52 protein-coding genes and 1 pseudogene (1 of these 53 running past the window's edge) are annotated in these 57,671 nt (G+C 40.4%); 31 read left to right on the top strand and 22 right to left on the bottom strand.

Going from position 1 to position 57,671, the window contains the following annotated elements:
• Together FTU64_RS10355 and FTU64_RS10350 are read right to left on the bottom strand one after the other, a co-directional pair.
• Positions 1-50, bottom strand: the 5' portion of a protein-coding gene (locus tag FTU64_RS10355) for a hypothetical protein (RefSeq protein WP_078193938.1). 310 nt of this gene lie to the left of the window's left edge; 50 of the gene's 360 nt are visible here — the first part of the coding sequence; it begins with the start codon at positions 48-50; its stop codon lies off the left edge, out of view.
• A gap of 112 nt (positions 51-162) precedes the next feature.
• A complete protein-coding gene (locus FTU64_RS10350) occupies positions 163-597 on the bottom strand; it encodes an I78 family peptidase inhibitor (RefSeq protein WP_180059713.1) in 435 nt (144 codons plus the stop codon).
• A 298-nt stretch (positions 598-895) separates the two neighbouring features.
• On the opposite strand from FTU64_RS10350, the gene FTU64_RS10345 reads away from it, so the two are divergent.
• The 4 genes from FTU64_RS10345 to xseB all read left to right on the top strand — a co-directional run bounded on the left by FTU64_RS10345 (position 896) and on the right by xseB (position 4,442).
• On the top strand, positions 896-1,543 hold the full coding sequence (locus FTU64_RS10345; RefSeq protein WP_180055908.1) for a LexA family transcriptional regulator: 648 nt from the start codon (positions 896-898) through the stop codon (positions 1,541-1,543).
• Between the two features lie 15 nt (positions 1,544-1,558).
• A complete protein-coding gene (locus tag FTU64_RS10340) occupies positions 1,559-2,854 on the top strand; it encodes a Y-family DNA polymerase (RefSeq protein ID WP_180055907.1) in 1,296 nt (431 codons plus the stop codon).
• Positions 2,855-2,977: 123 nt separating this feature from the next.
• Complete coding sequence (xseA, locus tag FTU64_RS10335) at positions 2,978-4,258, top strand: exodeoxyribonuclease VII large subunit (RefSeq protein WP_180055906.1); 1,281 nt, start codon at positions 2,978-2,980, stop codon at positions 4,256-4,258.
• Positions 4,248-4,442 carry an exodeoxyribonuclease VII small subunit gene (gene xseB / locus FTU64_RS10330; protein ID WP_078188551.1) on the top strand — a complete coding sequence of 65 codons (195 nt, stop codon included), beginning with the start codon at positions 4,248-4,250 and terminating at the stop codon, positions 4,440-4,442. Before xseA ends, xseB begins: the two co-directional genes overlap by 11 nt.
• A 72-nt stretch (positions 4,443-4,514) precedes the next feature.
• Here the strand turns inward: xseB and FTU64_RS10325 are convergent, their stop codons facing one another.
• Together FTU64_RS10325 and FTU64_RS10320 are read right to left on the bottom strand one after the other, a co-directional pair.
• Complete coding sequence (locus FTU64_RS10325; protein ID WP_180059712.1) at positions 4,515-9,035, bottom strand: translocation/assembly module TamB domain-containing protein; 4,521 nt, start codon at positions 9,033-9,035, stop codon at positions 4,515-4,517.
• Positions 9,036-9,056: 21 nt separating this feature from the next.
• On the bottom strand, positions 9,057-11,798 hold the full coding sequence (locus tag FTU64_RS10320) for an autotransporter assembly complex family protein (RefSeq protein WP_180059711.1): 2,742 nt from the start codon (positions 11,796-11,798) through the stop codon (positions 9,057-9,059).
• Between the two features lie 177 nt (positions 11,799-11,975).
• Between FTU64_RS10320 and FTU64_RS10315 the strand changes: the two genes are divergently transcribed.
• Together FTU64_RS10315 and coq7 are read left to right on the top strand one after the other, a co-directional pair.
• On the top strand, positions 11,976-13,295 hold the full coding sequence (locus FTU64_RS10315) for an MFS transporter (protein WP_180059710.1): 1,320 nt from the start codon (positions 11,976-11,978) through the stop codon (positions 13,293-13,295).
• Positions 13,296-13,298: 3 nt separating this feature from the next.
• Positions 13,299-13,934, top strand: a complete 636-nt coding sequence (gene coq7 / locus FTU64_RS10310) for a 2-polyprenyl-3-methyl-6-methoxy-1,4-benzoquinone monooxygenase (RefSeq protein WP_180004953.1) — start codon at positions 13,299-13,301, stop codon at positions 13,932-13,934.
• 69 nt (positions 13,935-14,003) lie between these two features.
• Here coq7 and FTU64_RS10305 read toward each other — a convergent pair whose 3' ends face one another.
• The 7 genes from FTU64_RS10305 to FTU64_RS10275 form a co-directional block, all read right to left on the bottom strand.
• Entirely contained in the window at positions 14,004-14,684 is a 681-nt protein-coding gene (locus FTU64_RS10305) for a hypothetical protein (protein WP_180059709.1), read from the bottom strand.
• 77 nt (positions 14,685-14,761) lie between these two features.
• The gene (locus FTU64_RS10300) at positions 14,762-15,157 is read right to left on the bottom strand and encodes a DedA family protein (RefSeq protein ID WP_180059708.1); all 396 of its coding nucleotides are present in this window, start codon (positions 15,155-15,157) and stop codon (positions 14,762-14,764) included.
• A gap of 329 nt (positions 15,158-15,486) precedes the next feature.
• Entirely contained in the window at positions 15,487-15,936 is a 450-nt protein-coding gene (locus tag FTU64_RS10295; protein ID WP_078193947.1) for a 2-amino-4-hydroxy-6-hydroxymethyldihydropteridine diphosphokinase, read from the bottom strand.
• Positions 15,893-16,273, bottom strand: coding sequence for a dihydroneopterin aldolase (gene folB, locus FTU64_RS10290; protein ID WP_180004951.1), 381 nt, complete (start codon positions 16,271-16,273; stop codon positions 15,893-15,895). Before folB ends, FTU64_RS10295 begins: the two co-directional genes overlap by 44 nt.
• 83 nt (positions 16,274-16,356) lie before the next feature.
• On the bottom strand, positions 16,357-17,655 hold the full coding sequence (locus FTU64_RS10285; protein ID WP_180059707.1) for an AarF/ABC1/UbiB kinase family protein: 1,299 nt from the start codon (positions 17,653-17,655) through the stop codon (positions 16,357-16,359).
• Positions 17,656-17,713: 58 nt separating this feature from the next.
• Complete coding sequence (locus FTU64_RS10280; RefSeq protein ID WP_180059706.1) at positions 17,714-18,493, bottom strand: HesA/MoeB/ThiF family protein; 780 nt, start codon at positions 18,491-18,493, stop codon at positions 17,714-17,716.
• Between the two features lie 104 nt (positions 18,494-18,597).
• Entirely contained in the window at positions 18,598-19,200 is a 603-nt protein-coding gene (locus FTU64_RS10275; protein ID WP_180022024.1) for a TetR/AcrR family transcriptional regulator, read from the bottom strand.
• A 71-nt stretch (positions 19,201-19,271) separates the two neighbouring features.
• Here FTU64_RS10275 and FTU64_RS10270 point away from each other — a divergent pair, with 71 nt between their 5' ends.
• Positions 19,272-20,471: a multidrug effflux MFS transporter gene (locus tag FTU64_RS10270; RefSeq protein ID WP_257222239.1), complete on the top strand. Its 1,200-nt coding sequence runs from the start codon at positions 19,272-19,274 to the stop codon at positions 20,469-20,471.
• A 100-nt stretch (positions 20,472-20,571) separates the two neighbouring features.
• Here FTU64_RS10270 and FTU64_RS10265 read toward each other — a convergent pair whose 3' ends face one another.
• The 3 genes from FTU64_RS10265 to FTU64_RS10255 form a co-directional block, all read right to left on the bottom strand.
• Positions 20,572-22,215, bottom strand: a complete 1,644-nt coding sequence (locus FTU64_RS10265) for an AMP-binding protein (RefSeq protein WP_180055900.1) — start codon at positions 22,213-22,215, stop codon at positions 20,572-20,574.
• A 310-nt stretch (positions 22,216-22,525) separates the two neighbouring features.
• Positions 22,526-23,662 carry an acyl-CoA dehydrogenase family protein gene (locus tag FTU64_RS10260; protein WP_180010358.1) on the bottom strand — a complete coding sequence of 379 codons (1,137 nt, stop codon included), beginning with the start codon at positions 23,660-23,662 and terminating at the stop codon, positions 22,526-22,528.
• A 318-nt stretch (positions 23,663-23,980) separates the two neighbouring features.
• A complete protein-coding gene (locus FTU64_RS10255) occupies positions 23,981-24,751 on the bottom strand; it encodes a 3-hydroxyacyl-CoA dehydrogenase (protein WP_078188564.1) in 771 nt (256 codons plus the stop codon).
• A gap of 141 nt (positions 24,752-24,892) precedes the next feature.
• On the opposite strand from FTU64_RS10255, the gene FTU64_RS10250 reads away from it, so the two are divergent.
• From FTU64_RS10250 to FTU64_RS10235, 4 genes are all read left to right on the top strand, one after another.
• The gene (locus FTU64_RS10250) at positions 24,893-25,927 is read left to right on the top strand and encodes an AraC family transcriptional regulator (RefSeq protein WP_180055899.1); all 1,035 of its coding nucleotides are present in this window, start codon (positions 24,893-24,895) and stop codon (positions 25,925-25,927) included.
• 200 nt (positions 25,928-26,127) lie between these two features.
• Positions 26,128-26,481 carry a hypothetical protein gene (locus tag FTU64_RS10245; RefSeq protein ID WP_180055898.1) on the top strand — a complete coding sequence of 118 codons (354 nt, stop codon included), beginning with the start codon at positions 26,128-26,130 and terminating at the stop codon, positions 26,479-26,481.
• Between the two features lie 314 nt (positions 26,482-26,795).
• Positions 26,796-27,764 carry an aliphatic sulfonate ABC transporter substrate-binding protein gene (locus tag FTU64_RS10240; RefSeq protein WP_180059705.1) on the top strand — a complete coding sequence of 323 codons (969 nt, stop codon included), beginning with the start codon at positions 26,796-26,798 and terminating at the stop codon, positions 27,762-27,764.
• 1 nt (position 27,765) lies between these two features.
• Positions 27,766-28,596, top strand: coding sequence for an ABC transporter permease (locus FTU64_RS10235; RefSeq protein ID WP_180055896.1), 831 nt, complete (start codon positions 27,766-27,768; stop codon positions 28,594-28,596).
• 113 nt (positions 28,597-28,709) lie between these two features.
• Here FTU64_RS10235 and prmC read toward each other — a convergent pair whose 3' ends face one another.
• Together prmC and prfA are read right to left on the bottom strand one after the other, a co-directional pair.
• Positions 28,710-29,528, bottom strand: a complete 819-nt coding sequence (prmC, locus tag FTU64_RS10230; protein WP_180055895.1) for a peptide chain release factor N(5)-glutamine methyltransferase — start codon at positions 29,526-29,528, stop codon at positions 28,710-28,712.
• On the bottom strand, positions 29,528-30,616 hold the full coding sequence (prfA, locus tag FTU64_RS10225; protein WP_078188570.1) for a peptide chain release factor 1: 1,089 nt from the start codon (positions 30,614-30,616) through the stop codon (positions 29,528-29,530). Before prfA ends, prmC begins: the two co-directional genes overlap by 1 nt.
• A gap of 367 nt (positions 30,617-30,983) precedes the next feature.
• On the opposite strand from prfA, the gene FTU64_RS10220 reads away from it, so the two are divergent.
• The 5 genes from FTU64_RS10220 to FTU64_RS10200 all read left to right on the top strand — a co-directional run bounded on the left by FTU64_RS10220 (position 30,984) and on the right by FTU64_RS10200 (position 34,962).
• Positions 30,984-31,412, top strand: a complete 429-nt coding sequence (locus FTU64_RS10220) for a glycine zipper domain-containing protein (protein WP_078188571.1) — start codon at positions 30,984-30,986, stop codon at positions 31,410-31,412.
• Positions 31,413-31,705: 293 nt separating this feature from the next.
• On the top strand, positions 31,706-32,233 hold the full coding sequence (locus FTU64_RS10215; protein WP_168377731.1) for a hypothetical protein: 528 nt from the start codon (positions 31,706-31,708) through the stop codon (positions 32,231-32,233).
• Positions 32,234-32,412: 179 nt separating this feature from the next.
• Entirely contained in the window at positions 32,413-33,420 is a 1,008-nt protein-coding gene (locus tag FTU64_RS10210; protein ID WP_180055894.1) for an LLM class flavin-dependent oxidoreductase, read from the top strand.
• A gap of 233 nt (positions 33,421-33,653) precedes the next feature.
• The gene (yiaA, locus tag FTU64_RS10205) at positions 33,654-34,130 is read left to right on the top strand and encodes an inner membrane protein YiaA (RefSeq protein WP_180007913.1); all 477 of its coding nucleotides are present in this window, start codon (positions 33,654-33,656) and stop codon (positions 34,128-34,130) included.
• Between the two features lie 259 nt (positions 34,131-34,389).
• The gene (locus FTU64_RS10200) at positions 34,390-34,962 is read left to right on the top strand and encodes a flavoprotein (protein WP_180004943.1); all 573 of its coding nucleotides are present in this window, start codon (positions 34,390-34,392) and stop codon (positions 34,960-34,962) included.
• Positions 34,963-35,942: 980 nt separating this feature from the next.
• Here FTU64_RS10200 and FTU64_RS10195 read toward each other — a convergent pair.
• A complete protein-coding gene (locus FTU64_RS10195; RefSeq protein WP_168377735.1) occupies positions 35,943-36,779 on the bottom strand; it encodes a pyruvate, water dikinase regulatory protein in 837 nt (278 codons plus the stop codon).
• 153 nt (positions 36,780-36,932) lie between these two features.
• Between FTU64_RS10195 and ppsA the strand changes: the two genes are divergently transcribed.
• The 14 genes from ppsA (at position 36,933) to alr (ending at position 52,432) form a co-directional block, all read left to right on the top strand.
• Positions 36,933-39,311: a phosphoenolpyruvate synthase gene (ppsA, locus tag FTU64_RS10190; RefSeq protein WP_078188577.1), complete on the top strand. Its 2,379-nt coding sequence runs from the start codon at positions 36,933-36,935 to the stop codon at positions 39,309-39,311.
• A gap of 82 nt (positions 39,312-39,393) precedes the next feature.
• Positions 39,394-40,176, top strand: coding sequence for an RDD family protein (locus FTU64_RS10185; protein WP_180005233.1), 783 nt, complete (start codon positions 39,394-39,396; stop codon positions 40,174-40,176).
• Between the two features lie 302 nt (positions 40,177-40,478).
• Positions 40,479-41,546 carry a ubiquinol oxidase subunit II gene (cyoA, locus tag FTU64_RS10180; protein ID WP_078193967.1) on the top strand — a complete coding sequence of 356 codons (1,068 nt, stop codon included), beginning with the start codon at positions 40,479-40,481 and terminating at the stop codon, positions 41,544-41,546.
• Between the two features lie 3 nt (positions 41,547-41,549).
• Positions 41,550-43,538, top strand: coding sequence for a cytochrome o ubiquinol oxidase subunit I (cyoB, locus tag FTU64_RS10175; RefSeq protein ID WP_078193968.1), 1,989 nt, complete (start codon positions 41,550-41,552; stop codon positions 43,536-43,538).
• A 4-nt stretch (positions 43,539-43,542) separates the two neighbouring features.
• Positions 43,543-44,163 (top strand): cytochrome o ubiquinol oxidase subunit III, encoded by a 621-nt coding sequence (gene cyoC, locus FTU64_RS10170; RefSeq protein WP_078188581.1) that lies wholly within the window; start codon positions 43,543-43,545, stop codon positions 44,161-44,163.
• Positions 44,163-44,489, top strand: coding sequence for a cytochrome o ubiquinol oxidase subunit IV (locus FTU64_RS10165; protein WP_078188582.1), 327 nt, complete (start codon positions 44,163-44,165; stop codon positions 44,487-44,489). The genes cyoC and FTU64_RS10165 overlap by 1 nt, the downstream gene beginning before the upstream one ends.
• A 10-nt stretch (positions 44,490-44,499) precedes the next feature.
• Entirely contained in the window at positions 44,500-45,378 is an 879-nt protein-coding gene (gene cyoE / locus FTU64_RS10160) for a heme o synthase (protein WP_180059704.1), read from the top strand.
• A gap of 101 nt (positions 45,379-45,479) precedes the next feature.
• Entirely contained in the window at positions 45,480-47,597 is a 2,118-nt protein-coding gene (locus tag FTU64_RS10155) for a hypothetical protein (protein ID WP_180005231.1), read from the top strand.
• Positions 47,598-47,603: 6 nt separating this feature from the next.
• A complete protein-coding gene (locus FTU64_RS10150) occupies positions 47,604-48,392 on the top strand; it encodes a DUF3142 domain-containing protein (protein WP_180040406.1) in 789 nt (262 codons plus the stop codon).
• Positions 48,393-48,549: 157 nt separating this feature from the next.
• On the top strand, positions 48,550-48,936 hold the full coding sequence (gene rpsF / locus FTU64_RS10145; protein WP_004696436.1) for a 30S ribosomal protein S6: 387 nt from the start codon (positions 48,550-48,552) through the stop codon (positions 48,934-48,936).
• Between the two features lie 12 nt (positions 48,937-48,948).
• Entirely contained in the window at positions 48,949-49,176 is a 228-nt protein-coding gene (gene rpsR, locus FTU64_RS10140; RefSeq protein WP_004278792.1) for a 30S ribosomal protein S18, read from the top strand.
• Positions 49,177-49,185: 9 nt separating this feature from the next.
• Entirely contained in the window at positions 49,186-49,632 is a 447-nt protein-coding gene (rplI, locus tag FTU64_RS10135) for a 50S ribosomal protein L9 (RefSeq protein WP_078188585.1), read from the top strand.
• A 238-nt stretch (positions 49,633-49,870) separates the two neighbouring features.
• Positions 49,871-51,310 (top strand): replicative DNA helicase, encoded by a 1,440-nt coding sequence (gene dnaB / locus FTU64_RS10130; protein ID WP_111884293.1) that lies wholly within the window; start codon positions 49,871-49,873, stop codon positions 51,308-51,310.
• 48 nt (positions 51,311-51,358) lie between these two features.
• Positions 51,359-52,432: an alanine racemase gene (gene alr / locus FTU64_RS10125; RefSeq protein WP_180059703.1), complete on the top strand. Its 1,074-nt coding sequence runs from the start codon at positions 51,359-51,361 to the stop codon at positions 52,430-52,432.
• Positions 52,433-52,528: 96 nt separating this feature from the next.
• Here the strand turns inward: alr and FTU64_RS10120 are convergent, their stop codons facing one another.
• The 4 genes from FTU64_RS10120 to FTU64_RS10105 are packed head-to-tail and all read right to left on the bottom strand — an operon-like array spanning position 52,529 to position 56,229.
• Positions 52,529-53,263, bottom strand: a complete 735-nt coding sequence (locus tag FTU64_RS10120; protein ID WP_180023501.1) for a proteasome-type protease — start codon at positions 53,261-53,263, stop codon at positions 52,529-52,531.
• Between the two features lie 17 nt (positions 53,264-53,280).
• Positions 53,281-54,060 carry a transglutaminase family protein gene (locus FTU64_RS10115; RefSeq protein ID WP_180055887.1) on the bottom strand — a complete coding sequence of 260 codons (780 nt, stop codon included), beginning with the start codon at positions 54,058-54,060 and terminating at the stop codon, positions 53,281-53,283.
• A complete protein-coding gene (locus FTU64_RS10110) occupies positions 54,057-54,659 on the bottom strand; it encodes an alpha-E domain-containing protein (protein WP_180055886.1) in 603 nt (200 codons plus the stop codon). Before FTU64_RS10110 ends, FTU64_RS10115 begins: the two co-directional genes overlap by 4 nt.
• 22 nt (positions 54,660-54,681) lie before the next feature.
• Complete coding sequence (locus tag FTU64_RS10105) at positions 54,682-56,229, bottom strand: circularly permuted type 2 ATP-grasp protein (protein WP_180055885.1); 1,548 nt, start codon at positions 56,227-56,229, stop codon at positions 54,682-54,684.
• A 260-nt stretch (positions 56,230-56,489) separates the two neighbouring features.
• On the opposite strand from FTU64_RS10105, the gene FTU64_RS10100 reads away from it, so the two are divergent.
• Positions 56,490-57,488, top strand: coding sequence for a YafY family protein (locus tag FTU64_RS10100; RefSeq protein ID WP_180051117.1), 999 nt, complete (start codon positions 56,490-56,492; stop codon positions 57,486-57,488).
• Between the two features lie 91 nt (positions 57,489-57,579).
• On the opposite strand, the pseudogene FTU64_RS10095 reads toward FTU64_RS10100, so the two are convergent.
• A pseudogene (locus FTU64_RS10095) lies at positions 57,580-57,671 on the bottom strand (IS5/IS1182 family transposase); the annotation flags it as partial.

The following is a 57,671-nucleotide window of genomic DNA, read 5'->3' as shown; positions in this document are numbered from 1 at the left end:
GCACAGCCGACCAAAGCCACCATAACGGATAAAGCAAATAACTTTTTCATGAACTTCTCCTTACGAGGGGCAATATAAAAGATCGTAATGGATTTGTCATTTAAATTAGTCGTAGCCGAACAAACAAAAAAAGCCCTTTCGGGCCTTTTTTATGCGTTTGAATTAACCACAAGTTGCTTGAATAATCTTTTGATTGATTGGATTTACAGTGACGGTGACGCGCTCTACACGATAATCCATTGTTACTGGCTGCCCAGGTTTTACTAAACGGACAATTTGAGCTTGGCTAATTGCCTTGATCTGATCTTCAGTCAATTTTGCTTGACCAATCAGCGTCTTAGCCTTATCAGCTACACATTCAGTTTGGCTACTACGGAATAATGCCCACTCTTCAACCACTTGTCCGTTTGGCAGATGGCAATACCCGACCTGAGCATTTGCTTCATCACGAATTTCAAGTTTACCTTTTTGTTCTACACAATACTGGCTGGCTGGATTTGCCATACCAATTTTTTCTGGTGTCGTTTCAGTTTGCTGTGTTGTGCTACAACCCGCCATAAATGTTGTCAGTGCAGCTAAAATCCATATATTTTTCATCAAGTCTATTTCTGAATATAAAAATTTAACTTATCAAGTTTGTGCCAAATAAACGAGTTGTTTATTGAAATTTTTAGCTGTCATTCCACTTTCTGTAATTCGGCAGCAATGTGCCCTATGTTCAAAATACAGAGCGTCATTTTCTTTGAACTGATGATGATTTTTGCAATATTTAAAACGACTAAACTTGTCGCAGCTTTGATTTTAAAGGTTTTATAAATTTGAAAAATGACCTGCTCAACGCGTATGCTAAAAAAATACTTTTCTTCAAACACGCCACGTTGCGTAGGAGCAAAATATGTCAAAAAAATTGCCGATTTATTTTTCGGACGAAGCTTGGTCGTCTTTGCAACAGCTTATGGGCGCAGATGGCAAACCCAGTCCCACCATCAATGCCCTGCTTGAAAGGCAATCTCAAAAACTATCTATGGATCCATTTTTGGATTCTTCGCTCAATGTTCAGCCTGTTCAGAAAAATACCCGTATTGAACTTCCAGTTGCCTTGGAACGTATTCCTGCTGGCCCAGCTTTCGCCAATAAAGATGTTTTTGAAAAAGCCTTAGACCTAAATGATTATTTGGTAATTAACCCGCTCGCTACATTTATTGCGCATGTCGATAGCGAGTCTTTACTCAATGCCGGCTTTGAAATTAATGATACTTTTTTAGTCGATCGTAGCTTAGAAGCCAAACATGGCGATATCGTGGTTGCACTGATTGATAATCGTGAAATCACCTTAAAGCGATTGATGATCACCGCAAAAATGTCAAAAGAAGAAATTGCCGACATTTTTGGTGACCCCAATAAAGTCTTACCCAAAATTTGGCTAAAAGCAGAAAATCCAGCCTATGCGCATATTATCCCTTCAGATAGCGAATCTATCGTTGTTCAGGGTGTTGTGACCTTTAATTTAAAGCAATTTTATAAGCGCTCATCACACACCTAAACACAAGAATTCGTCATGAAAGCTGCAAATAAAATATTTGCGTTAGTTGACCTTAACAACTGCTACGTCAGTTGTGAGCGTGTCTTTAACCCAAAGCTCAATAATGTCCCTGTCGTCGTGCTGTCCAATAACGATGGCTGTGTTGTATCTCGAAGTCAGGAAGCCAAAGACCTCGGGATTAAAATGGCTGTGCCGGTCTATCAAATTCAGGATTTAATCCAACAGCATCATGTTCAGGTGTTGTCGAGTAACTATGCTCTCTACACCGAAATGTCTAATCGATTTATGAATATTTTAGGCATGTATGTCGGCCCCGAAGACCGTGAAGTTTACTCGATCGATGAGTGTTTTTTAGATTTCACTGCCTATCAAGAACTGTTTGATTTGAGCCTATATGCTAAAGAAATACGAGATACGATCCTAAAATGGCTAGGTTTAACCTGCTGTGTCGGGATTGGTCGCTCTAAAACGGAAGCCAAAATGGCCAACCATTTTGCCAAAAAAAATGCTTATTTGAACGGTGTGTGCAATTTAGTTGAAATGGACCCTTGTTCCTCAGAACAACTCCTTGCGCAGACACCAGTCAATGAAGTTTGGGGCGTCGGTCGCAATCATACAAAAGCCCTGAATCAGCTTGGCATTCATTATGTTTTAGATCTGATCAATGCACAGCCTAAAGATATTCGAAAAAAATTTAGTGTGGTGATGGAAAAAACCGTCTTGGAACTGCAAGGTCTATCTTGTCTGTCTATTGAAGAAGAAGCACCGAGCAAACAGCAAATTATCAGTAGTCGTTCCTATGGTCAGCCAGTCTACGAACTGGAAGATATTAAAGCCTCTATTCGTGTATATATCGCGCGAGCCGTCACACGTTTAAGAGCAGATCATTCTCTATGTCGTATGGTGGGAGTGTTTATTCAAACGAGTCGCTTTAATTCTACTGAAAAATACGCACCTTATCTGGCCATTACACTGAATGAGCATACCGATGACTTAATTAGTATCACCCAAGCAGCAACGCGTGCCGCCGAAAAAATCTTTAAAGCGGGATTTAAATATAAAAAAGCCGGTGTGGTGTTATTAGAAATCATTCCAAAACAAAACTTTACCCCAGATTTGTTTTGCGATATGGCGTTAAGACAAAGCCGTTTGAAACTGTCCGACACCATCGACGATATTCAAAAAAAATTTGGGCATCATTTTGTCTCGATCGGCTTAACGCAGGACGATGCTGCAACATGGCGGATGAAAAAAAATCTGTGTTCCCCCGCTTACCTGAGTAATTGGAACGAACTGCTTCGTGTGAAATGAAACACTATGTTGTAGCGCCGCTTAGTCCTTCTATTGTTTTAACCGAAATGATCATTTGCAATTGCTGAATATTTATTTAGTATTTAAATGAATATTCATTTTTATATTCTCCTATTTTAAATTATGTCTGATATTCAATTAACGCTGAGCGAATACCTATCTGCGGTCAAAGAAGTCATTCAGTTGGCTTTTGATGATGCCGTGTGGGTCAAAGCCGAGATTCGAAATTTAAACATCAAAGGTGGACATTACTATCTAGAATTAGCTGAAAAAGAACAAGAAAGCGATAAAGTCATTGCCAGTTGTAAGGCCACAATTTGGAAATTTACCGCAAATAAAGTTGTCGGAAAATTTGAACGTGAAAGCGGCATTGAGCTCAGTCGCGACTTAAATGTCTTGGTTAAAGTGCGTGCCAAATTTGACCCGCAGTATGGTTTTTCGGTCAATATCGAAGAAATTGATTCGAGTTTTACTTTGGGTGATCTGGCTCGACGTTATCAACAAATTTTAGAGAAACTCACCAGCGAAGGTCTGATTCATAAAAATCGAAACTTGCCTGCGCCATTTGATATTCAGCATGTCTTGGTTATCGCACCTGAAAATGCAGCAGGCTTGGGTGACTTTAAAAAAGATGCAGATGCGTTACAACATGCTGGCGTGTGTGAATTTGTCTATCATGCTGCAACCTTTCAAGGGAATACCGCAGCACAAAGTATCCGAGATGCTTTAGCACTGGGTTTAAGACAATGGGCCAATGACTTTCAAACTGCGCCAGATTTGATCGTGATTATTCGTGGTGGCGGTGCTGTTAACGATCTTGCTTATCTGAATGATTATGATTTGGCTGCACTTTTATCTAAGCGTAGCGTGCCAATTTGGGTCGGTATCGGCCATGAAAAAGACCGCACGATCTTAGATGAAGTTGCACATCGCTCTTTCGACACCCCGAGTAAAGTGATTGGGGGGATTCGTAATCATATAGTTGAGCGAACACAAGAAGTTTTAGAGGCCTTACAAAGCATTCAACTGCGCTCTCAACATCAAATTGCTCTGTATCAAAGTCAAAATGATCAGTTGCTACAGGTCATAAAGACCTTGGCTCAAAGTCAAATCAATGACTCAACTCGGCTCTTACAGCAATACCAAGATAACACTGCTTATTTTGCTCAGTTACAACTTAAAACAGCTGCACAGAATATTGAAATACTCATGCGTGAGACTTTGTTGCAAAACCCTGCACATGTGCTCTCCAAAGGTTATGCCATCGTGCGGCAGCAAGGTCACGCCATTCGCGCAACGAAAAATCTTCAGCCTTCAACGCATTCACCGATTGAAATTGAAATGCAAGACGGCATCATCACGGCTGACATTCAACATATACAGGTAAAAAATCATGACGACTGATACTCTAAGTTTTAAAGAAGGCTATGAAGTTTTAAAACGTAATGCTGAATTACTCGAATCTCAGCAAGAACCCGATATTGATAATCTTATGAAAATCGTTGAAGAGTCGATGCAAGCCTATAAAGCCTGCAAGACTCGTGTTGAAGCAGTACAACAGGCACTGAATGATACGTTTAAAGATTGATTTCTCAATTCATTATTTGCATAAAAAACGCAGCCTAAGCTGCATTTTTTTATATTCAAATTTTGACTTCTCTTAGAAGCGCCAGTTATAGAATAAGTCAATTGCACGCTCTAAAGACTGACTCGCTTCCAAGTACAAACGTTGATTCATTTGATAACGTAAGGTCAATTTATTCACAGGTGTAAATACTCCGACGCCATAACGAATGAATAAGTCAGGTGTGATATAACCCGTCACAGAAACCTGAGTATCATCCCCTGTTCCTTGAGCATCCAATGCCAAACCACTCAGACCAAATGTACGACCAATTTGATTGGTCAATGCACGTGTACCACCCAAGCCCATACTAATACCCGCTGCAGCAATCGTATTGTTCACATCAGAACGGAAACCTTCCGCCTGACTTAAACCTGAACTTCCTTCATTAATACGACCTGTAATTAAGGCATTTAAGGCTTCTTGTTCAGACAGACCTGCATCGTTATACACCTGAATTGCAGGACTTGATGCTGTACCCGTCACACGAACACCAACGGTACTGCCTTGTACGGCTTTATTGGCATCAATATCTAAAGTTGGGTTCGCCAATGGTCCATTGAAACGGGCAATCGCACGGTTCAAGTCCAGACTTTGACCATAAGCTTCGATTTTCACACGCTGAGAAACACCGATTGCACCATTGGCACGCATTGCTGTTTCTAAACCACGTTGTGTCAAATTCAAACGACCAATCAACGGAATTCGACTATCAAAACCTTGGAAAATCACTTGATTACCAATGTTCACCTGTACATCTGCGCGAATATCCCAAGGACGTGCCGATTTTAAGATTTCAAGTTGGTTATCACCTTCATGCACCACACGTACATCTGAAGATACCCCAACCACGGTTGCAGAAGATTCTGGCATCGAAATCAATGCACGTGGCACATCAATTTTACCTTTTAAGGTTAATTTCTTACTGAAAGGCAGCACATCTAAAGATAAATCAGGCTTTACAACAGCGGTGATCAATGGCGCTTGACGGACCAACATTTCATTACCCGTTAAATTCAACTGGATACGTGGATCATTTTTCCAGTCAATATTTCCGGTTAATTTGCCCACACCACGACCACTGTTAAATGCACCATCAATCGTAGCGTGGTTTTGACGTACAGCAGAATACAACTGAATATTGGTCAAGTTTACAGGCAATGAAATCATGCTAATCGAGCCATTTTTCACTCGAATCTCACCATCCATTAAAGGCTGAGACAATGTTCCGCTAATTTTTGCCGCATAAGACAACGTACCGCCCATTGAACGGACATCTTGTATAAATGGTTTTAAGATTTTCAATTGAACTTGGTTAAAGGCCACTTCACCACGGATCGGTTTGTTGGCTTTATACGGGTCAATAATAATATTGGCATAACCTGTACCAATATCTGGAGCTTTGGTATCAAGTCGAATTTGTAGCCCTTCAGCGACACTTTTCGCAATCAAACCTACTTCATCATATTTTAAAGTAGATGCTAAATACTGTGGGTCTTCCGCTGCTAAACCGAGTAAACCGTCACGAGTCACTAAACGTGCATCAATTTTAGGTTTTGCACCTTTCGCCCAAGACGCTTTCGCATAACCATTCACTTTACCCGTGATCGCCAGGCCTTCAGGCATAAATGCTGCAAAATCATTTAAGTCTAGGTTCTTTGTCACAAAGGATACATTGCCGCGGTTTTTATTCACACGAATCGGCTGATCAAAACATAATTCACTTTGCTGGCTCATCCAACAATGTGCGCCGACAAATAAGTCAGACTGTGCAGTGTTGTAAATAATCGATGCATTTTGACGCTGCACAAGACGTGTACGCAAGGAGTCAAAGTCGCCTTTTTGAATCTGACCAAGCCAATTATTTTGTGCGTTAAAACCACCAGCTAACTGCACATAAAATTTTGATAATTTATTTTCAGCACTGACTTTTAATAAATGCGCATTACGTGTACCGGCCAGTGAAATTTGACCTTTCACAATCTCACGGTTGTTACTGCGTAAATTATCCATCGTTGCCGTTAATAAACTTGGTGAAGTCGCAGAAGTTGGCAACTCGCCTTGCACCCGTATTTTTTTCACACTGAATAAATTATTAAAAGCGAAGTCATCTATTGCGATATTGGCAGATGCTTGCAGTCGTGGTTGTGCTTGAACATTTAAGTAGCCATAAGCACGTCCACGTAGGCCTGCATAAATTTCATATAATGCCGGTGCATTAATTTTCAATTGTAAATTTTGTGCATTACCTGTGGCTTGAATTTGGTTATTGGCATAAGCCAACAGTAAATTATTCGCTTCAAACTGTTTTGGCATAAAGCCGGATTGATTTGAATTAATCACCATCGCCAAGTTACCTTGACCACGGACAGGTTTGTTATTGATCATACCTGCCAAATTCAGACGTTCAATTTGAATACGTTTTAGCGTATCTGACCACACACCACTGGTTTTTAAATTTCCAGATAATTCACCCCGTACATTTGAGGCAAAGTAATGCGGCTTAAAATGCACCAGTGATGCATTGATATCCCAACCAATGGCTTTTTGTAGTAAAACTTGTCCATTGGCAGAAATTTTACCTGCCACGCCATCATGACGTAGCTCGGCTATTTTAATTAATTCAGGTGTACCCGATACTTTGAAAATCAAACTGCCTTTACTTGCGGCAACTTGGCTTGCATTGAGGCCACCATTATAATTCACAGCAAAAGCTTTAAAGCCTCCACCTTGTTTCTCATCATGGAAAGTCAGCGCAGCAGTAGATTTACCTGTTAAATGAACCGTTTCATTTTGCTGTGCTAGTCGGCCTAACAAATCAATATTATTCAGCTGAATAATCTGTTGATTTGGTTTTGCATAACCATTGGCTTTTAATGACCCTGTAATTTGATCGACAGGCGCAGCAGCTACGATGGTTTGCGGATTGAACTGCTGTGCTTGTACATTGGCTTGCCATTTCAGCATACGTTTTTGATCAGGCAATTCTACAACTGCATTACCTTTGAGCTGACCTTTGTCGGCCACATAACTAAAGGCAGGGACATTGAGATTGTTATTTTTCAGATTCAGTTTGGCTTGATATTGTCCAGCAGGCAGAGCACCTTTTTCATGTCTTGACACGGTGGTCGCCACGTTGATGTTCTGCTGACCTTCTGTAAGCGCCAATTGCACATTGCCCGAATCACTACTCAACCATCCAACATATGGCACTGCACGGTCTATATTTTTCCAAGACACATCCATCAGCATCGGCTGAGCTTTATTATTTTTGGCAGGCGCTTGATCGAGTTTTAAATTCCAAGTTTCATATTGGTCAAAATCCACCAACGCCGTCAAGTGCATACCTTTTTCAAGGGTCCCTTTGGACGCAATCTTACTGTTTAAATTTACAGGTAGAAAATCTTGAACCACTTGCGGGATCAGCTTATGTTTTGGATTAATTTTATCCAAACGACCACTTACATCCCAAGTGACCTGATCTTTCCAACTCACCACGCCACCCAAATTGACAGCACCGCCCATCACTTGACCATTTAGGTTAGAAATATCAAGTTGGTTGACCAAGTCCGTACTCATGAGCGCAGTATATTTACCCTCAGGAATATTGGCCCCGCTCAGGTCCGTGTCTAAATCTAAATTGAGACGCTGAATATCCCCTTTTAATTTTGCCAGCCCATTTTTAGCAAAGAGCTTTTGCTCAGTCAGTAAAGGTAAATGATAGTTTTTAAATTTAAGCGCACCAAACATCGGGACATGTGGACGCATTGGATGGACCACTGCCCATCCTGTTAAAAGATCAGGCGTATGAGTTGCCACACCGGCTTGAATCGTATCAAGAGATCCTTTAGCCACCACTTGAATATCATGAATTTTCAGGCTTTCACGTAATGAAGGTAAATTAACAATCCCCACAGCATTTAGCGGATACTTGCCTTCAAATTTCATATTCCCCGAGGCTTGGCGCACGGACAAATACCCCATATCCATACGGGTATCTTCGAATTTTAATTCCGTCCCTGACCAAAGCGCTTCATTTAATTCAATATCATAAAAATCCACACCTGAACTATGGGTTTTAATCAACATATGATCTAAATCTGCATGATCGACACGAAGTACGAACGGCAAACGGATTTCACTAAATACAAAAGGTTTATCGCTAGGTGGGGTCTTGGTAATAATTTGCAGATTTTTAACATCTGCCTTATTTAAATGAATTTCTTTATTAATAATGGCGCGCCAACCGAGTGTAATATCGGCACGGTCAATTTTTACATCGACAGGTTTTAGCGTAACGAGGACATTTCGTAGAATAATGCCCCGCCACAGGTTACCACCTTCATATTCATAGTGAATGATTTGCTGACGTTCCAGAACACGGTCAAGTAAAAACTTACTACCTTTGTCTGTAGAGAACATGACCGCCAATGCAGCCACCAAAAAGATAAGCACGAACACGAAGGTCAAAATGACACTTCGAAGAATACGACGCTTCTTCGGCAGTTGCTCTACCGGCGTTTCGTTTTCTGGTTCTTGCTGTTCTTGTTCAGTCATAAAAAACACATCACCTAAAAATTATAATTGTGAACCAATAAAGAAATGTAAACGAATTGGTTTGCTGTCGTCAGAAAGTCCGGTAGCGACATCTAAACGAATTGGGCCAATTGGCGATGCCCAACGTATCCCCACACCTGCGCTATATGCAGTCGGTGTATTAAAGTCTTTATCGTACGCATTACCAAAGTCACTAAAGACCGCAGCACGCCAGCCTTCTTTAAATTGGTAGTTGTATTCTAATGAACCCGTTGCCAAGACTTGACCACCAATTTTATAGCCATTTTCTTCGGCCGCTAAACTCTTATAGTCAAAGCCGCGAATGGTTTGGTCACCACCGGTAAAGTAGCGTAAGTTATAAGGAACTTTATCAAAGTTCTCTGTCAGAATATAACCTAAATCACTGCGCCCAACGACTTGGTGATTATCATTTTCACCCAACGAATAAATAAAGCGCCAGCCCGCATTCAAGATCGCCATATCAGCATCTGAAAGTAAGCTTTCACTTCCGACTTCAACTTTATAGGTTTGCTTGATCCCTTTACTCGGATTCACACGTTTATCAGAGTCGGTTCGAGAAATTTCATAGCCAAACATCAAGGACTGTTGTTCATTGTTGGTATTCACCAAGAATGCATCTGGAATGTCATCACTAGGATTAAGTCCGTCATCAGTAATACGGTCCAAACGATAACGTAAACCAAAGGTATGCTGCCAACTACCACGGGGGTTTTTAATAATCCGGTCCACACCCGCTACAGCAGATTCAATGGAAAGATTAACACCTTGACCGACATCATCACGTTCTTCACGTTCATAACCACCGACTAAGCTGACATAGTCATTTAATGGGTGGTTATATGGAATGTTATAGCGTCCATCAATCGATTGACGGATTTTGGATACTTCCATGTTGGCGTCAAAAGAATGACCACGTTTATTCACGATGGCACGGCGATACTGGCCACGAACACGTGTGCCTGTATCAGTACCAAAACCTGCACCAATTTCTGCACTATTCAGCTTGTCTGCATTCAGTGTCACGATCACAGGGACTTTTTTATCTTCGCGTGCTTGCGCTTTTAAGCGATCTTGTTCTGCTTGTTTAGCATCTTGCGTATCTTGCAAACTGCGTAATTTAGAGGATTGCTCTGCATCATTCACCCCCGCAAATTGGTCTTCATCAACCACTTTTTGCGTGACTTCTTTATTCGACATCACTTCAGTTTTATCTTTCACCACTTGTGAACTTTCAGACAACTGATTTTGATCAACCAAGGTCTGAATATCTGGTGGCAGTTCAAGCGGCTTTTCAATCGGGTCTGGTCGAATCGCATCAACCAAGGTGTAGTTAAAATAGCGCGAGTTCGTCAGGTTATTGGCCAAACCATTCACACGCCAGAAAGTATAGTCAGCACCGTCTTTCCACGTCACCAAGCTTTCTAAAATATCGCGATCCAATGGAAACTCTGCATTCGGATCGCTCATTCTAAATTCGACTTCGCCCAGCTTATAACGCTCGCCCGTTTCAAAGCGCAAATTGATATCGGCTGTATTTTGTGGTTGAGCCACTCTTACATCGTGCAAACGCCAGTACGAGTCGAAATAACCGTTATTAGTTGCTGCATCATTAATTCGGCCTTTCGTCGTTTCGTATTCACCATGATTAAGAATGTCACCTTCTTCCTGATCTGGTAAAACACCAATCACCTGAAACTGAGCTTGATTAGCTCCAGCCCCTGAAAATTCAATATTTTGCTTTTGAATTTGCACAGGCGTATTTGGTGTAACCAATACACGAACTTTACTATCAGACACTTTTTCAAATTTGAATTCAGACTGATAGAAGCCCACAGCTTGTGCAGCCTGATTGGACAAGCTGCGTAATTGAGGCAAAGCCGATGGAAAATCGCTAAAAGACTCTTGAGTAAAACTTGAAAGCTTGCCTTTAATATTGGCTTTGAGATCTTCCAGCGCCGCACCATAAGCCTTACTCGAAGTCTGACTGGTATTATGTGCTGAGGTAATTTCAACATCCGCACTAATTCGTGGCACTTTTGCCGTATTCATCTGACGTGGCGGACGTACTTTATATAATAAGCGCTTAAAAATACCCGGCTCTGCATCATCTTCCACGGTTGGATTATTCAGCTCTTGCAGAGTACTGGCATTTTCATTTTGTGTCGCAATAATTTCATTATCAGAGCGAATTTCACTCATGAGCTGATCAATATTGACTGGCGCTTGGTTAATTTCCGTTAACTCTTTTTGGGTAAAATCCGCTACAGCAACTTCTGTTTGCTGTGTCGCACGGTACTCCTGCGCCTGACGTTTGGCTTCTTCAGCAACTTGGAAGATCTCATTCGCCATGTTTTGATCAACAGGTGTCACGGGTAAGTTTTCTAAATCTTCGAACTCAATGGGTATAAATTCTTGTAGTTGTGTTCCTGCTTGCTGCTGTTCTTGCAGCATTTTCATGCTATCAACAGATTCTCCCGGCTCATTTATATTTTCAATTTTTTCAACTGCTTCAGGTGTCGACAACCCTTGCTTTACAGCCTCATCCTTGATTTCAGCAACAATCTCTGCTTTTGTATCTGCAAAGGTTGGAACAGTTTCCGCGGGAATTTGGGCGAAACTATGCTGAGCACACAAGGTCAAAAAGATGCTCATATAAAGACTTTTATTGCTATGATGCTGTCGTATGCAGTGAGCCATACTGTGATGAAGCATTGTTTTTTTAAACTTGATTTTTGCAGGCATAGCAAACTCTAACAAATTTCATTATGTAATGGACTTAGTCAATCAGATGTAGAGCTAAAAATCTTATATCTATTGGTTTTTCGCCATCCCCAAACTCAAAAACATATTACATGATTTTTTTAGAGATTTTACCAATCACTCACATTTCTTAATAAAACTTAATGTAGCAAGACGCTTATGAATAACAACGAACATCTGCTAGGTACACGCCGCTTCCTGCCTATGTTTTTGACCCAATTTTTTGGGGCGCTCAATGACAATGTCTATAAACAGGCTTTATTGTTGGTCATTACCTATGGATTAATCCAACAACAGGCATTACCCATCAGCACGCTAAACAATCTAGCTGCATTATTGTTTATTTTACCCTACTTTATTTTTTCAGCGACAGCGGGACAGATCGCAGATAAGTTTGAACGTTCACAACTTGTCCGTGGTATCAAAATTTTAGAAATTATCATCATGATCATCGGCAGTATTGGCTTTCTGACCGGTCATTTATGGTTATTATTGGTGGCTCTATTTTTGATGGGAACCCATTCGACATTTTTTGGTCCAATCAAATATGCGATTTTGCCTGAAATTTTAAAACCCAATGAGCTGATGTCAGGCAATGCGCTCTTCCAATCGGCAACATCCATGGCAATTTTATTCGGGATGATTTTGGGCGGTGCAGTGATTGCTTCATCTCAAGGCAATTTAATGTGGATCAGCCTGACGGTAATGACCATCGCCATTTTAGGTTATATCACCAGTCGTTTTATTCTTAAGCAAAATGTCACAACACCTGATTTAAAAATCGATTGGAATTTTTTTCGTACCAGTTACCAAACGATGAAATATGCCAAAAGTTTGCCGCTGATTTTTACCATTTTATTGGGGAACTCGTGGTATTGGTTTTATGGTGCTACCTACCTCACTCAAATTCCACAAATGACCCAGCAAAACCTACATGCCTCTGAAAATGTCGTTAGCTTGCTATTGACTTTTTTCTCTGTGGGTGTGGGCGTGGGTTCATTACTTTGTCGTAAATTGGGCGGCACTCAAGTCAATATTAAGATGGTTCCCATCGGTGCTGTAGGTTTAACGGTATTTGCACTGTATTTAGCCTTTAGTTTGACCCTCGTCCCTACTCAAACTGGCCCACTTATTACCCTTTCAGAAGTTTTTCATCAAGGTTGGGGCTATTACCATGTCATGATTGCCGTGACTTTATTGGGCATTAGTGGCGGATTTTACATCGTTCCACTCTATGCAATGATGCAAGCTTACTCCCCACGCTCACATCGTGCGCGAGTCGTTGCCGCAAACAACATTTTAAATGCGGTATTTATGGTATCTTCTGCTATATTTTCAATTATTATTCTGAGTGTTTTAAAGATTGATATTAAAATACTTTTTTGTATAACCGCAGTGCTCAGTGCAATTTTTTGTATTTGGCTGCTATTACGCATCAAACCTTTGCTTCAAACTACGCAAGTCTCTCTGGAGGATTAATCCATGCGTCAATTTACAGGTGTCGACAAACTTATTCACTCATTTGATCAGGCCTTACGTAGTTTAGTTCCCGGAGCAACGGCTGCACATCGTGAAAATCCGTCTGTTGCTGAAAAGACTCAACTTGCAGTCAGTGAAGCACGTCATGTGGCGGGTCTAATGCGTGTCAACCATAGTGGTGAAGTTTGTGCCCAAGCGCTTTATCATGGCCAAGCACTCACCGCTAAACTGCCAAATGTCCGCCGTGAAATGGAACACGCTGCGATTGAAGAACAAGATCATTTGGCTTGGTGTGAAGACCGCTTAAAAGAATTAGACAGCCATACTAGTCTGCTCAACCCTGTTTGGTACGGCCTTTCTTTTGGGATGGGTGCATTGGCAGGTATTGCCGGTGATAAATACAGCTTAGGTTTTGTCGCTGAAACTGAGCGCCAAGTGAGCCTGCATTTAGAAGATCACATCCGCCAACTTCCTGAACAAGACGAACGTTCACGTAAAATTTTAGTGCAAATGAATGAAGATGAGCTGCATCACCGTGATACAGCACTCAATGCAGGTGGTGTAGACCTTCCTGTTCCAGTTCGTATTGCCATGACTGGTATTTCAAAGCTGATGACCAAAACCAGTTATTACATTTAATGCTTTTCTAATGATTGTCGCTAAGTTCTATAAATAGTGAACAAAAAGCCTGCAATGATGCAGGCTTTTTCATAAGTAATGTTTTGACTCTAATACAATAATTCCTTCGCCATCAAAACAGTTTATAGGCTGCCATCGACTTGGTGTAAACCAATCAAAATTCAAACTATAAAGTTGCTCAGTGGACGGATAACCTGATCCACCTAATTCAAGCAGCCATCCTGCCGGACAAATTTCCTTTTGGTTATTCATCATAACGGTTTGATCATGTGCCAATTCCAGCAATAAATGACGATCCAGCTCAAATGCAATAACATCAAATCCAGCTATTTGAATAATCTCTGGAAAACGAGCCGAAGTCAGACCTTGACGAATATCAGTCATCTGTTCCAGAGTATAGTCGGTTTCAAATGATCGGTTAATCCACGTGCCTTCAGGCAGTACAACCTCTCCAAAGTTTAAGGGTTCCTGCAACTGTATATGAATTTTCTTTTGATGCTGCCACTCTGCATAGTCAGAACTAAGATCTGAAATCACGAACAATCCCAGCGTTACTGCAACAAATAAAGGGAAAAACAATACGCCAGATAAACCAATTTTAAGTACCGCATTTACTTTATATGGTCGATTTTTTTGCTTTTTATACCAATTATTCCAACTCAACCAAATCGCAATGACAATAAATAGCACCAAAATCGCAAAGCAAATAATAAGGAAACCTCCCGCACCCGCACCATAACCTAAGCCCATATTGCGCTCACTAAATATCCCTTTAAATCTTTTGATTATGTTTTGACGATTTTATCAGATCAGCCACGTTCACTTTATCAATGTTGATGATGCTTACGCCACCACTTCAACACCGTATAGAGCACACGGAAGAATACGATACATAAAATAACGGCAATAACGATGTAAATATCTTGATGATAAGGCAGCATTTTCGCCCAAAATAGATGTAAATAATGACTGATTTGGAAGCCAATCATTGCGACCAACATCGCCCAAATAAAACAGGCAACTAGATTAATCAGCACATATTTCCAAACAGGATAAGCACGCACACCGACTGCAATAGGTAAAATAGTTCTAAAACCCCAAGCAAAGCGCATAAATAAAATGGTCAAAATAGGATAATGTTCAATAAACTGGCTCGCACGATCGAATTTTTGTGCAAATTCAGCATTAGTCTGGATGAGTTTTTGCCCATAGCGAGCGCCCATTTGATAATAAAACTGCCTAGCATCGCCACCGCAATCAACATTGGAAAATGAAGTATGTGTTGATGGACGGCATAGGCGCCAATCATCAGCACTGTTTCTCCTTCAAACAATGTGCCAATAAAAATCGCAATATAGCCATAGTGCTGAATCAGATCAGTCCAGTTCATATCATTATTTTGAAGCTAAAAAGATAATGTAATCCTGCGACAGCCTATACGCTAGCGCATACCATGACAGGATTTGAATATTTTTGTTATTGTTTATCTAGCGTATTTAAGGTCAGTTTGAAATATCACTCATGTGCATTGAAAACATTTCGTTTCATTCGCTCAATCCACTAAAACTTTTTGGCAACTCACCATAGGAAATTGATGTGCTGGATGTTCAAACATTTCATTTTTCCAAATGTCGAACATTGGTATTTTAACATCGAGTGCTAAAGGCAGTTTTTTCGGATTAAATTGCATGTGCGCTAAGCTTTCGCCCCACGCGATCAGATCCAGATCCAAAGCGATATTATGAGACGGACGAACACGACCTGAGTCTGCTTCCATTTTTTTCAGTAAGGTGCTGATTTCATCTACAGATAAACTGCTTTTCACCAAACAAGCTGCATTCCAATAATCCGCCCCAATGCCATCACGACAAGGAATCACATAAATTTTGGAAAATTCAACATGACCCAAAGCCTGAATTTGACGTAAAGCCTGTTGAAAATGCGGTTTGGGATTGAAATTACTCGCCAGAGCTAGGGCGAAAATCGTTTCGGTGGCGTTCAAGACGAATTCCTACAGAATTGGCTTGCGCGATAATGGCAGGCTTCCGGATGCTAATCATAATAGATTCAATGCTGTCATAGGTAGCAAAAAGTGCATCAATCACCAGTTTTGCTGCATGTTCGATCAATTTAGGTTGAGCAGTTTGAATGACTTTGGCTGATATTTCGCAAATTTCAGCATAATTCAAGGTATCTTCAAGCTCATCTGACTGAGCCGCCTGCGCTAAACTGGTTTGAATATTGAGGTCGAGCATCAAAGGCTGAATAATTTGACGCTCCCAATTGAAACAGCCGACTACAGTTTCAACTTTCAAACCTTCAATGATAATTGCGTCCATTCTTACACTCAAAATAAAATCTTAAACATCGATAAAATCCTCCTGTTTAAGCAAGAGGATTTTATTTATATCTTGCGGCTAAATTATTGCTTCAACAATAAATTAGGATCCATAGTCTGCACCATCTGAATACGCTGGTCTGCATAAATATCGGTATATGGCGCAAGGATGCGCATAAAGCGATCGAAGTACAACATTTGTTTGAATAATAAAGCGAAGTCACGTGGGAAGCGAATACCATGACGCTCTCCGACTTGTACCATATCAATCATGATGTCATTCAAATCGGCAGGATTCGAGGTTAATAACTCTTGCGGATCGGCCAAAAGCACACCGCTAAATAAGCGCTCTAAGTCGGCAGCTAAGACTTGTGTGTCAATTTTGACAGCCGTCATGCCCATTTTCAGCATATTTTCAGCCATCAAGTTGTAGTCAGTTTTTTGTAGGGCATCCATAAACGCAATACATGCTGTCCACACTTCAGGTTTCAACTGGCCCACGATACCAAAATCGATGAATCCAACTCGACCATCTTCAAGCAACATCAGGTTGCCTGCATGTAAGTCTGCATGGAAACTATTACATAACATCAAGCTGCCAAACCATGTATTCATCGCTGTCACCAAAACTTGCGATGGATCTTTAGCGACTTTCTTGACCACGTCAAAATCGGTCAATGGCACGCCGTATAAACGTTCCATGGTTAAGACACGACGTGTTGAATATTGGTGATAAACCTTTGGTGCTGTTGCGGCTTTGTTTTGAGTTACGTTCAGATAATTCACAAAGTCGTCAAGATTTTGAGCTTCTTCAATAAAGTCCACTTCACGTACCATGCGAACTTTAATTTCTTCAACAATATCTGCAAGTGAAGCAAATTTGACTTTGGGTACAGCTTTTTCAACCAGTTTAGTAGCCCAATGTAAGACATTTAAATCTGTATAGAGAATCGTCTCGACACCCGGCTTTTGCACCTTGATAACAACATTTTCACCACTGACCAATTTAGCAGCGTGTACCTGTGCAATAGATGCAGAAGCCAAAGGCTTTTCATCAATTGAAGCAAATATTTCATCTAAATTACGGCCAGCAAATTCTGAAGCCAATACCTGCTGCACATAACTAAACGGCAATGACGGTGTCTGATCTAAACAGCCTTGAAACTCTTCTACATATTCACGCGGAAATAAAGAAGGTGTACTGGCAATAAATTGACCTAATTTAATATAGGTTGAACCTAGTGATTCAAAAGTTTCACGCATTAATTTTGCGTTACTTGGTTTTTCAGTTGCATATTTAAAGCCGGCTTTTGCCGCAACGACAGCGGTCTCACCCATGCGGGCAACCGAGCGAATTCCATCTAACCAGATATTGTTTTTCATAATGTCTTAGAAAAAAATAATTAACGTGAGTGTAGCAAAAAAATAAGGGCTTGCTGCTTTATCTTGCCTGACAGATTGGACAATCGGGATCTATTTCAAAAGCGAGAATTTTTTGTTTCATTGACAGACCATCCCACAACAAAAGTTTTTGTTTCAATACTGTCTTTCCTAAACCCAAATAAAGCAAAGCATGATGAGCTTGCAAACTTGCCATAACATTTGGTGTGGTTGCAAGCACACCCGAGTCTGCACAGCGCAAACTTTCATTGGCATGCTGTTCTTTTGGAAATAGACATTCATAACATGCCGCGTTTCCTTCGACCATAAACAGTTGCCCTTGGAAACCAATCGCTGAAGCACTAATCAGCGCCATATTATTTTCTACGCAGCTTGCATTGACCAAATAACGCGTGCTGAAATTATCACAACCGTCGAGAACCAAATCTTGCTGTGAAATCAATGCCTTTGCATTGCTTTCATCTAATTTTGAGGTATAGCTTTGCACACGGATATACGGGTTAATCGTTTGTAAACGTTTAGCCAAAATTTCAGCTTTATAAAAACCTACATCGTGTTCGATATACGCGATTTGTCGTTGCAAATTACTGATTTCAATGCGATCTGCATCGATCAAAGTGATTTGGCCAACGCCTGCACGTGCCAATAATTCGGCTGTAGTACAACCAATTCCACCACACCCTACGATGAGTACATTGGCAAGTTTTAGCTTCTCTTGCGCATCGATGTCCCAACCATCAAGCAATATTTGACGGCTGTATAGATGCATTTCATCATCACTTAATTCCATGTCTGAATCTAGATCGAGCTGTGCATCCATGTTCTGCTATCTCATTTAAAACATAAAACCGAGGCCATTATAACGAGCAATCCAAAGATAAGGACGAAAATAAATATTCAATTTTGCTATGAAAATTTAGGCATTCACATTTTAAACAAAGCCTGAATACTTTGTTCAATTGCCGTATTTACCTGCTGCATATCGATCTGCTGATTTAAAAATAGTAAATCGACGAAAGGCTTCGAAATGGTTGCACCAAATAACATATCCGCCATGATATCTGCATTTAAGTTCAATACAAATTGGGCACTTGGAATATGACTCACAGTATGAATCAAATGATCTCGGCTTTTGGCGATACCTTTTTCATAAAAAGTATCACTTATTCCATCAACACCAACACGCTCTGCGATCGCCAGTCGGCACAACTTAATATGCCGCTCGGACAGGACATGCTCAGCGATTTTCTTCAACTGATTCTGCAAGGCCAACACACGATCTAAACTATTGGCATCAAAAGCATCTTCAGTCCAGATATAGGACGACTCAACCAATGAAATAAGCAGTTCACGTTTATCAGAAAAATACACATATAGCGTTTTTTTAGACATACCTGCTGCGGTCGCAATTTCAGACATGGTGACATTTTCAAAGCCCTTCTCACCAAAGAGTTGTTCTGCAATAGAAAAGATTTCTGCACGCCGCTGTTCTGCCGACATGACCAAAGGACGGCCTAGTTTTGCCAATGCTGCTCTCCTTAACTTAGGGAACCAATAGGTTTCATAATGCGCCGCTTTTCACAAGATCCGACCACATTATGACAGCATCAAATACACGTGCAATGCTCATACTCATTGCATTACTCGCAACCATCGGCCCGATAGGTATTGATATGTACCTACCAAGCATTCCCGCTATGGCAACATCTTTAGGGAGTAGCGAAGGTGCGATCCAACTGAGTTTGATGACATTTTTTGTGGGTTTAATGCTTGGCCAGCTGATGTATGACCCACTCTCGGATAAATTTGGCCGTAAGCCGCTTATTTACTTAGGTTTAGGAATTTATATTTTAGGCTCAATCGGCTGCGCATTTGCACAAAGCGTTGAACAATTACAATGGATTCGGTTTATTCAAGGTTTAGGTGGTTCAATTGGGATGGTGATTGCGTTTGCCATCATCAAAGATCAGTTTCAAGGCCCCGCAATGGGCAAAATGATGTCAATGGTTTTGGCGATATTAGGCCTTTCATTGGTGGCTGCACCTCTAATTGGTGATGGCTTGCAGGCTTTAGGTTCATGGCGAAATATTTTTATTTTTTTAGCCGTATATGCCGCGATTGTATTGGCAGCCGTTGCAATGCTACTCCCTGAAACACGTCAAGTGGAAATGCGCCAACAATTCAAGCTTTCACAAACCATCAAATTATATGGGCAAATTATCAGGGATCGTAAGTTCATCATTTACTCACTGACACTGTGTATTGCGCAAGCTGGCTTCTTTGCTTATATCGCTGGTTCAGCCAGTGTATTTATCAGTGAGTATCAGCTAAGTTCTACCCAATTTAGCCTGCTCTTTGCATTCAATGCATTTGGTTTAATTGCTGCTGCAATCTTTAACCCCAAAGTGCATGAAAAATTTGGACCACTGAATGCCTATAAAATCATGAACAGCAGTTTCTTACTCATCATGGCTATACTGCTCCTTGCGATATGCTTAGGCTATTCAAATCTAATATTCTTCTGTAGCGCACTATTTATTGCCGTTGCACTATTAGGTTTCATTATGCCTACCGGCAGCCAGTTGGCTCTTATGTTTCAGCATAAAAATGCTGGCACAGCATCTGCATTATTAGGTGCTTTACAATTTGGCTTTGGTGCGATCATTACAACTTTAACCGGTAAATTTAGTAATTTTGGCAGCTTAGGTTTAGTCACAATCATGTTTGCTTGTGCACTTATTTCTGCACTGCTTTGCCTCATGAGCTTTCCAAAACATTTACCGATGTCTCAGCATTAAAATTGCCAAATCAAAAATAATTATTATCCAACTTCAGATAAGCAAATCGAAAAAAGGCTGCATGTACGCAGCCTTTCCTTTAATCCATCTCAGCCTAAACTTAACTGACCTTTTGCATTAATTGCGCTTTGGCCACTTCTTGTTGTTTCAACAGATTACGTTGGATTTTTCCACTCGATGTTTTAGGCAACCCATCTACAAATTCAATTTCTTTTGGATAAGCATGCTTGGATAAACGAGATCGCACATAGGCTTGTAGCTTATCCATGAGTTCTGAACTTGCTTGATATTGTGGTTTCAATACCACAAAAGCTTTGACCAATTCTGTACGCTCAGGATCAGGCTTACCGACAACTGCCGATTCTAAAACCTCTTCGCACTCTAATAATGTGCTTTCCACATCGAAAGGTCCTACACGATAGCCTGACGTTGTAATGACATCGTCAGCACGACCCACAAAATCAATGCCGCCTTCTTCGTTTAAACGAACGGTATCACCGGTTAAATAGTAGTTCCCGACAAAGGCTTTACGGTTATTGCCACCATAGCCTGTGAACCACATCAGTGGAGATTGCGACCAATCTAATGCCAATGTTCCAATGCCACCACGTTCAATTTCTTGATAGTCTTTATTAAGCACCGCGAAACGATGGCCCGGTATAGCAAAACCGGCTGAACCCACTTTTTTGTAGTGTTCTAAAGCATGATGATTTGCAATCACCATTCCAAGTTCCGTTTGTCCATATTGGTCATAAATATTGACGTTTAAGTCGTGATTAAACCATTGAATCACTTCAGGCGTTAGCGGCTCACCTGCGCTACTCACAACCCGTAAATGTGATTTTATGGATGCGTCAAATTTTTCTTTGAAGCCAAAGAACATACGAAAAGCCGTTGGTGAACCAGTCAAATTACTGACTTTATATTTTTTGATGACTTGAAGTGCATGATCAACACTAAAAGCCCGTTCATCCATAATAATGCTGTGTCCTAAACTTAATGGCCCTGCAATTCCATAGTACAAACCATAAGCCCAACCCGGATCTGCCAAATTCCAAAATGAATCTTCATCACGCAAATCAACCGCATGTGTCATATACCCTTTAAATGCCAATAACGCTTTGTGTGGCACAGGTACAGACTTGGCTAAACCGGTCGTTCCCGATGTAAACATCATTAAAAATTCATCGTCAAATGAACGGGGAACTGAGTTAAATGTGGCGTCATGCAATTGCAACTCTGACCAAAAGTCAGGATCTGTTTGAATTGCTTGATCGGCATGTACGTTTAAAATATGCGGTAAATCAATGTGATTAAGTTTTGATCGTTGCTCAGTGTTGGTTACAATCAGCTTTGTTCCCGCAGTTTGCACCCGATGCTCAATCGCTTTGGACTCAAATGCCGTAAACAAAGGCTGATAAATTGCCCCTATACGCCATGTTGCCAAAATAGTAATCAATAACTCTGCAGTACGGGGTAATAGACCTGCAATGCAATCACCTGCTTTTAGCCCAATGCGCTGATAATAATTCGCCAATTGTGCCGAAGCTAAATCTAATTGCTCAAAAGTCCATTGTTCAGATTCACCATTTTTACCTTCCCAGATCAGTGCAGTTCGATTTTGCCCAACATAGCGCCCACAACATTCATCATAAGCATTGATTGAACTTGGCGTACCGACCAATTGTTCTGCAACCATTTTTTCAAAATTAAAATCACGATATGCTTGTTCTAGTGTCTTCATGACGACAATTCCTATCCTGTTCTCTATGATTCAAAGTGCAAGACTTTGAGGTTTATTGATCTTGTTGTTGTACCGCTGCGTACTAGTGACGATTCCTTTGCCACATCCGCTTTTACTGCTTTTCTATACACCGATTGCAATGTCGGTTTTTTAGTTTTGAAACTTATACTCTTCGACAATCTATTCGTAAATTACCTATTCTTAGACTGTCTATACCTAGATAACCATGTTTGGATGTGCCCTGCAATTTCCATAACCATCAACGCCATTGCAGGGTTTGAACATCGACTAAAGTCTATTTTTTAACCTTTCACCCTTTGGTGACTTCACGTGCAATCACCAGCCGCTGAATGTCCGATGCACCTTCATAGATTTGACTGACACGCACATCACGATAAATTCGTTCTACTGGGAAATCAGATACATAACCATAGCCCCCATGAATCTGAATCGCATCTGAACACACCCGTTCAGCCATCGTCGATGCAAAAAGTTTCGCCATCGAGGCTTCTTTTAAACATGGAAAACCTGCATCTTTTAACGTCGCTGCATGGAAAATCAATTGGCGAGCCGCCTCAATTTGGGTAGCCATATCCGCGAGGCGAAATGCCACGGCCTGATGCTGTACAATCTCTACGCCGAATGCCTTGCGTTCATTGGCATATTCAACGGCTGCATCTAATGCCGCACGGGCCATACCCACAGACTGTGCTGCAATACCAATTCGACCTGACTCTAAGTTCGATAAGGCAATTTTATAGCCTTCACCCTCTTGGCCTAAAAGACTGTCTGTAGGAATACGACAGTCATCTAAAACAATCGTTGCTGTATCGGAACAATGCTGACCCATTTTGTCTTCTAAACGCGTTACGATATAACCCGGCGCATCCGTTGGTACTAAAAAGCACGAAATCCCTTTTTTACCTGCAGACTTATCCGTTACCGCAAAAACCAAGGCTACTTGGGCATGTTTTCCTGTGGTAATAAATTGCTTGGTGCCATTTAACACCCACTCGTCACCATCACGCTCCGCTTTACATTCCAACGCACTCGCATCTGAACCCACTTGTGGTTCTGTTAAGCAAAAACATCCCAACCATTCGCCTGTGGCTAATTTTTTTAAGTATTTTTCTTTTTGTGCTTCTGTACCATAACGCTGCGTGATGCCACATGGCAGTGAGTTTTGTACGCTAACAATTGTGGAAATCGCACCATCGCCAGCAGCAATTTCTTCTAAGGCAACAACCAAAGACACATAGTCTAAACCTGCACCACCCCATTCATCCGAAACCGTCATGCCTAAAGCACCTAGCTCACCAAGTTCCTTTAGCTCTTGTGCAGGAAATGCTGCCGTTTTGTCACGCTCTGCTGCCGTTGGTTTCAGTTTTTCTTGCGAATAGCTTCGCATCATGTCCTGAACCATTTTTTGTTCATCATTTAAAATCATGAGACTTCCTTTTCTAAATCTTTTATAGCGCGTATAGCTTTAAATTTTGGATAACTGCGGAATTAAAAATACTTTGGCTGTATAAAGCAAAGTTGGATACACGACGACGTCATTTGCAACTGTCTGAGGCAGGACGCCATTAATCTCTAATGTTTGTGTAATCTGTAAATCAATAAATACTTGATGACGAGTTTTGCAAATGACAATGGTTTTGGTTACTTTTGCCGAAACAAAAGTAACGAGATGAGCTACTGTCAACGAAGTTATTCTCGATCAGACTCCGTCGTAGAAGCCAGAATAAGCAGTTTTAATAAATAACTATTTAGGCTGCATACGAATCGCGCCATCAAGACGAATCACTTCGCCATTGAGATAGGCATTTTCAAAAATATGCGTCACTAATTTTGCAAACTCTTGTGGTTTTGCTAAACGTGGTGGGAAAGGCACCATTTGCCCCAAAGCATCTTGTACATTTTGTGCTAAGCCTTTGAGCATCGGCGTTTCCATAATACCCGGAGCAATGGTCATCACACGGATTGATTCACGTGCAAGCTCACGTGCAAGAGGTAATGTCATTGCAACCACTGCCCCTTTTGATGCTGCATAAGCCGACTGACCAATTTGACCATCGAAAGCCGCAACCGACGCAGTATTCACTATCACGCCACGCTCTTCTTCACCTGCTTTTAATTCATATTTAGCAATCAGTTGTGCCGCATAGCGCAGCATATTGAATGTGCCTGAAACATTAATATTTAATACTTTTTGGAACATCGCCAAATCATGTAATCCGTCACGACCTAAAACTTTTGCAGAAGGTGCGATACCTGCACAGTTCACTAAGCCATTAAGTTGACCAAATTCCGCTTCAACTTGTGCAAAGAAAGCGCCGACCGCTTGTTCATCAGTGACATCCAATTGAACAAATTTGGCATGATCACCCAGTTGACGTTGCATCGCTTCGCCATGCTCATGATTCATATCCACAATAATCACTTTTGCACCCAGGCCAATCAGATGTGTTGCTGTCGCAGCGCCTAGTCCTGATGCACCACCAGTCACAACAAAAACTTTTCCTTTAATGTCCATATCAATTCCCTATTTACGATGTCTTGTTTTAAATTCGACTTAAGATGCAGAGTAAACAGAGAATTTATTCAGTACAATTTCCAAATGTTGCATCTTTTCTGATGTATTTGGACAATTCTGAACAAGGACCTATCCGCACATATGCCGAAGCATGGACTCGAATACAGCAAAGGGACGATTTCAATCGACTTGGTGCATGAAGCATTACACGATGCGCAAAAAAAGCAATTTGATATTTCTGCTATTTTACAAAAGGCGGGTATTCCCTCTGAGTTACTGCTATCGCGTAAAACCAGAGTTTCTGTTTCTCAATATGCGGCTTTATGGACTCATCTTGCAGATGTGATGGATGATGAATTTTTTGGCATGGATCGGCATGCCATGCGACGTGGTAGTTTTAAACTACTTTCGAAAATGGTCATGCATAACAGCACCTTGGGGGATGCACTTAAGCAAATCCTACAATTTTTAAATCTGGTTTTAGATGACTTGCATAGTGATTTAACCATTGAAGATCACTTTGCTTATATCGTGATCTATGACCAACAAGCGCCTAAACGCATGTTCAGCTATGCAACATATTTGATGCTCATCCACACGCTACTGTGCTGGCTAAGTGGACAACGGATTTTATTAAACCAAATCCAATTTAAATGTGATGCACCGCTTGATGATCACGACTATAAAGTTCGCTTCTGTGAAAATATTCATTACCAAGCCAGTCAAAACTATATTCAGCTAGATGCCAGTTACCTAACCCTGCCAATCAAACAAGATACACGTTCGTGGTATCAATTCCTACAACAAACACCTGAAAACCTCTTGGTACGCTTTAAAAACCCGTATGCACTCAGCAGCCAAATTCGTAAACAACTGTTAGACGTTTCTCCTGCCGAATGGTTAGAGTTTTATGAGTTGGCAGTCAAAATGAATATGTCGGAAGCCACAATGCATCGCCGTCTTAAAAGTGAAGGTGTGAGTTATCAACAACTCAAAAATGATATCCGACGTGATACTGCCATCGATTTTTTAACTCATACCGATAAAAGTTTGCAAGATATCAGTGAAGAACTAAATTTTCATGATCCGAGTGCTTTTCATCGGGCATTTAAAAAATGGACAGGCGTCAGTCCCGGTGCGTATCGACAAAATAATGCGCCTGAATTCAAGGCCTAAAATTTGATATTCGCTATTTATAAATTGAATATTCATCTAATTAATAGAAAATCAATAACTTAAAAATATTCAATAAATAGACTGACCATTCATCCTTGAACGATTGCTACTTTAGTCTAATTAGGTTATTTTTCACTCAATTTAAAGCACTTTGCTTATTTATTTTCCAATTCTCCTGCATCTCCTTGAAAGGCTTTCCTATGCTTAAGATGATTGATGTTCTTGAACAACAACTTGTTCAAAACTTTTCAGATTCTCTTTTCACTCAGATTGACGCAATTGATGAACTGTTTCATGAACAGCTTAAAACTGTCGCAGATATTGATTTGCAAAATTTGATCTCACAATTTTTTAGCACTGAAAATGCAGTTGAAGTTGCTCATGCACTGGATATCCAAGCAAATGACATTGAAGCAATTCAAGCAGGTGCAAATCTAAAAGATGAAAATTTAGTCAATGCAACTGCAAAAATTATTGCTTACTGTCTTGCAGTAGAAACATCAGCTTTAGAACAAGTTGAAGTTTTCGATAGCTTACAAGACTACCCAATGTAAGTATTCATCACATATAAAAAGCAGCGAAAGCTGCTTTTTTATTGGAAAGATTATTTGAAGTCTATAATTCACAATAATTTTTGAATATTCATTACACTAAAATATCTAAGCATTTTTCATGCAAGCTTACACATTAATTTATATAAAAAAATTTCAGCACAATTAAATTCAATAAAATATTTTATATCAAATACTTATATTTGATTTATAAGCTTATCTCGTTTTCTATTATTCTTAGCATTTATTCTGTTTTGTTTCTGAAATATTTCCGTCGTATCTATGTGCTCATAATTCAACACTTGTTTGTGAACGATATGACTTCCCTATTTAAAAGCTCAAAACTAATTTTTTCTACGCTGACGTTCAGCCTACTCAGTAGCTCTATCTTTGCTGCTATTCCTTCGACACTTAAACTGGATTATGCCTACTATGCACCGACCAGTTTAGTGGTAAAGGAACAAAAACTCTTAGAAAAAGCTTTACCCAAGACACAAATTAAATGGGTCTTTAGCCAAGGCAGTAATCGCTCACTCGAATATCTGAATAGTGGCAGTGTGGATTTTGCCTCAACGGCAGGACTAGCAGCCGTTTTGAGTCGCGCCAATGGCAGTCCGATTAAAACCGTATACATCCAATCACAGCCTGAATGGACAGCATTGGTTGTGGCAAAAAACTCTCCGATTAAAAGTCTGAAAGACCTCAAAGGCAAAAAAATTGCAGCGACCAAAGGAACCGATCCGTTCCTATTTACTTTGCAGTCTTTAGAAATAGTCGGCCTCAATAAACGTGATGTGCAATTGGTACATTTACAACATCCCGATGGCAAAACGGCTTTAGAACGTGGTCAAGTCGATGCATGGGCGGGATTAGATCCTCTCATGGCATCGGCACAGGTACAATCAGGCACGCGTTTGCTGTATCGAAATGTGGGTTTTAACAGCTATAGCGTTTTAAGTACCAAACAACAATTTAGCCAGCAAAGTCCTGAAGCCGTTGAAGCTGTGATTAAAGCCTATGAACAAGCACGTCAATGGGCCAAAGCCAATCCAGATAAATTAGCCGAATTATTGGCACGTGAGTCCAAGCTTCCATTGGCTGTTGCCAAGCTGCAGTTGAGTCGTACCAACTTTGAGCAAAATATCCCAACAGCTAAACACATTGCGGCCTTAAAGAAATCTAGCACGATTTTGACTGAGGAAGATTTAGTTCGTAAAGGAACCAATGTCAATCAAGTCATTGACCAACTTTTTGATGCACGTTATGCGAAAAAGGTTGTGAAATAACATGTCATCATCAGTGACTCAACCCAAAATCGATACAGCGGTTTCGACCGCTTCCGATTCATCAAACCATATAAAACCCAAGTTGATCTTGATTTTAAAAGGTCTAACTCTTCCAGTGGTTTTATTGCTGCTATGCGAAATATTGGTCAAAAATGGTGTTATCGAACCCTATCTACTCCCTGCTCCAAGTAGTCTTTGGCAGTCCTTTATAGAGTTATCTGAAGGTGAACTTTGGCAGCATATCTGGACCAGTACTTGGCGGGTATTTTTAGGCTTTTTTATTGGTAGCGGACTTGCTCTGATATTTGCACTCTTGGTCGGTTTAAACAAACAAGCCGAAGCATTTTTAGAACCCACATTTTCAGCGATTAAATCCATCCCCAGTTTGGCATGGATTCCCTTACTGCTCTTATGGTTAGGTATTGATGAATCTTCAAAAATCACCCTCATTGCCATAGGTGCTTTTTTCCCGACCTATACCAATACCGTTGCAGCTATTCAAGGTGTAGACCGAAAACTCATTGAAGTTGCTCAAGTTTATCGTTTGAAATATTTGAGACAGATTCGTGAGATTATTTTACCTGCAGCATCACCGGGTATACTTACAGGCTTACGCAATAGTTTAAGTTTGGCGTGGATGTTTATGATTGCAGCAGAGTTGATTGCAGCCACGCAAGGTATTGGCTATTTGCTCAGTGATGGTCGTGAAACCTCACGTCCAGATATCGTAATTATTGCCATTATTCTATTGGCGCTCTTAGGGAAAATCACCGATAGCCTGATGAAATATCTAGAACAATATCTATTACGTTGGCGAGATGTGGTGAAGTAAACCTATTTTCTACACTTGCAAATGCACGCATACAAATGCTCACATGTGCATTGAAAAACAAAAAAATAAAGCGCATTCAATGCGCTTTATTTCTGACTATCTCTAATACCAAATCAATGTTGCCACTGACCTAAACTGACACGGTCATTACCACCATAATCTTTTACAGTCCGAACATTTCGATATCCAGCCTGTAAGAACAAATGTCTGACTGCTTCCCCTTGGTCATAACCATGTTCGAGCACCACCCAACCATTCACGGTTAAATGTTTTTTGGCTTGAAGAATGATTTGTTCAAGATCTGCAAGTCCATGATTGTCTGCAACCAAAGCACGTTCAGGCTCTGTCGCCAAATCCTTCATGTGTACATCATCAACATCGATATACGGCGGATTTGACACAATTACATCAAAGAAAGCACGTCCAAAAGGTTTCAACCAAGAACCTAAGACAAACTGCACATGTTCAAGATCATGCTTTTTGGCATTAAACTCAGCAACTTCCAAGGTAGGTTCGTAAATATCCGAAGCTACAATTGACCACTCTGGACGTTCACTGGCTAATGACAAGGCTACAGCGCCAGTTCCTGTTCCTAAATCCACCACACGAGCATCTTCAGGAAGTTCTAAACGGAGTACAGTTTCAACGAGCACTTCGGTATCAGGACGTGGTACCAAAGTATCTTTAGTCACTTTTAAATCTAGCGTCCAAAATGGCTGAGAACCTGTGACATAAGCCAAAGGCTCACCTGCGGTAATACGATCAAGACTGTCGACATACAGTTGTTCTTGTTCTGCCGTCAATTCTTGATCCTTTTTCATGATTAAATCAAAAGAATCAATCTTGGTGATGTGCTCTAACAACCACGCATTTTCCTGACGTTCATAACTTTCAGGTTCACCACGATAGGCCAAAGCCTGTGCAATATTCATTAGCCACCATTCTGCTGTGCTAATAATGCCAACTGATCGGCTTGATATTCACGATGCAAACTATCTAGCAATTCAGTCAAATCACCTTCCATCACTGCATCTAACTTATACAGTGTTAAGTTAATACGATGATCAGTCATACGACCTTGTGGATAGTTATAGGTACGAATACGCTCAGAACGGTCACCAGAACCTACCAAGTCACGACGCATTTCAGACGTCGCTGCATCTGCCGCTGCGCGTTTAGCATTTTCTAAACGAGAAACCAATAGCGCCATCGCTTTGGCTTTGTTTTTATGTTGTGAACGTTCGTCCTGACATTCTACAACTGTACCCGTTGGAATATGGGTAATACGTACAGCAGAGTCAGTTTTGTTAATGTGCTGACCACCCGCACCTGATGCACGATAGGTATCAATACGTAGTTCTGAAGGATTAATTTCTACACTGGTGTCTACATCAATTTCCGGCAAAATCGCAACAGTACATGCCGAAGTATGCACACGACCTTGTGACTCAGTTGCAGGAACACGCTGTACACGATGCGCACCACTTTCAAATTTTAAGCGGCCATATACGCCTTCACCATTGATGAGGCAAATTACTTCTTTATAACCGCCATGTTCGCCGTCATTTTCAGACAACACTTCAATACGCCAACCTTGTGATTCAGCATATTTACTGTACATTCGATACAAGTCACCCGAGAAAATGGCAGCTTCGTCACCACCCGTTCCGGCACGGATTTCTAAATAGGCAGAGTTCGCATCATTCGGATCTTTTGGAATCATCAGAATGTTTAAGTCTGCTTCAAGCTGACCAATCAAAGCTTTATTTTCTTTAATTTCTTCAACGGCCATTTCTTTGAAATCTGGATCCGTCATCATCACTTCAGCAGTTTCAATATCTTCTTCTGCTTGACGGTATTTTTTCCAAACTTCAGTGATTTCAGATAAATCACTATGCTCACGTGACAACTGACGGAAACGTTTATTGTCTGAAATGACTTCTACATCTGCGAGTAATGCATTTAATTCTTCGTGACGGTCAGAGAGCTGATCTAATCGTAAACGTAACGATTCTTTCATTTTTCAAAAAATCTCAATACACAGGCTCTACCGCTAAACTTTCACGGATATGCCAAAATTCAAAATAATGGGGCTAGTGTACCGATAATGGGTCTGAAATGACATATATATTGTTTTTTGGCCTATCAATGACCCTAAATATCAAAGTGTGAACTTCATCACTCCTACCTTTCTCCACAAAGTCGTACAGATTTTCTGCATTCGACCATTTTTTTCACAATATTAATAAAACTTATACAAACTAGACACTCAAATCACCAAATAAAGAGAAAGCTCTCCATATTTATAGCGAATAGTTTTGTTACATTTACTGCCATCGACATGATTAAGAAAAGTCCTCGCGTTTATGAAGGACATGGAGTGAACTATGAAACTGAATACTCTTTTAATGACAGCCACTCTAGCAACTGCTTCTATGTTCACTGTGTCTGCAAATGCAGATAGTACAACACGCGTTGCTGCAGCTAGTGCATTAGGTAGTGTTGCAGGTACTGCAATTGGTAAAAACATGGGCGGTAATACCGGAGCTACAATTGGTGCCGCTCTTGGTGGTGCTGGTGGTGCTGCGGTAGCAAGTAATAAACGCAACCGTACAGAATCTGCTATCGGCGGTGCTTTAGGTGGCGGTACAGGTTATACCGTTGGTAAAAGCATGGGCGGTACAAACGGTGGTTACATTGGTTCTGCACTAGGTGCTGCTGGTGGTGCGGCTTTAGGTAATAAAATCTCTAAAGACAAAGCTTACGACAAACAGCAAGAACGTAAATACAAAAAACGTTACCGTCGTCGTCACTAATTCAAAATTAGTGAGTCCAAATTTATTGGATAGTGAAAAGAGCACCTTCGGGTGCTTTTTTTATGTATCGCCTTTTTTCAAATGATAAATACAACTTTATTTATTGCAGCTCATACATATGTAGATTTGCCTTCTCTCCAACCAAGTCATCAATCATGTAGAAATAAAGTGCAAAATTTACATTGCAGCAACGGAACACGTATTTTATTTCACATCACGCTCCAAATATTCGCTATGTGTTTTCATATATTGATATCAACAGATAAACATCATGCTTCGTAAGGAGTTTAAAAATGAAAATTAATAAAATTCTATTCAGTGCAGCAATTGCCGCTTCAGCGCTTACCATGACTGCGACACATGCAGGTAATAGCACCAATACTGCATTAACATCTGCTTTAGGTGGTGTTGTTGGTGCAGCAATCGGGAACCAAGTTGGCGGCCAAACAGGCGCAATGATTGGTTCAGCAATTGGTGGTGGTGCAGGTGCTGCTGCATCAGCGAATAAACGTGACCGTAATGGTGCCATCATTGGTGGCGCACTTGGTGGCGCGGGTGGTTATACCGTAGGTAAAAACATGGGCGGCACAAACGGTGGTTATATCGGTGCTGCACTTGGTTCAGCCGGTGGTTCTGCGCTTGGTAAAAAAGTGTCTGAAGACCGTCGCTATGATGACCGCTACAATGGTCGTTATGATGATCGCTATGACCGTCGTTATAACAACCGTGGCTATCGTACCAATAATTACAGCTACAACGACCGAGGCTACCGTGGAGACAATGGTCGTCACTTAGGTTGGTACAAAAACGGTAAACGTTAATCGAGATATTTCAATGAAAAAAATCAGCACCTTCGGGTGCTTTTTTTGTTTATAAAAAAAAGTTTAGATATACCAAAAGTTGACTTTTTACACAGCCCAACCAATATATCGAATTTATTCGATATACATTAGGCGTTTTATATCGTATTATTTCGATATAAAGATCTCTGAGAGAAAACATGCGCACTCTAGCCGATACAAAATTTTCAATACTTGAACTCGCACCTGTTCGAGATGATAAAACCATCGAATTTTCACTCAAACATGCACTCCAGTTAACACAGAAAGCAGAACAACTTGGCTATGAGCGTCTCTGGTTAGCCGAACACCACAATATGGATGGCATCGCAAGTTCTGCAACTGCGGTTTTACTCGGTTATCTCTTAGCAAATACACAATCCATCAAGCTCGGTTCAGGCGGGATTATGTTGCCCAACCATGCGCCGTTGGTTGTCGCTGAACAATTTGGCACACTTGAAACGTTATATCCCGGCCGCATTGAACTCGGCTTAGGTCGAGCGCCGGGTACCGACCAAACCACCATGCGCGCACTTCGCCGTGGCCGTCAGGAAACCGAAGACCAATTTCCACAAGATGTCCTTGAGATATTGCAATACTTCAAAGCACCTGAGCCACAGCAGCGCATCATTGCTACACCGGGACAAAATACACATGTTCCTGTATGGCTTCTAGGTTCAAGTCTATTCAGTGCACAACTCGCTGCACGTTTAGGTCTACCCTATTCTTTTGCTTCACATTTCGCACCACGCATGCTTGGACAAGCAATTCAGCTCTATCGTGAAAATTTCCAAGCATCCGAATATTTAGATCAACCTTATGTCTCTATGGGCGTACCAACGGTTGTTGCTGAAACAGATGAAGAAGCAGAATATCTGGCGACGAGTGCTTATCAACGCGTTTTAGGTTTAATGCGTGGTCAAAGTTTAAAACTCAAAGCTCCAGTCGACAGTATGCAAGGCTTATGGTCTGCTGCAGAAAAGATGTCTGTTGATAATTTCTACGCTATGGGACAAGTCGGTTCAAATGCAACCGTTCGAGCAGGTTTAGAAAACCTACTCACCAAATATGACGTTGATGAATTTATTTTCACCTGTGACATTTACGATACCGACAAGCGCATTGAAAACTTCGAACGTTTAATGCAAATCAAAAATGATCTCGCTTAAGACTCTAAGCTTAATAATCTAATCCAAGCGTTTAATCCGTCTAAAGGCAGAATTGTGACTACATGTTTTGTGGTTCTTTAGACGGATAGCAGTCAACAGATAATATGGTTTCGGCTAACAACGACCAAACCTGTACTTAAAAACCATCATTGCCTCAACGAAATAATTGCTTTACTCATTTTCATTCCTGTATAAATATTAAACACAAGCAAAACAATGAGAAAAATAAGCAGATGAGCCAATATATTAATAAACCCACACCCGCATTTATCGCAGCAAGTTGGTGTGCCCTCATTTTAGGCGCTGTAGTGTTTTGCATAGGTTTATTCAATGCAAATATGATGCTGAATGAAAAAGGCTTTTATCTCATTTTATTGCTCTATGGATTATTTTCATCGGTTTCACTACAAAAAATCATTCGTGACCGTTTAGAAGGAATGCATGTCACTGCAATCTACTTTGGACTGTGCTGGGCATCCGTCATTATTTGCCTCGTACTTCTTGCCATTGGTCTATGGAATGCTGAACTGGCATTAAGTGAAAAAGGTTTTTACATGATGGCTTTCCTAATGAGTCTGTTTGGTGCAGTTGCTGTACAAAAAAATATTCGTGATATGGACTATTTACGTACCCATACCGACCAACCCGAACTTAAACATTCAACCACGAGTCAGCTTGACTATAACTCATCAGATGATGAACCACTTTAAAACTCACAAAATTATAGATCTCAAAAGCTGTTCATGCAGGTCGCTCATTATTTCGACCTGCTTGAGCGAAAGATGAACTTCAACGCATAAAAAAATCAGTTCACTCCTAGAAATGTATAAATGACAAGGGCCAAGCAAATCAATTCTAGACAAATTGTATGACTCATCAGACTGAAAAAACGCTTTACCCCGACTGGCCCATCACAGAATATATTCCTATCTAAGACTCAACTAAAAAAACAAAAGACAAGGAATAAATATGGCCAACAAGCAGGATGCAACCCACCATATTTTTAATAATCATCTAGAGGATTTTGAACACTTTCGTGGAACGATCATCAGTTCAGAACAGATCAAAGATTATGATTTTAAGAATCAAAAAATCGCAATTATTGGGATAGATCAGCATGTGGTCTCTGAACTACATCATCTATGTCAGGTTGCAGATAACATCATGGTCTATCAAATCAAACCGCAATTTGTTTTACCGCGTACTGAACGTCTATTGAATAAATTAATTCAACATCCACTGATTGCAAAAAATCGACGTTTATTTAGCAATCGTATTAAGAGTATTTTGGCGATTCGCTTTTTAGAAGATCAAGTGCCGAACCATTGGTTAAGACATTTACTCAGTCCAAATACCGCAATTCAGAACAAAACCTTCCTAAAATCTGATCATTATTATGCAGCATTACAGCAGCCAAACTGCATCTTAAATACTTGGCCAATTGCAAAAATTCAGAGTAATTCAATCACGGCTTTAGATGAGCATACGTTTGAGTGTGATGTCATTGTGCGCAGCGAATCTAACCAGCCTAAAGAAAAGTAATTACAATGAAATGATTTTCACATAACATTTACTATAATTTATCCGATTGATCAAAACTCACAACACCAAAAGCCATCTCTGGCGGCTTTTGCTAGATCCCCTACTATATTGGATACTTTCATTCGATAAGGCTAAGGATTCTTAAAAATCCATAAATGAAAATAGCTTTATCAGCTCTATTGCATAAATCATGCATCAGCACTACACCTGTAGATAGAGCGAGTTTATAGAGGTGTAACTTGGAATAATTATGATCAATATAGCTATAAGAAGATTAGTCAAACCAATAATTTTTTCAGTGCTTATTTTTTTTACACAGCTCTATTTACTCCTTAACTGTAAGTTGAAAAATTTATATTGATGCTTATGTTCAACCGATATTTACCTATATTGTTATCTATATTTAATAGGAAAATAACAGATTGAAATCCAGTTTAAATATCAATTTATATCGGAGTTTAGAGCCTGAATGTTATTAATTTGACTATTTTTCACCCACATCAATTAAATAAATGGTGCCATTTCTTTATATTTAGTATCCAAAAGCAACTGTTTGATTATTTTTTATTCTATTTTCTGCCTATTTTTTTAGCATTTAAATTAGTATTTTTGAAAAATTGATTAAATATTAAACCATATTAGCTAAATCTTGTATTTATACAACTCATATCAAGTGGATTATTCAGGCTTAATTCATAGATAAAAATACAGCAAAACACGGATTTTTATAAAAGATTTGTGCTGTCAATTTGGCCATATTTTATAAATTTTCAGCCAAAGAAATTCATCGAACTGGTACACAAATGAATGCAAAAATTGCTTAAAATTTAAGTCTAAATATTGAGGAAAATTTTCATCAATATCTTAAATATTTATCATTCATTAAAAGTATGACAAACCAGAAATTAATACTATTTTTATATAATTTATACAGTAATTTATTATCATCAGAAGAGCCACTAAAGTGGCTCAATTTACACTTAACCAATGCGACGCTTCAGTCCGGTCATTTGTAAAACACGTGTAGAAATTTCTTCAATCGACATTTCTGACACGTTTAAGTATTTAATTCCTTCTGAAATATAAATACCTTCAATCGCACGTAATTCCATCTGGCACTGACTAAAACTTGCATAACGACTATTGGCCTTACGTTCTGAACGAATTGCTACAAGGCGCTCTGCATCAATCATCAAGCCAAATAACTTATGCTTATGTTCACGTAAAACTGCAGGTAAACGGTTGTCATCCAAGTCTTCTTCTGTCAACGGATAGTTCGCTACACGAATACCAAATTGCAAAGAGAGATAGATGGAAGTCGGTGTTTTACCCGAACGTGACACGCCAATTAAAATTAAGTCGGCTTTGTCATAATGACGAGTACGTGCCCCATCATCGTTATCTAAAGCAAAATGCACCGCATCAATACGTGCTTTATAAGACTCAGAATCTGTTACTGCATGGGTTTGACCGACTAAAGTTGTAGGAGCTGTGCCTAACTCGTCAGATAATTTACTAATAAGCCCTTCAAAAACATCAAGATTTACTGCATCTGCCGTATTAATAATGTCACGTACATACGGGTCAACAAGGGTGTCAAACACCAAAGGCTTTTGACCGTCTTGCTGCGCTCTAAGATTGATCTCTGCAACCACATTTGTAGCTGCTTCTTCAGAGGTAATATAAGGAATAATATGAATGTCAAAATCTACATGAGGGAACTGGGCTAACAGTGAATGACCAAGCGTTTCTGCGGTAATCGCGGTACCATCCGAAACAAAGAAAACACTACGCTGAATCTGTTTACCTTCTGACATTAAAATTCTCCTCCAAAATTTGTCTTAGTGCTATATAATCATTATAGTAAACCATCTTACATGACTGTCACTTAGTAAATTTAGAATGCTAAGTAATTTGTTATAATTTCATGCCAAGATAGTGATTAATACTGCAAAAGTGGAGTAACAACTTTGGAAGCGCGCGTAATTGGTCTAGAAAAATTAGGGAAACACGACGTAGAACTCGTGGGCGGTAAAAACTCATCATTAGGTGAAATGATCAGCCATCTCGCAAATGCTGGTGTATCTGTTCCTGGTGGTTTTGCTACTACAGCTCAAGCATATCGTGAATTCCTCGAGCAAAGTGGCCTGAACGCTAAAATTAACGCTGAACTTGCTGCACTCAATGTTGACGATGTAAATGCACTTGCTGAAACTGGTGCGAAAATCCGTCAATGGATTGTAGACACTCCGCTGACTGCTGAACTTGAAAAAGAAATTCGTGAAGCTTTCACAGCTCTTTCAAACGGCAACCCTGAAATCGCGGTTGCCGTTCGTTCATCTGCAACTGCAGAAGACTTACCAGACGCTTCATTTGCAGGCCAACAAGAAACTTTCTTGAACATCCGTGGTATCGATAACATCCTTGTTGCGATTAAAGAAGTATTTGCTTCACTTTATAACGACCGCGCAATTTCTTACCGTGTACACCAAAACTTCGCACATGACGTCGTTGCGTTATCTGCTGGTGTTCAACGCATGGTTCGCTCTGAAACAGGTGCTGCTGGTGTAATGTTTACACTTGATACAGAATCTGGTTTCCGTGACGCAGTTTTCATCACAGCATCTTATGGCTTGGGTGAAATGGTTGTACAAGGTGCAGTTAACCCTGACGAATTCTATGTATCTAAACCACTTCTAAATGCAGGAAAACACGCTGTATTACGTCGTAACCTTGGTTCTAAACACCAAAAAATGATTTATGGTGAAGAAGGTGCTGCGGGTAAATCAGTGGTTGTTGTAGACGTTGAAAAAGCAGATCGTCAACAATTCGCTTTAAATGACCACGAACTTCAAGAACTTGCTAAACAAGCATTGATCATTGAAAACCATTACGGTTCAGCAATGGACATCGAATGGGCGAAAGATGGCGATGATGGCCAAATCTATATCGTTCAAGCACGTCCTGAAACTGTGAAGAGCCGTCAAAATGTAGGCACAATGGAACGCTACCTTCTTAAACAAAAAGGTAATGTGATTTGTGAAGGTCGTTCAATCGGTCAACGTATTGGTTCTGGTCGCGTGCGTATCGTGACTTCAATCAAAGAAATGGACAAAGTTCAAGACGGCGACGTACTTGTATCTGACATGACTGACCCAGATTGGGAACCAGTAATGAAACGTGCTGCTGCGATTGTCACTAACCGTGGTGGTCGTACTTGTCACGCTGCGATTATTGCACGTGAACTTGGTGTCCCTGCAATCGTAGGTTGTGGTAATGCAACTGAAGTATTGACTGACGGTCAAGAAGTGACTGTGTCTTGCGCTGAAGGTGACACAGGCTTTATTTACGAAGGTTCTTTGGACTTTGAAATCCAACGCAACTCTATCGAATCTATGCCTAAACTTCCGTTCAAAATCATGATGAACGTAGGTAACCCTGACCGCGCATTTGACTTTGCTCAAATTCCTAACGAAGGTGTTGGTCTTGCTCGTCTTGAGTTCATCATCAACCGTATGATCGGTGTACACCCTAAAGCATTGCTTAACATTGACAGCTTACCACGTGAAACTCGTGCTGCTGTAATGTCACGTACTGCGGGTTATGCATCCCCTATCGAATTCTATGTTGAAAAACTAGTTGAAGGTATTTCTACTCTTGCTGCAGCGTTTGCTGACAAACCAGTGATTGTTCGTATGTCTGACTTTAAGTCAAACGAATACGCAAACTTAATCGGTGGTAAGTTATACGAACCTGAAGAAGAAAACCCAATGCTTGGCTTCCGTGGTGCAAGCCGTTATGTGTCTGACAACTTCCGTGACTGCTTCGAACTTGAATGCCGCGCACTGAAAAAAGCACGTGATGAAATGGGCTTAACTAACATTCAAATCATGATTCCTTTCGTACGTACTGTTGCTGAAGCGAAACGAGTTATTGAATTGTTAGCGCTTAACGGTCTTAAACGTGGTGAAAATGGTCTTAAAGTGATCATGATGTGTGAACTTCCAACTAACGCATTGTTGGCTGAACAGTTCCTTGAACATTTCGACGGTTTCTCTATCGGTTCTAACGACTTAACTCAGTTAACACTCGGTCTAGACCGTGACTCTGGTATCGTTTCTCACCTATTTGATGAACGTGATCCAGCCGTTAAAGCACTTCTATCAATGGCAATCCATGCTTGTCGTAAAGCTGGCAAATACGTAGGTATTTGTGGTCAAGGTCCTTCAGATCACCCTGACCTAGCTAAATGGTTAATGGAACAAGGCATTGAGTCTGTTTCGCTTAACCCAGACTCAGTATTAGACACATGGTTCTTCCTTTCTGAAGAAAAAGCTCAACAAGCTTAATAAACTGTGTTAAAAAAAGACCCACATGTGGGTCTTTTTTTTTATTTATACTTTTACAGACGTTTTTTGAGATTTTAGTTTTATGCAGATTTACTTGGCACGAAATAACCAACAAGCTGGTCCCTACACCTTAGAACAACTTAACCAAATGCTCGCGAGCCAACAAGTGTTACTCACGGACTTGGTTTGGCACCAAGGTATGACCGAATGGAAAGCTTTGGGTGAACTCACTCAAGGTCAGTTGGTTTATATGCCTGCAGGATATACTGCACCAACAGCATTCGAATCAAATCAAACTGCAACTACGCCATCAAATACCTATGCACAGCCTCAAGCGGTACAAGAGCAAACTAGCCTAGCTAGTATTCCTAAACGTGTTTTGGCGAAAATCGTCGATTTACTGCTTTGGATACCAGCAACTTTTATCTTAACGGCATTTTTTAGTCCAAGTGAAAAGACACAATTTGCAAATCTGAATGAACAGTTTATGCAAGCTGTGATGACCCCAAATGCTGACCCCAATGTTTTACAAGCACTACAAACACAAATGGTTGAAATGTTTCCCAACCAAGCTTGGATTGCAATGTTTGCTTACCTCTTCATTATGCTTTTCATTCAAGCGTATTTGATTGCTAAATCAGGTCAAAGCATTGGTAAAAAAATCACCAAGATTAAAATTGTAGATGCCGAAACCAGTCAACCTGTAAACCTCATGCGTGGCTTCACTTTACGCAGTGTTTTATTTATTTTCCTGAACTTTTTATCAATGCCATTAAGCGTAATCATCGATTCCGTTTTCATTTTCGGCAAGAAGCGTCAAACCTTGCATGACAAATTGGCAAAAACCAAGGTAATAAACCAATAATTTTCACTTTTATTCAGGGATGATTTTTTCATCCCTTTTTTGTGCATTATATTGAAATTAAAATAAAATTTAGATAAAAAAAATACAATCCTGACTAGCAAAATAGGGTTTTAATACAGTCATTTAAAGCATCTTTATGTATAGCTTAGTTTGCCGATATCAGGCATAATGCCCTACAACGTAGCGGTGTCGCATCATTGTGACTGTTTTTTCATGTCTGAAAAAATCACAATCATGCGACACTTTATTCGCTATCCCAAATTTTAAATTTAGGGAATGGGACTCTTCACCGAGGTTGTAAAATGAGACAAACAATTTTAGCTGTATTGTCTTTATCTGCGATCGCTGCACTCTTAACTGGGTGTGGTGGTGATATGGTACTTCTAAACTCAAAAGGTCCAGTTGCTGAAGGTCAGTCAAACCTCATGCTTACTGCGATCTACCTAATGTTGTTGGTCGTTATTCCATCAGCACTTATGGCTCTTTGGTTTGGTTGGAAATATCGCGCGTCAAATAAAGATGCAGACTATGCACCTACTTGGGCACACTCGACTGCAATTGAAGTTGTAGTTTGGGGTATTCCCGTAATTATTATCGCTATTTTAGCTTGGTTAACTTGGTGGGGTTCCCACAAGTATGACCCTTACCGTCCACTCGAGTCAGATAAAGCTCCTTTAACTGTTCAAGTTATTGCTGAACAATTTAAATGGATCTTCATCTACCCTGAACAAGGCATCGCGACTGTAAACGAGATCCGCTTCCCTGAGAAAACTCCTGTAAGCCTTCGTTTAACATCTAACTTCACAATGAACTCATTTTTCATTCCGGCGTTAGGTGGTCAGATTTATGCTATGGCAGGTATGCAAACTCACTTGAACTTATTAGCTGATGAAACTAGTCCTGCTGAAGGCTTCCGTGGTTTCTCTTCTAACTATTCAGGTTATGGCTTCTCACAAATGCGCTTCCGTGCACATGCTGTGACTGATGCTCAGTTTGCTGAATGGGTTTCTGCTGTTAAAGCTGGTAATGGTTCTTCAGTTAATCCTGAAGCGGTTCAAAAAACTGTTTTAGACCAAGCTGAATTTGCAACCTTACGTGACGGCAACCGTTCTAAACACCAGATCGAAGTTTTAGTTGCCAAAGCAACTACTCCTGAAGAGAAGGCTCTAGCTGAAGCAATGAAGCCTTACCCTACTAAGCCACACCCAGTGACTTACTATTCTTCAGTTGAACCTAAATTGTTCGAATCAGTGATTAACAAATACATGAGCAACTACCACGGTGCTGATCATACAGCTACTGTTGGACACGAAGCTGCTGCTTCTGAAGCTCATGCAGGCGTTGAACATGCGACTGTTGCAGGGGAATAAGACATGAGCTTATTAGGTAAGTTAGGACCAGATGCAATTCCACACGATCCAATCGTGTTGGTTACTGTTGCAATGATGATCCTTGGCGGTATCGCAATTGTTGCTGGTATCACCTACTTTAAAAAATGGGGCTACTTGTGGAACGAATGGTTCACATCTGTAGACCATAAAAAAATTGGTATCATGTATATCCTCGTGTCAATTGTCATGCTTGTGCGTGGTTTTGCCGATGCGATTATGATGCGTCTTCAACTGTTCCTTGCAAAAGGTGGCGGTGAAGGTTACTTACACCCAGAACACTATGACCAGATCTTTACTGCCCATGGCGTAATCATGATCTTCTTCGTAGCAATGGGTCTAGTTGTTGGTTTAATGAACGTTGCTGTACCACTTCAAATTGGTGCACGTGACGTAGCATTCCCATTATTAAACTCTCTTAGCTTCTGGTTATTCGCCGGCGCAGCGGGCTTAATGATGGCTTCTCTTGCAATTGGTGAATTCGCTGCAACAGGTTGGATGGCTTACCCTCCACTTTCTGGCATCGAATACTCTCCAGGTGTAGGTGTAGACTACTATATCTGGGCACTTCAGGTTTCTGGTCTAGGTACGCTTCTTACTGGTGTTAACTTCTTCGTTACCATCATTAAAATGCGTGCGCCTGGCATGAAACTTATGGACATGCCTATTTTCACTTGGACTGCATTAGTTACTGTAGTGCTTATCGTTGCAACATTCCCAGTTTTGACTGCGACTATTGCAATGCTTTCACTTGACCGTTACTTCGGCTTCCATTTCTTTACAAATGACATGGGTGGTAGCCCAATGTTGTATGTAAACTTGATTTGGACTTGGGGTCACCCAGAAGTTTACATCTTGGTATTACCTGCTTTTGGTATTTACTCAGAAGTTACTGCTGTGTTCTCACGCAAAGCGTTGTTCGGCTACAAATCAATGGTGTACGCAACTGTAGCAATTGGTGTTCTTTCACTAGTTGTATGGGTTCACCACTTCTTTACAATGGGTGCTGGTGCCAACGTTAACGCGTTCTTTGGTATCATGACCATGATCATTGCGATCCCTACTGGTGTGAAAATCTTCTCTTGGTTATTCACCATGTACAAGGGCCGCATCACCTATACAACTCCAATGCTTTGGACACTTGGCTTCCTTGTGACTTTCGGTATTGGTGGTTTAACAGGCGTATTAATGGCAGTTCCACCAGCGGACTTCTTAGTACACAACTCTTTATTCCTTATCGCTCACTTCCATAACGTAATTATTGGTGGTGTAGTGTTCGCGATGTTCGCGGGTATCATTTTCTACTGGCCAAAAATGTTTGGTTGGAAATTGAATGAAACTTGGGGTAAAGCAGCGTTCTGGTTCTGGTTCTTCGGTTTCTACTTTGCATTCATGCCACTTTATATCCTTGGTTTCATGGGTATGACTCGTCGTTTGAATACATATGACAACCCTGAATGGGATCCGTACTTAGCGATCGCTTTATTTGGTTCTGTATTGGTTGCTATCGGTATCTTCTGTTTTGTTATGCAAATCGTTGTTGGTTTCCTTCAACGCAAAGACAACATGGACGTTACTGGCGATATCTGGGATGGTCGTACTCTTGAGTGGGCTACTTCATCTCCTTCACCATTCTATAACTTTGCTTATCTTCCAAAGATCAATGGTATTGATACTTTCTGGACTGACAAAGAAAATGGTGTTGCTTACGCTAAGCCAACTACATACGAAGACATCCATATGCCTACAAACCGTGCGGCAGGTTTCGTAATTGCAATGTTTATTACAGTTATGGGCTTCGCATTAATCTGGCATATCTGGTGGTTAGTCGTTGTAACTTTCATTGCTTCAATTATCAGCTTCATCGTTTCTTCTTTCACTAAGAAAGTTGACTACTATGTTCCAGCTGCAGAAGTTGAACGTATTGAAAATGAACGCTACGCGCTTCTTGAAAAACATTTGAAGAAGGACTAAGACAATGGCTGAAGTACTTCATCACGACAACCACGGACATGACGAACATCATCATCACGATGATACTGACATCACTGTCTTTGGTTTCTGGACTTACTTGATGAGTGACTTGGTTCTTTTCGGGACACTCTTCATCGCGTTCGCTGTATTAAGTAGCCACGTTCCAGTGGGTACGCCAAGTGCACAAGAGCTGTTTGGTGAATCTTTAGGTTTCGTTTTAACTGAAACTTTCGCCCTTCTTATCTCTTCTGTAACTTTTGGTTTTGCTGTTCTTGCAGCATACAAGAAAAATGTTGGTCAAGTTTTAACTTGGTTAGCAGTTACTTGGGTATTTGGTGCAGCCTTCATTGGCATGGAACTTTATGAGTTCAATCATTTAGTTCATGCTGGTCATGGCCCAAGCACAAGTGCGTTCTTATCTGCGTTCTTTACTTTAGTTGGTACGCACGGTATTCACGTAACTTCTGGTTTGGTATGGATGCTTGTGTTGATGTTCCAAATCAAGAAATATGGTTTGACACTTCCAAACACTCGTCGTCTTGCTTGCCTAAGCTTGTTCTGGCACTTCCTTGACATCGTTTGGATCTGTGTATTCAGCGTTGTTTACTTGATGGGAGTTATCTAATGAGTCACGATCATAACTCTGCTGGTGCAGCTCACGGTAACGTTAAACAATATACAATCGGATTTATCCTTTCTGTTCTACTTACCGTAATTCCATTCGGTATGGTAATGGCAGGTGGTTTTAGCCGCGGTCTATTGGTTGCCGTAATTGCGATTACTGCGGTTGCTCAGGTTCTTATTCAGTTAGTTTACTTCCTGCATATGAACTCTTCTTCAGAGCAACGCTGGAACGTGATTGCATTTGTTTATACAATCCTCACAATTGCTATCCTTTTAGTAGGTTCTGTGTGGATTATGAACTACCTTCACTTCAATATGATGATCTAAACTGGTCGTCATGCTGAAAAAGTATTTATTCCTGACTAAACCAGGAATTCTCTTTGGTAACTTTGTTACCGCTTTGGGTGGCTACTTTGTAGCTGCCCAAGGTTCTGTAGATTTCCTTCTGTTGCTTCTTACCCTCTTAGGCACCCTCTTTGTGGTCGCTTCTGGATGTGTTGTCAATAACGTTATTGACCAAGACATCGACTCAAAAATGCAACGCACACAAAATCGTGCGATGGTTAAAAAATCAATTTCGATTCCTGTTGCTTTAGTTTTTGCTTTAGTTTTAGGTGTAATTGGTTTTAGCATTTTATGGTTCTGGGTAAATGCTTACGCTTTTCTTTTTGCTGTTATTGGTTTTGTCGTATACGTTGGTTTTTATAGCTTATGGACAAAACGAACAACAATCCATCAAACCATTATCGGCAGTCTTTCTGGCGCAGCGCCACCTGTAATCGGGTATACGGCTGTTGCAAACCAGTTTGATTTAGGTGCATTACTGATTTTTATTGGTTATGCATTTTGGCAAATGCCTCATTCTTGGGGAATTGCAGTTTACCGATTTGATGACTACAAAAATGCAGGAATTCCAATTTTACCTGTAGCACGTTCAATTCACCGTACCAAGGTTGAATCTTTGGTTTACGTGTTTTTGTTCTGCATCACCATGAACGGTTTATTCTTTTTTGGTTATGCGAATTGGATTTATATGATTGTCCTAAATGCCTTAAGTCTGTATTGGATTTATCTGACCATTCAAGGATTCAAAGCTGAAGATGATCAAATTTGGGCAAAACAATATTTCATGTTTTCAGTCAAATTGATCACAGTGATTAGTTTAATTTTTAGTTTTACTTCCACTACTCCTCTAAAGCCAATTGTATTTTTTTAAAAAAGATAGAGTTTTACTCTATCTTTTTTATTTATGAATAGCTTCAAACCCTAAGCCCAACTTGATACCATTGCACACACAACTATAATTAACTGTGCCTTATGTCATATCAAAAAAAATTTATTCACTCTGCCCTTTTCACATCGAGTATTCCATTCGGTATTTTCTTTAGTATGCAAAGTCATGCAGGCATGGATATTTATTGTGAACCGTCGACACTTATTCAAACCAATGCTTATACCGCATGCGATGAACTCCCTGCGCTCACACCTGCAAATGACAATCAAACCAACATGCTGCTGTTGCTTAGCGATTTAGGTATTGCCAAATTTAATATTCATGAAGATAAATCCACACTTTGGCGAACTAGCTACAGCAAAGTTCCATTTGAAGTTTCCAGTATCATGAGCACTAGCAGCAATAAACTGCCGAATGCACGTAAACCTTTAAAAACACCTGATCTAAGTTTTAACGAACATTGCAACAGCATTCAAAATGGCGCACAAGCCTTTATTGAACAAGTCAAAAAGGACAGTAAGCTTTCAAGTAGTGAAAAAGACACCCTGATTCGCGAACGTCAGAAAATTAATGATTGCGACAATAAACTAACTTTGCTAAGCGTAAATCCAAATTGGTCAGTATCTGCACGCCAATATGCATCGTATTTAAACGCCACAATTTCGTTTTACAATGCTAACTTTTCCACAGCGACTAAGATTTATTCAGTATTAACTAATGTGTATCAACCTTGGCTGAAAGAAACATCACAATATATGTTGATTCGAAGTGCTTTAAATGAGGCTTATCAAAGTGGTTTAGGTGAATATGGCGATTTAGATCATGACAAACTCAATCAAAGTTTATTAACCAATTTTTTCAATAATATCACCCAGTACTTTAAGCTCTATCCCCAAGGTCAATATGCCGCAAGTGCACGCGGTTTATTAAGACGTGGATTTTGGCTCAGTGGAAAACATGATTTACTGATTAATGAATACGTATGGCAAATCAATAATCCTAAATCCAGCGTTTATAACTTAGAGCTGCCAAATCTACCCTATGAATTAGATCGTCATGTATTTCAAAGTAAGCGTCTGAATGTCAAAAATTTGAAAGATCCGTTTTTCCTCACTATCTATGATCTGATGCACATGCGGAAAATACAAAGTTCCGATGATATTGTCATTTCCTGGGCTGAGTTAAACGCACAGAAAAATTATTTTAAAGATTCACCAGAACTGTTCCAGTATTTGCAGGCAAATCACTTATTTTATGTGCAAAACAAAGCACAAGAAGCACTCAAATATCTGCCACAACAAGTACCGAGCAGCATCAACAGTTACCTACAGTTGAGTCAGCTACTACTTAAAGGCCGCATTCTGGAAGCTAGTGGGCGAAATCAAACCACTCAAAAATATTGGGAAAACCTACTTTCCATCAGCAAAACCGCCGAACAACGTGGATTGGCTGAACTTATGCTCTATCGCTACTATGCTCAACAGCAAAATACTGCACAATTTATTGGTTCTTCAGCCAAAATCAAGCAAGCTTATCTACAGCAACAATATTTAGTCGATGCAGCGAATGAACAAAGTTTAATGTCTGTGGTCAAAAATAACGTGGCCACGCAAGATCAAAAAAATGTTGCGCTTTATACCCTACTAAATAAGTCATTGGCTTATCAAAACTTTGATTTATTTAACCAAGCGTATCGTGAATTACCAAGCAACGCGGCTCAATTTAATACTGAACAAAACACTGCGGAGAAGTTTCGCAATCAGCCATCATTTGCAAATTTCTTATGGAAAGGTGCAAGCGTGAGCAATTCGATTAAATGTCCTGACTTGGCAACTTTGACCCAACAATTGCAAGTCAACCCAAAAGACCTGAGCCTTAATTTATGCTTAGGTGAATATGCGCGTAGTTCACAAGCCTATACCATACTAAATCTCAACTACCTGCCTGATCATTCACTGCAAAGTTTCAAGGGTACTTATTTTGCCCGTGGCGATGTATATAAAAACATTATTAAAACAGGGACAAAATCTGAATTAACGGCTTATGCGCTGTACCGTGCCATTCAATGTTATGCGCCAAGTGGCAATAATGAATGCCAAGACAAAGATGTAAATAAGTCGGTTCGAAAACAATGGTTTGATCAAATCAAACGCGACTATCCAGAAACCAGCTGGGCTAAATCTCTAAAATATTATTGGTAATTGATGATGATTTTGCAGGTGATCAAGTGGTCAAGAACATTTCGACTTTTGCTTATCTTGAGTATAGGTTTGTGCTCTGCTTGCACACCTGCCCAATCTGGAAAAACACAACAGGCTCAAACCAAATTACAGCAACGTGTTGATGCAGCACATTATTCAAGTTTTTGGATTTGGGGCAATATTTCTAGTAGCCCCTACTTACAGCAAGCCACGGAGCTCTATATTTTACAAGGTGAATTGAATTGGAATAAACCTTTAAAACGATCCGAGTTTATCCCTCAAGGCATTCAAGTCCTCCATAAACCACAGCAGAAAATTTGGATTGTAATCCGTAGCCATCATTTACAATGGTCAAATAGCAATATTCAGCAAATTTTGCAGCGGCTAAAACATTGGGAAAATAACGGCAATCAGATCCAAGGCTTACAAATCGATTTTGACGCAAAAACTAAAAACATTCATCAATATGCCTTATTCCTTGAAAATATACGAAAGCAACTACCTCAAAAATATCGTTTAAGCATTACTGGTTTAATGGATTGGACAAATATTCAAGATCAGCAAACGCTCAGTGTTTTGCGACGCAATATTGATGAGATCGCTATTCAAACTTATCGTGGTAGTGTCACGATCGAGAATTACACGAGCTATTTGAATAAAGTCTCAAAATTGAAACTACCTTATAAAATAGGCCTTGTACAAAATGGCCTTTGGCACGCACCTCAACATTTAATTAATGATCCTTATTTTAAAGGTTATGTGGTGTTTTTATTGCGTACCGCTAATCGGCCTTAAACCATAAATAACTCAAGCATTTTAAATCCATGCCTTGTATTTCAAACCTAAACGCTCTAAAATTCACGCTTCGCAATTATTGCGACACAACTTTGGTTGTGACTCCTTGCTTCAATCAATTAATGATTGGGGCTGCCTAAACCGTAAGGAGCTGACAATGCGTCACTACGAAATCGTACTATTGGTACATCCAGACCAAAGCGATCAAGTTGTGGGTATGGTAGAACGTTACCTAACTCACATCAAAGAAGCTGAAGGTCAAATCCACCGTCTTGAAGACTGGGGTCGTCGTCAATTGGCTTACCCAATCAACAAGATCCACAAAGCTCACTACATTCTTATGAATGTTGAGTGTGGTCAAACTACTCTTGATGAGCTAGAAGAATTGTTCCGTTACAACGATGCAATCATTCGTAGCCTTATCATCCGTCGTGAAAACGCTATCACTGAAGAGTCACTATTGGCTAAGAGTGCTGAAGAAAAACGTGCGCGTAAAGCTCAACGTGAAGAAGCACAACAAGCTCAAGACTCTGCTGAAGCATAAGGAGAACATAACATGGCACGTTTTTACCGTCGTCGCAAGTTCTGCCGCTTTACAGCTGAGAACGTTACGTACATCGACTACAAAGATATCGACACTTTAAAACAGTACATCACTGAAAACGGCAAGATTGTTCCTAGCCGTATTACAGGTACTAAAGCTCGTTACCAACGTCAATTAGCGCTTGCTATCAAACAAGCTCGCTACTTGTCTTTGATCCCTTACACTGACAATCATAAGTGAGGTTGAGCTGTGGATATTATCTTATTACAACGCATTAAAAACCTTGGTAAATTAGGCGATAAAGTTTCAGTTAAAGCTGGTTACGGCCGTAACTTCCTTATCCCTCAAGGTAAAGCAGTTGCTGCTACTGAAGCTAACACTGCTGCATTTGAAGCTCGTCGTGCTGAACTTGAGAAACAAGAAGCTGAAGTATTAGCTGCTGCTCAAGCACGTGCTGACCAATTGAACGAAGTTAACATCGTGATCACTGCTAAAGCTGGTGACGAAGGTAAACTATTCGGTTCTATCGGTACTCGTGACATCGCTGACGCGTTAACTAATGCTGGTCTTGTTGTAGACCGCGCAGAAGTTCGTTTACCAAATGGTGCGCTTCGCAACACTGGTGAATTCAACATCGCAATCCAATTGCATCATGATGTTGTTGCAGAAGTTCTAGTTACTATCGTAGCTGAGTAATTTCTTGCAAAGAAAAGAGCATGCTTACGCATGCTCTTTTTTTATCTGTAAAAAATAGTGCTCCAACTTTTTTATATTTTTAACTCTTCATTCAATTCAATGTATGACGAATTAATCGGAAATACTTGTTCGCATTTCTGTAGAAAACGCCTATCATTTCAGTTCAATGAAGAGTTGAAAAAACTGTAATTAGCACCCATTTCCATCACATTAAATGGTTTCAGCATCAGGGATTTTTATGTCACAGGCGAATGCCATCAAGCCAAACTCTACGCCAACAGCAAAAACCACAGAACAAAGTTCGTTGAAAGAGTTTCGTACCCCACCCCATAACCTTGCGATTGAACAAGCCGTGCTTGCTGCACTGATGACCGTTGCAGAATCTTTTGAGCAAGTGGGTGATGTACTGACTGAAGCTGATTTTTATGCGACCCGTCATAAATATATTTTCCGTGCCATCGACCAGTTATCAAAAGATAGCTCACCTTATGATGCGGTCTTGGTCAATGACTGGCTGATTAAACAAAACTTGCTCGATGCTGCAGGTGGCGAAGAATATCTGATGCAACTCATGTCAGATTCACCTTCAAGTTTCTATAACCTTGAAACTTATGCTGCAAAAATTAAAGAATTTTCCACTTTACGCAGCATGATTAAAGTCAGCTCGGAGATTTTACAAAATGCCTATGACACCAAAGGTCGTACGGTCAGTGAAATTTTAGATCTAGCAGAAACCAATATTTTCTCGATTGCCGAACAACACAACAATAACGCCAAAGCACAAGGCCCTAAAGCCATTAACTCTGTCGTTGCCAGTGTTTTTGATAAGTTGAATGAACTTTCACAAACTGAAGGTAGTATCACGGGTTTAACTACTGGATTTGTTGAACTTGATAATAAAACCTCAGGTATGCAAGCAGGCGATTTGATTATTGTAGCGGCTCGTCCATCGATGGGTAAAACTACTTTTGCCATGAACTTGGTTGAAAGCGTGCTGTTTAATAACAACCTGCCCGCTCTGGTTTATTCCATGGAGATGCCTGCAGACTCAATTGCCATGCGTTTGATATCCTCATTCGGTCGTGTACACCAAGGGCATTTACGTGCAGGTAAAATGGATGCTGATGAATGGTCAAAAGTCACCAGTACCATTGTGCATCTCCAAGAAAAGAATTTGTATATCGATGACTCATCTGCACTTCCTCCAACGGAAGTACGTGCCCGTGCGCGACGCATTGCAAAAATGCATGGCGGTAAACTCGGCTGTATCATGGTAGATTACTTGCAGCTTATGAAAGTACCCGGTATGGGCGATAACCGTGTTGGCGAGATCTCGGAAATTTCCCGAAGCTTAAAGGCACTGGCTAAAGAAATGCACTGCCCTGTAATTGCACTGTCTCAGTTGAACCGATCACTGGAAAACCGCCCTAATAAACGCCCAGTGATGTCCGACTTACGTGAATCGGGTGCGATCGAGCAGGATGCCGATTTGATCATGTTTATTTACCGCGACGAGGTTTATAACAAAGAGTCTAAAGAAGCAGGTACTGCAGAAATTATTATTGGTAAACAGCGTAACGGTCCAATTGGTACTGTGCGTCTTGCCTTCGAAGGTCAATACACAAAATTTAGTAACCTCTCCCCTGAGTTTTATGCTCAGTATGATGATGAAGAGTAAAGACTCTTTATCATCCATTAATTCATCGACCCTGTAGGAGTATTTAGGGTGCGCCAAGCTACAGTTTATATTGATCAACAAGCACTTCAATATAATTTAAACCGTGTCAAACAACTTGCCCCAACCGCTAAAATTGTAAGCATGGTGAAAGCCAATGCTTATGGACATGGAGTTAAAGACTGCTTAGCAGCCTTAAAAGACAGTGATGCCTTCGGTGTTGCTTGCCTAGAAGAAGCCTTAGAAATTCGTGAGTTGGGTTATGAACAACCCATTACGTTGATTGAAGGTATTTTCTCAGATAATGAAATGCAAATTATCATCGATAAAAAAATTGAATGTGTAGTGCATCATCAGCAACAACTAGATTGGTTACGTGCGCATAAAGATGCCTATATCGCTCAAGGTCTAAAAGTTTGGGTCAAACTCAACAGCGGTATGAACCGTTTAGGCTTTAAAGTGCCTGAAATTATTGATGTCATCAATGCATTAAAGGCGGAAGGTTTTACTTGCGTACTGGCGATGCACTTTGCCAATGCCGACGCAGAAAATCATCCTTTAAATGACCAACAACGTGAACAATTCTTACACGTAAAAGAAGCTTGTGCGCCAATCATGGGTTCGTGCTGTAACTCGGCTGCGATTTTCAAATGGCCAGAACTGAATTTTGATTTTGTTCGCCCAGGCATCATGCTATATGGCGCGACACCTTTCTCAGACCGTTCTGTAGAAGCATTAGATCTTAAACCGGTGATGACCTTTACCGCTGAAGTGATTGCTTTAAATACCATTCAAGCTGGTGAATCTGTGGGTTATGGATCGACTTTCGTTGCAGAACAAGAAATGAATCTTGCGATTGTGTCGATTGGTTATGGTGACGGTTATCCACGTGCCTTCCCTAAACAAAACTATGTATCCATCCATGGACAGAAAACGCGTGTGATTGGCCGTGTTGCCATGGATATGATTGCGATTGATATCACCGGTATGCATGCACCGATAGGCACTGAAGTTGAGCTTTGGGGCAAAGATCGTCTGGTTGATGACGTTGCAGAAGCGAACGGAACCATTGGCTATGAATTATTATGCCGTATGAGCGCGCGCCCTGTACGTAAATTAGCTTAATTACGCCAAATCAAAAAGCCCAGATCAAATCTGGGCTTTTTTTTATCTCGCTTTTTTTATTCACTTTTTAAATTGATCGATTTGTTGATCAAATGGTTATTGAAAATAGTCAGCTGTTGGTTTTGCCAATTCAATCAAACCCTGACGCAATGCTTCTGACCAGCCTTTACTGATCATGGTGAAATATGGGTCCTCTTCATAAATGCGCTTACCATTTGGTATTTCTAAACTGTCCTTTTTATAAACCAAAGCATCTAAAGGCATACCTACAGATACATTTGAGCGTATCGTTGAATCAAAAGAAATTAAGCTACAACGCATTGCTTCATCGAGTGGCATATCGTAACGCAAAGTTCGGTCGAGTATCGGCTTACCATATTTACTTTCTCCAATTTGAAAATATGGGGTATCCGGTGTCGCACAAATAAAATTACCTTGCGGATAGATATTATATAGCTGCATATCAGCGCTACCAATTTGACCACCTACTAATAAACTACAGTAATAATTACTTTGTTCTAAAATATCTGAGGTGACATCAGAGATAACTTTTTTTAAGGTATGCCCGACCAATTCAGCCACTTCGAACATCGTATTTACACTATATAAATTCGGCTCTTGTTTGACCTCTAGCTGATTTTGTAAATGCCCGATGACCGCTTGTGTTGTGGCTAAATTTCCAGAGGTTTGGATGGTAATAAATCGCTCACCCGCAATACCAAAGGTATAAAGTTTACGAAAAACTGAAATATGGTCAACTCCTGCATTTGTACGTGTATCACTGACAAACACCATGCCATCTTTTAATCGTAATGCACAACAATAGGTCATTTTTATCCCTCAAATGATTAACAACTCAACACTTGTACAATTGAGCTCATTGACTCAGTACCACCTTTATCACGAACGCCTCGAACTGGAGCTACATCCCAGTAGTCCCGCCCAATCGCAACATAAATATGTGATTGTGGTGTAAATAGCTGATTACTGACATCAAAACAATACCATTTATTTTCGATATAGACTTCTACCCAAGCGTGACTGGCAAGGTGGCTACTATTCGGCACAAATAAATACCCAGAAATATAACGTGCAGGAATACCCAAATAGCGACACATTGCGATCATGACATGGCTATGATCCTGACATACCCCTTGCTTATGATGAAAAGCATCAATCGCTGAAGTATGTACCGATGTTTGATTCGATACATAGGGAATATGCGCCAATATCGCTTCAGCCAAACGAATCAGATTGGCACGATTGATACGAGGGACATAGCAATCGGCAAAACTTTTCATGTGAATATCGTACTGCGTACTCGGCGTTGGCTGTAAAAACAATTTCGGGTTTAAATCATCTGAATTTGAATCTGTTGAATTCAAATTCATCTCTACGATGCCCTGCGCCATAATGGTCATTTGCAGATAAGGTTCGCGCTGAGTTGTGGTCAACCACACATTACCAAAAGTATCCAATTGCATATCACGCTGCCCCGGCACACTCACATCCCAATTTTGCACCTGTTGGTGTGCATTGGTGGACGGGGTCATTTTGATATATTGAATGCTTCTGTTTACCACATCAGTGTAAACATAATGGGTCTGATGGTTGATCATGAGCCTCATACAGCCACCTCAAACATATTTTGGATATGATCACTGAAATGGTAGAAGTTTTGGCTATTCGGCTGCTGTTTAAGTGCCAACCATGCCTCTTGCACGCTTTCCCATCCAAACTGAACCAAAGCCATGACAATATGTTCAATCTTCGCTAGGGTGTGTTGAATGTCCTGCTGCATGCGTAACTGGCGATCAAGCTGCTCTATGGCTTGTCCTAAACTAAAAAATAAAAATACATCTTCAGATTCGGACTCTAAAACATCTTGGCAATCTGTTACCACGTCACAGATATAACCTGGGTTATCACTCGCATTACGAATTAAACGGCTGAGTTCTGCATAACTTTTTGCTGAAAGTACACCCCTTAAGTCCTGAATATTACTTTGCGCATATTGAAATTGGCTGGAAAATGACGCCGGCTGCTCCGCATTTAAAACTAACTCATTCATTGAGTCGGCATCAAATGCTGGCAAACAAAAAGCGTGTGCATAGCTCAATGCCGTATCAACATCTTGAAAAGGGAAAATACTGCATAAATATTGAGTACGTGCTAAATAACGCCCCAACCAAAAAATATGTTCTGCATTACTGTTTAATAAAATCATGTTTTGCTCCTTCACTGGAGTGCTATGAGCGTAAATCGTCTACTACCCACGTATCTTTAATGCCGCCGCCTTGAGAAGAATTCACTACCAATGAACCTGCTTGCATCGCGACACGAGTTAAGCCACCCGGTACAATTTCAGTTCGATATGGTGAACTCAGTACAAATGGGCGTAAATCGATATGGCGTTCCGAAACACCCGCCTCACTTAGGGTTGGGCTGACAGATAAATTTAAAGTCGGCTGTGCAATATATAAATGTGGTGCTGCGGCCACTTTATCTTTAAAGCTATTTAATTCTTGTAAAGAAGCTTGTGGACCGATCAGCATGCCGTAACCACCTGAACCCTGCGCTTCTTTGACCACCAATTTTTCGATATTCGAGAGCACATAATCCAATTCGTTCTGCTCACGACATTGATAGGTCGGCACATTTTTCAGGATCGCTTGTTCGCCTAAATAGAAATGAATCATTTTATCCACATATGGATAAATCGATTTATCATCTGCTACGCCTGTTCCCGGTGCATTTGCAATGACCACATTATGTTGCATATACGCTGACATGAGCCCTGCTACGCCCAAAGTACTGTCAGGTTTGAAACATAATGGATCGAGAAAAGCATCATCCACACGACGATAAATTACATCAACCTGTTGTCGGCCTTTAATGGTTTTCACATAAACCTTATCGTTTTCTACATAAAGGTCACGCGATGTCACTAAGGGTACATCCATCTCCCTTGCCAAAAAAGCATGTTCATAATAAGCACTGTTAAAACTCCCTGGGGTTAAAACCACGATAAACGGGTTATCGACGTAGGCATTTTCTGCAAGAATTTCACGTAAAAGCTGCGGATACTGCTCAATCCCCATGATGTTGCTTTGCTGGCAAAGTTCAGGCATCAGTTTTTGACTGATCTTACGGCTTTCTAGCATATACGACACACCAGACGGTGTTCTAAGATTATCCTCAAGGACGTAAAATTCGCCTGATTGATCTCGGATGATATCAATGCCACTGATTTGGCTATAAATTTTACCTTTTAGCCCATGCATATACATTTGTGGCAAATAGGCTTCATGGGTTAAGACTTGCAGTTCAGGAATAATTCCTGCTTTTAAAATATCTTGTTGATGATAGACATCATGTAAAAACAGATTGAGTGCTTTCACGCGCTGTGCGCAGCCTAGAGATAAATTATTCCATTCCTTTCGTGCAATCACACGCGGAATAAGATCATAAGGTATGGTGCGTTCAATGCCCTCATCTTCGCCATACACTGTAAAAGTAATGCCTTCATAGAGAAAATGTTGTTTTGCAACCTGATTTAGTTGCTTCAATTCATCAAGCGTATGCTGTGATAACCACTGCTCTATCCGTTGGCATGATTCTTTAGCTACCGTTTTGCTGTCGCGCATTTCATTAAAAAAATCCGAATTGAATTGATTAAACAGCGCATATCCTCGAGCAAGTGGTAAAATTTTTAATGTAGAGACAGAAGTATTAACCAACTTTGCCTCATAACCCTCAATTCCATTTGAAGTTGTATTACGATTTTCTTTCAGCATAGCAACTCCATGTTTTTGTCATGTTTTGTAAATAAGATAAAGCAATATATATGCCATCAATACATATGCTGCTTCTCTTTGATTATTTATGCATCATTTTTACAAAGTGGTACAGCATGTAACTGCTCAAGTTGTGTCAAATTGCGTTATTAAAATCATCTTAGTTTTTTCAGATGAAGACTTGCTTAACGCAGGAAGATTTCTTATTGTGTCCCACAGCATCATTTTATTCATTTAAGTCCAAGTTCAAGCACTAGATTATGTCTTCACAAGAAAAAGAAACGTCGAACAGCCTCTATCGTCAGTGGCAAATTCTTTCACGGCTGTCCACAGGTAAGTGGATGGGTACCCGTGAATTACAAGAAATACTGAACCGTGAAGGTATTGATATCAGCCTACGCACCATTCAGCGCGATTTAAATCAAATTTCTCTGCGCTTCCCGATCGAAAGCAGTAAAACAACTCCGCAAGGATGGCGTTGGCGTTCAGATGCACCGATTCAAAGCTTGCCACATATGACCAGCTCGCAAGCGGTCACCTTTATGATGGTGGAGGAGCATCTAAAGCATTTGCTTCCACCGAGCTTAATTGAAGAAATGAATCCTTGGTTTGACCTCGCACGTCGAAGTCTGTCGTCGCAAAATAATGTCCGTCAGTGGATTAACCGCGTGCGTATCGTACCAGCAACTCAGCCATTAATTCCTCCTGTGGTTGAAAAAGCTGCACAGCAATCGATTTATGAAGGCTTACTACAAGACAAACAACTTGAATGTCTATATCAAGGTCGTGGACAACAAAGCGAAGAAAAGACCTATATTTTAAATCCACTGGCGTTGGTCCAAAAAGGTGCGATTATTTATTTGGTATGCACCCGTCATGACAAAACGGACATCCAAACCTTTGCTTTACATCGTTTTAAATCAGCTACGGTCTTAAATTCACGTGCATTACATCCTGTCGATTTTGATATTGATGCCTATATTGACTCTGGAGCGCTTGGTTTCCGCGTGGACTTCAATAAGCCGACTGAAATGATTCAACTCAAATTAACCATGTCGGAATCAGAAGCAGTTTATTTTGAAGAAAGTCAGCTAAGTAAAGATCAAGTGATTCAAAAAACCGAAGATGGCTGGGTTGAAGTTAGTGCAACAGTACCATTTACCTCTCAGTTAACATGGTGGCTGCGTAGTTTTGGGAAAAAGATTCAGAAAATTGAACCTGAAGAAGTCGCTATAGTTGTACAACAACGCAATGATTAAACCGATCTAAGGTTTTCTGCTACCTTAAATACTAACTAATGTTACGCACATAAAAGTAGGGTGTGTTGACATTTACAGCCGATAAATTGAGCTAAAGAGGCAACCATATAAATATACAAGCTAAAGCAACAGCGCTTTGATAGTTACGTTTTAGCTTATCGTATCTTGTGGCAATTCCTCTAA

It is taken from the genome of Acinetobacter sp. YH12128 (assembly GCF_013418655.1).
Taxonomy (GTDB): domain Bacteria; phylum Pseudomonadota; class Gammaproteobacteria; order Pseudomonadales; family Moraxellaceae; genus Acinetobacter; species Acinetobacter amyesii.
This window is presented reverse-complemented; position numbering and strand designations above follow the sequence as displayed.

Bases quoted from the DNA above. Each gene is read 5' to 3' on its own strand.
- FTU64_RS10240 (WP_180059705.1), top strand. From the start codon at position 26,796: ATGACTTCCCTATTTAAAAGCTCAAAACTAATTTTTTCTACGCTGACG.
- cyoE (WP_180059704.1), top strand. From the start codon at position 44,500: ATGCTGAAAAAGTATTTATTCCTGACTAAACCAGGAATTCTCTTTGGT.
- cyoA (WP_078193967.1), top strand. From the start codon at position 40,479: ATGAGACAAACAATTTTAGCTGTATTGTCTTTATCTGCGATCGCTGCA.
- FTU64_RS10210 (WP_180055894.1), top strand. From the start codon at position 32,413: ATGCGCACTCTAGCCGATACAAAATTTTCAATACTTGAACTCGCACCT.
- FTU64_RS10250 (WP_180055899.1), top strand. From the start codon at position 24,893: ATGCCGAAGCATGGACTCGAATACAGCAAAGGGACGATTTCAATCGAC.
- FTU64_RS10300 (WP_180059708.1), bottom strand. From the start codon at position 15,157: ATGGGCGCTCGCTATGGGCAAAAACTCATCCAGACTAATGCTGAATTT.
- FTU64_RS10325 (WP_180059712.1), bottom strand. From the start codon at position 9,035: ATGACTGAACAAGAACAGCAAGAACCAGAAAACGAAACGCCGGTAGAG.
- FTU64_RS10155 (WP_180005231.1), top strand. From the start codon at position 45,480: ATGTCATATCAAAAAAAATTTATTCACTCTGCCCTTTTCACATCGAGT.
- cyoB (WP_078193968.1), top strand. From the start codon at position 41,550: ATGAGCTTATTAGGTAAGTTAGGACCAGATGCAATTCCACACGATCCA.
- FTU64_RS10220 (WP_078188571.1), top strand. From the start codon at position 30,984: ATGAAACTGAATACTCTTTTAATGACAGCCACTCTAGCAACTGCTTCT.
- FTU64_RS10200 (WP_180004943.1), top strand. From the start codon at position 34,390: ATGGCCAACAAGCAGGATGCAACCCACCATATTTTTAATAATCATCTA.
- folB (WP_180004951.1), bottom strand. From the start codon at position 16,273: ATGGACGCAATTATCATTGAAGGTTTGAAAGTTGAAACTGTAGTCGGC.
- FTU64_RS10265 (WP_180055900.1), bottom strand. From the start codon at position 22,215: ATGAAGACACTAGAACAAGCATATCGTGATTTTAATTTTGAAAAAATG.
- FTU64_RS10280 (WP_180059706.1), bottom strand. From the start codon at position 18,493: ATGGATGCACAGCTCGATCTAGATTCAGACATGGAATTAAGTGATGAT.
- rpsR (WP_004278792.1), top strand. From the start codon at position 48,949: ATGGCACGTTTTTACCGTCGTCGCAAGTTCTGCCGCTTTACAGCTGAG.
- FTU64_RS10270 (WP_257222239.1), top strand. From the start codon at position 19,272: ATGACAGCATCAAATACACGTGCAATGCTCATACTCATTGCATTACTC.
- FTU64_RS10100 (WP_180051117.1), top strand. From the start codon at position 56,490: ATGTCTTCACAAGAAAAAGAAACGTCGAACAGCCTCTATCGTCAGTGG.
- FTU64_RS10150 (WP_180040406.1), top strand. From the start codon at position 47,604: ATGATTTTGCAGGTGATCAAGTGGTCAAGAACATTTCGACTTTTGCTT.
- FTU64_RS10340 (WP_180055907.1), top strand. From the start codon at position 1,559: ATGAAAGCTGCAAATAAAATATTTGCGTTAGTTGACCTTAACAACTGC.
- xseB (WP_078188551.1), top strand. From the start codon at position 4,248: ATGACGACTGATACTCTAAGTTTTAAAGAAGGCTATGAAGTTTTAAAA.
- cyoC (WP_078188581.1), top strand. From the start codon at position 43,543: ATGGCTGAAGTACTTCATCACGACAACCACGGACATGACGAACATCAT.
- FTU64_RS10195 (WP_168377735.1), bottom strand. From the start codon at position 36,779: ATGTCAGAAGGTAAACAGATTCAGCGTAGTGTTTTCTTTGTTTCGGAT.
- FTU64_RS10120 (WP_180023501.1), bottom strand. From the start codon at position 53,263: ATGACCTATTGTTGTGCATTACGATTAAAAGATGGCATGGTGTTTGTC.
- xseA (WP_180055906.1), top strand. From the start codon at position 2,978: ATGTCTGATATTCAATTAACGCTGAGCGAATACCTATCTGCGGTCAAA.
- rpsF (WP_004696436.1), top strand. From the start codon at position 48,550: ATGCGTCACTACGAAATCGTACTATTGGTACATCCAGACCAAAGCGAT.
- yiaA (WP_180007913.1), top strand. From the start codon at position 33,654: ATGAGCCAATATATTAATAAACCCACACCCGCATTTATCGCAGCAAGT.
- prmC (WP_180055895.1), bottom strand. From the start codon at position 29,528: ATGAATATTGCACAGGCTTTGGCCTATCGTGGTGAACCTGAAAGTTAT.
- FTU64_RS10255 (WP_078188564.1), bottom strand. From the start codon at position 24,751: ATGGACATTAAAGGAAAAGTTTTTGTTGTGACTGGTGGTGCATCAGGA.
- FTU64_RS10260 (WP_180010358.1), bottom strand. From the start codon at position 23,662: ATGATTTTAAATGATGAACAAAAAATGGTTCAGGACATGATGCGAAGC.
- FTU64_RS10315 (WP_180059710.1), top strand. From the start codon at position 11,976: ATGAATAACAACGAACATCTGCTAGGTACACGCCGCTTCCTGCCTATG.
- FTU64_RS10320 (WP_180059711.1), bottom strand. From the start codon at position 11,798: ATGCCTGCAAAAATCAAGTTTAAAAAAACAATGCTTCATCACAGTATG.
- FTU64_RS10165 (WP_078188582.1), top strand. From the start codon at position 44,163: ATGAGTCACGATCATAACTCTGCTGGTGCAGCTCACGGTAACGTTAAA.
- FTU64_RS10305 (WP_180059709.1), bottom strand. From the start codon at position 14,684: ATGGGCTTAGGTTATGGTGCGGGTGCGGGAGGTTTCCTTATTATTTGC.
- coq7 (WP_180004953.1), top strand. From the start codon at position 13,299: ATGCGTCAATTTACAGGTGTCGACAAACTTATTCACTCATTTGATCAG.
- FTU64_RS10215 (WP_168377731.1), top strand. From the start codon at position 31,706: ATGAAAATTAATAAAATTCTATTCAGTGCAGCAATTGCCGCTTCAGCG.
- FTU64_RS10185 (WP_180005233.1), top strand. From the start codon at position 39,394: ATGCAGATTTACTTGGCACGAAATAACCAACAAGCTGGTCCCTACACC.
- FTU64_RS10235 (WP_180055896.1), top strand. From the start codon at position 27,766: ATGTCATCATCAGTGACTCAACCCAAAATCGATACAGCGGTTTCGACC.
- FTU64_RS10345 (WP_180055908.1), top strand. From the start codon at position 896: ATGTCAAAAAAATTGCCGATTTATTTTTCGGACGAAGCTTGGTCGTCT.
- FTU64_RS10245 (WP_180055898.1), top strand. From the start codon at position 26,128: ATGCTTAAGATGATTGATGTTCTTGAACAACAACTTGTTCAAAACTTT.
- dnaB (WP_111884293.1), top strand. From the start codon at position 49,871: ATGTCACAGGCGAATGCCATCAAGCCAAACTCTACGCCAACAGCAAAA.
- FTU64_RS10105 (WP_180055885.1), bottom strand. From the start codon at position 56,229: ATGCTGAAAGAAAATCGTAATACAACTTCAAATGGAATTGAGGGTTAT.
- FTU64_RS10110 (WP_180055886.1), bottom strand. From the start codon at position 54,659: ATGATTTTATTAAACAGTAATGCAGAACATATTTTTTGGTTGGGGCGT.
- prfA (WP_078188570.1), bottom strand. From the start codon at position 30,616: ATGAAAGAATCGTTACGTTTACGATTAGATCAGCTCTCTGACCGTCAC.
- FTU64_RS10115 (WP_180055887.1), bottom strand. From the start codon at position 54,060: ATGAGGCTCATGATCAACCATCAGACCCATTATGTTTACACTGATGTG.
- FTU64_RS10285 (WP_180059707.1), bottom strand. From the start codon at position 17,655: ATGAAAAACAATATCTGGTTAGATGGAATTCGCTCGGTTGCCCGCATG.
- FTU64_RS10350 (WP_180059713.1), bottom strand. From the start codon at position 597: ATGAAAAATATATGGATTTTAGCTGCACTGACAACATTTATGGCGGGT.